Consider the following 56007-nt stretch of genomic DNA (forward strand, 5'->3'; position numbering starts at 1 on the left):
TCACCCTGCTTCAAAATTGACAGGATCTGGCTTTCCGTAAATCTCGATTTCTTCATGTCGTTCTCCAAGCGTATAAAAGGCCGGAGAAGTCCAATTTTCAACCCAATGGTTTGCGGGGATGATTACCGATCCTAAGCGAAGAAGAAATTCTTCAATTCTGGAAACGGAATGTGGTCAGAAGCAAGGTCATATCCTTATGCGCGCTCGTCCTGCCTCTTTTTGCAGCTTTTCTTTTGTTCCACGGGGTTTTGGAGCCGACTGTGGTTTGTTGGATTGGTCTCGGTGGTTTGACGATTTATGCGTTCTGTCAGCTGGTTCTGATTGATGGTCTCGAAAGGCTGCTCGGAACCTGGAGAGCCGCCTCGTTCAGGAAATCGCGAAAATCTGGAGAAAGGGCATGGAAGTTTGTCGATGCCTCAGAACTGACCTTTAGGGCCAACACTCCGTTGGACACAGCGGACGGATCGTCAAACTAACTTTGCAACTTGTTGATCCAGTGCTTTTGCGAACTGCAATCCAGATCTTGAAGTGTCCAGCCGTTTGACATGCGGTTTTCTGGAAAATCCCATTCACTCGATGCGCGAAAAGGAGACGGAGATGACGGAAGCAACGGATCTTGCAACTTCTCTGCAAGAGATGAGCGATGCCAGGCTGTATATCCGCACAAAACCATTCATAAAGGTGACTATTATGAAGGCGGCAGAACTTTCGGGAATGGGTCTCAGCACCTTCGTGACCACTGCGGCATTCTTGCGCGCGCAAGATGTCATTGCAGCTCATGAAAGGACAGTACTGGCTCCGGACGATCACTCAACATTTTTCGAGGCGCTAGACCGCTCAGCTGCACCAACTGATAGTCTGTTGGGGTCTGCCAAGTTGCACAGAGAGATTGTCGTCGAGGGTGACTGACGGCTTGGGTCGCTCAAACTCGGGCTACACGTTCGTTTCTACGCAAAATGCCTGTGTCAGAGAAATTGTTGCGTCAATCATCTGCCAATCGCCCGAATAGCCGCATGTCGAAGCGCTGGCGCCCTATGATCATTTTCCGCCTTTGAGTTCCCTCGTATCTAAATCCTGCATTGGTTAGAACGCGGCCTGAGGCTAAATTTCCAGCCAACGTCCAAGCTTCCAGCCGGTAGAGGTTCATTACCTGGTGGCAATGTTTGGTGACTACGATCAGCGTTTCTGTAGCGTATCCATTCCCCCAAAAAGGCTTGCCGAACTCGTAGCCGATGACTGCTACTGACGCCCGTTTGTCGATTGAGTTCAAGCGAATGCAGCCAAGGAGTTCTCGGGTCTCGACGTCACGTACCATCCAGGCGAAACCCTTGCTTTGCTGAGATAAGCGAACCATCCAGTCCACAAATCCTCTTGCACGTTTTTCGGTTGGCGCGCGAGGTAAGTCGGAGTGTGCCGATGTCTCTGGAGCAGATATGATCGGATAATACTCTTCCCAGTCCTCGGAGCGAACTTGGGTTAACTGCAACCGACGGGTTGTCAAATCTAGAGCCATTCGAAGCTCCAGACACACACACATGCGAAAAATACGCAGGCAAAATGACAGAGTCTTTTCATTGAGAAATTTTTTGAGACAGTTGAAGCTATAGGGAAAATGGCCGCTTGTATTTGATGTCAAGTTCGCGACAGGACTTCTGGAGAGCTTGTCTGCTTCTGCAATGCAGGCGTAGCGAACTTTATTTTTCACACTAAAGACAGGTAGACGGGATGTAGGAAAGTCGCTCTAAAGTGAAATCACCCACATTTGCTAAGGTTCGTCACTCGCTATGTTGAAGCGCATGCGATCACCGACCACCATCAAGTTATTGCAGTTCTACGGTCACCTTATTGATGGTGCCGCTGAACGGGAAAGGGGCTTCTTTTTCGTAGGCACGAGAAACCGTTGATCCAAGATCCATGCCTATGTCCAAGGTTTCCGTTGCCGAGTATCGCGCGGGAACTACCATCGTTACCTCTCCAGTCGCGGCCTCATTTCCATCAACAAGTAGGGTTGCGGTCCCGCCTGTGACTTCCTTCCCCGGGTTAAACGGTGCCTGTTCGTAGACCATCTTCACGCTGTGAGTGCCAGGTTCGAGTGGCGTTTCTCCGGCGACACGGTATCGTTCTTTGCCGAAAAAGTTGAACTCGTAGACCGGAACGCCACCGTCGAGGTAGAGCGTATAGCCCGCAGAGGAGCCGCCGTTGGCAATTAGCACGCCACTAGCGCCTTCTTGAGACACTTCGATGTCTGCAGTGATCGTATGAGAACGCTGGTAGGCTGGAGCAGCGCTACCCTCAGGCACGCGGACTGTGCCGGAGGTGTATGTGAACACTGTTCGGCCCTTCGTGACAGAAGGCCGCTCAGGGTTTGTCGCACGCTCGGCAAAGCGGTCGTCCAGAGGGTAGACATCGAATTTTTGCGCCTCCTCGTCGAAGAGTGCCTGAAGTTCGGCCAGCTTTTCAGGGTTCTCGGCGGCTAGATCATGCGCTTGCGAAAAGTCTTCCTCGATGTTGTAGAGTTCCCAGACGCTGTCTTCGAACCCCACCGAGCCTGTGAGTACCCATGGAGCGCCATGGAACGAGGCGGCGACCCAGCCGTCATGATAGAGCGCTCTATGGCCGCCGGTTTCGAAATACTGGGTCTGTCGGGTGCCGGGTGCCGCAGCATCGGCGAAGCTGTAATCCATACTGACACCCGCCATGGGTGTCTGCTCTGTTCCGTTCACGACCTTGGGCTCCGGAACGCCGACGGCCTCCAAGATGGTCGGGGCGATGTCTACGACATGATGAAACTGCGTCCGGATTCCTCCACTGTCTGAAATTCGACTGGGCCAGCTAACGATCATGCCGTTCCGGGTTCCACCGAAATGGGAGGGCACGCGCTTCATCCACTGAAACGGGGAAGACCCTGCCCACGCCCAGCCAACGGGGTAATGGTTTTCGTGCAGCGGGCCGCCGATTTCGTCGATCTCCGGCAACTGCGCATCTACCGTGTCCGGTATGCCATTCTGGGTCATCATATTGTTGAGAGTACCAGTGACACTGCCTTCTGCGCTCGGCCCGTTGTCGCCTGCCACGAGGATGATCAGCGTGTTGTCGCCCTCAGGTGTTGATCGAACTTTCTCGATCAACCTGCCTATCTCATGGTCCGTTTGGGCAAGAAAGCCGGCGAACACTTCCTGGTGCCTGCTGAAAATAGTTTGGGCATCCGCGTCAAGCGAGTCCCATGCAGCGATTTCATCCGGTCTCGGTGTCAGCTCCGTGTTCGCGGGGACGAGTCCCATGTCTTTTTGTTTAGACAGGGTCTGTTCGCGTACCGCGTCCCATCCCTGATCGAACTTACCCGAAAACTTTTCGATCCAGTCTTTGCTGACATGCAGGGGGGCGTGGACGGCTCCTGGCGCGAAATAAAGAAAGAAGGGCTTGTCTGGTGCGATCGAATTTTGGCGGTCCAGCCAGGCGATCGCATCGTCGACCAAATCGACGTTGAGATTGTAACCGTCTTCGGGGCGCGTTGCGGGCTCGACGGGCGTGGTGTTGCGAAAAAGTTGAGGCTCCCACTGGCTAGTTTCTCCACCTTGAAAACCGTACCAGTATTCGAAACCCAGACCAGTGGGCCAGCGATCAAACGGCCCTATTGGGGAAGTCTCCCAATCTGGTGTGTTGTGCCATTTACCGAAGGCTGCAGTGGAGTAGCCTTGATCCTTGAGGATCTCCGCAATCGTACCGGATGAGCGTGGCCATATGCTGTTGTATCCCGGATATCCGGTGGACAGCTCCGTGATCGTACCGAAGCCACTCTGGTGATGATTGCGTCCAGTCAGCAGCGCCGCGCGTGTGGGGGAGCAGATGGCAGTAGTATGAAACCGTGTGTAGCGGAGTCCCTCATCTGCCAAAGCATCCATTGCAGGGGTTGGGATCGGGCCACCGAACGTGCCTGGTTGTCCGAAACCGAGATCATCGATGAGAACCACTAGAACGTTGGGAGCACCTTCAGGAGGTGTGACGGGTTGCGGATAATCCTGCGTCGAACCTTCGAACGTCTCCGTGATCGTCCCTTCGAATGGCGCAGGTGGCAACGGAAGAACAGATCCATCACGGGGCATGTCTTGGGCAAATGCCACGCTCGATGCGCTCACACTCAGCGCAACAATACCACCTTGCATGGTTTGGCGAACGAATTGGTTCAACATTTCTGGCCTCCTGACGGAACCGTCACATTCAACGCACTTAGGTTGCCATACTATTTTAAATTGAGCACCTTCAAAAGTTCACGCGACTTCGTAGCTGCGCCCAGGTGGAACGATTTCAACCAACCAACCTGGAAATTTCGTTGAGCTCTTGAATAGTTGGAGAGTCTGCAATTCCGACTGTAAGTGTGAAGAGCTGCAAATCAGATCAGCGCCCCCATTCCGGACATTATGGTCTGTTGCTCTTAGTATTCAGAGCGGACATTTTTCATGACTCTCCCCAAGGTATGCGTTGTTAACAATGCGCGGTAGTAACCGATTGCCATGCTTAGAGATTGTGGCAATGTCAAACCAAGTCTGAAGACCGCGCCAGTGTGCAGTTGAGAAAATTTAACGTGCCAGGTCGTGCATCACCTTTATCAGGTCCGATTTGCCTTCAAATCCGATACCTGGGAGTTCGGGGATCACGATATGGCCATCTGAAACCGCAACGCCATCCGGAAAGCCTCCATAGGGCTGGAACAGATCTGGGTAACTTTCATTGCCTCCAAGCCCCAGCCCCGCCGCGATGTTGAGCGACATCTGGTGTCCGCCGTGGGGAATACAGCGCGACGGTGACCAGCCAAGCTCATCAAGTACATCAAGGGTGCGCAGATACTCCACAAGACCGTAGGAAAGGGCGCAGTCGAACTGAAGCCAGTCCCGATCCGGCCGCATCCCGCCATAGCGGATCAGATTGCGGGCATCCTGGTGCGAGAACAGGTTTTCTCCCGTTGCCATGGGGCCAGGATAGAATTCCGCCATCGCGGCCTGTAGCTGATAGTCGAGAGGGTCGCCGATTTCCTCGTACCAGAACAACGGATATTGCCTCAGCATCTTTGCGTAGGCGATGGCGGTTTCAAGGTCAAACCGCCCGTTTGCGTCCACGGCGAGCTGGGCCTCGCCGTCAATTTCAGCGAGCACCGCTTCGATCCGGCGCTGGTCTTCCGCCAGCGTAGCCCCGCCGATCTTCATTTTGACCACGTTGTAGCCGCGGTCGAGATAACCGCGCATCTCCTTGCGCAGGGCACTGTCATCCTTGCCGGGGTAGTAATATCCGCCGGCGGCATAGACGAATACGCGCGGATCGGCCTCTACACCCTTTCGCTCGGCGAGCAGGCGGAACAGCGGCTTGCTTTCGATCTTCGCGATCGCGTCCCAAACAGCCATGTCGATCGTGCCGACGGCGACCGAGCGCTCTCCGTGTCCACCAGGCTTTTCGTTCTGCATCATCGCAGCCCAGATCCGGTGGGCGTCCAGGTTCGTTCCTTCATCGTTCAAAAGCGACGCTGGTTCGGCTTCAAGCACGCGGCCGCGAAAACGCTCACGGATGAGACCACCTTGTCCGTAACGGCCGTTGGAGTTGAAGCCGTAGCCCACGACCCGGTGTCCGTCCCGGACGACATCGGTCACAACGGCCACAAGACTTGCTGTCATTTTGCTGAAATCGATATAGGCGTTCCGAATTGGTGAGGAGATCGGTTTCGTGACCTCACAGATGTCGACGATCCGCATTGGTGTTTTCCTGTTTTGCTGCATGCGTTGGTGTCGACTGGAAAATTAGACGAAGACCGGTTCAACCGGCCAATGCCGTTTCCGGGTATAATTATGCAAAAATTGCATAAATCACATAACGCCGGCACTCACCGTTTTCTGCCAGAATACTTCGCTGTGCGCAGACAGGCGCGAACGAGGGCGGTAGATAACGACCTCAACCAGGATGTCACTGTCTTTCCTTGCGCACCGCACCAGACTTCCACGGGAGAGTTCAGGCTCTGCCAGCGAAAGCGGAAGGAAGGCGACGCCCTGACCTTCTTTTGCCATTTCAAGATTGGCCGAGGCCAGAACGGAGCTCATGGCAACATGAAAGGGCGGGCGTCCGTAAACTGCCCAGTAGGATTCCAGGATGGTGTGCAGCCCTGAGGCGGCAGCATAGGATATGAACGGGATGTCCGGCAGACCGGCTTCGAGGTTCCAGATTGGGTGTCCTCCGGAATCTGGAGCACAAAGCGGGACGAGACTGTCTCTTCCGATCGTATGGTAGGTGAATTGCCTTTCCGGCAGAACTGAAGGGCCGACAGGGCCTCTGTGACAGATGAAGAAATTGACATCGCCGCTTTCCATCAGCCGGGTGCATTGGCGATGCGTGTCCGAAACCATGTTGAGCGTGCCGACTTCGCCAGGTCCCGCCACCTGCATCAGCCAGCGGGGTACGAATGTGTAGGACAGGGCATGGGTGGCAGCGAGATTGAGGAAACGTTTCGCCTGTCCCGCCGCTTCGAGAGCTTCCAGCCGAGCGTCGGAAAGCAGTCTGACGATGACTTCCGCCCGGGACTGGAACGCCTTGCCTGCCGGCGTCAGGGCAACCTGCCGCGTGGTGCGAACAACAAGGGGGGTCTGGATGGCGCTCTCCAGTGTGCGGATGCGGCGGCTGAATGCAGGTTGGGTGAGGTTCCGATTTTCGGCCGCGCGTGAAAAGTTCATTTCACGCGCCAGTTCGAGAAAGTCCTCAAGCAGCGCCAGGTCCATAGACTGACCTTCCTTGCGATCCATGCGATTTCTGCATTAGTAGCAGGTTGCCGCATTCAACGCGATGCCTATTGCCCGCGGCTGAGATGTTGACTGGAGATCTGGAACGGTTCGGCTGCATTCGCTTTCTGTATCCTCTCGGCAAGAGCGTCAACGAAGAGACGGACCTTTGCGGTAAGGTTGTGACGCTCCGGATAGATGGCCGAGATATTCGCTGTCTGGAAATAGTCCGGCAGAACGACCCGTAGGCGACCTTCGCGCACATGACTGGCTATATCCCACTCTGACCGGAGCATGATGCCATGGCCTGCCAGCATCCATTCGCGCGCAATCTCGCCGTCGTTCGAACTCAGTCTGCCGTTCACGCGCGCCGAAACGGTTTCTCCCCCAAGGTCGTCGAACCTCCAGATATCGTAGATGTCATGCTCCTGTCTGAGCACGATGCATTGATGATCCTTCAAGTCCTTCAATAATTTAGGTTCCCCATGCGTTTCCAGGTAAGAGGTGGAAGCACACATGAAACGCCGGTTCCTTTGCAGAAGACGCTGGATCAGGTTGCTTGTCGGCGGATTGCCGAACCGGATGTTCAGATCGAAGCCCTGCTCGATGATATTCATCGGCGCATCGGTCACCACCAGCTGCACGTCGACGTCGGGATACCGGTCCGAGAATTCCGCGACGGTCGGCGCTATGTAGGCCCGGCTGAACCCGAAGGTGGCGTTGATGCGCAGCAGACCACTGGGACGCTCCCGTCCCACGCGGAGGCTGTTTTCCAGTTCCTCTATCTCGCCCAGCAGGCGAACCGCCTTCCTGAAATACGCTTCACCTTCGCCTGTAAGACTGACCCTGCGTGTCGTGCGGTTCATGAGGCGAACACCCAGTCTCTCCTCAAGTCGGGCAAGCCTCCGGCTAACAGCTGATGCCGTCACCCCGATTTCCCGCGCTGTCTCAACGAAGCTTTCATGCCTTGCGAGAAGCACGAAAAATCCCAGATCGCCCTCATTCATTGATTACCCCTACGCAATAATGAAGTGCAAAATCTGAATTTAATTATTCTAGAGCAGCAGTCTAGGCTCTTTTTGCCGGTCTGTGAGGAGTGACCGGACCCTGGGCGTAACTAACCTTTCCGCAGGGTAGTAAGCAGATCGTGTCCGCAGGCCATGGCCTATGCGGCGTGCTGCTTCAATTTTCGGTGTGCCGCGCGCGGCATTCCAAGAGGAGGAAACCATGAAGAAAACAGTCGCAACCATTCTTGTCGCGTTGCTGGGGGCCGCGGGCTCCGCTGCCGCTCAGTCGCCGGCAGATTTCCCGAACAAGCCGATGACCTACATTATTCCGTTCAATGCAGGCGGGGAATCCGACATTTCTGCCCGGTTCCAGCAGTCCGAATGGGAGAACGTAACCGGTCAGCAGGTCGTCATCCAGTATCAGCCCGGCGCGGGCGGTGCGCAGGCCTGGTCCCAGCTGAATTCGCTACCGGGCGACGGCTACACAATCATGGGCATCAACATGCCGCATACCGTGCTTCAGCCGCTTGCCGGTTCGGTGGGATATGCCACTGAGGACCTGACGCCAGTGCACTATTTCCACTATACGCCGGACGCAATCTTCGTGCGCGCGGAAAGCCAATTCAACACGCTTGGCGAACTGATCGAATACGCCAAGGCCAATCCGGGCCTCGTCACCTTCGCAGGATCGGGTTCTAATTCGTCGAACAATCTCGCTGCGATCCGCTTCAACAGTCAGGCTGACGTGGTGACGACATATGTTCCTTTCTCCGGAACAGGCCCTTCAATCACCGCGGTCCTTGGCGGCTCGACGATGGCAGGTTTCAACTATGCGACTTCCGGCATCAGCCAGGGGGATGCGCTCAGGATGCTTGCGGTCGCGGCGGAAGAACGTCTGCCCGCCTTCCCCGACGTGCCAACTTTCAAGGAACTTGGCTATGACATCGTCGGCGGTGCCTACCGCGGCGTTGCGGTTCCGACCTCGACCCCCGAGGATCTGCGCCAGAGCATTTCCGACATCGTATCGAAGATCAATTCGCAGCCGGATTTCGTCAAGAAGATGGAAGACGGCGGCTTCGTTCTGACCGACATTGGCTATGACAAGATGGATGACTTCGTCGCCAAACGGGTCGAGGAATATACCGAGGGCGCGAAAGCGCTGGGTATCATTCAGTAACGGCATGCGAAGATGGACATTCTCGGCTACCTTCTGGACGCCCTGACGCCGTTCAACCTGATGCTCGCGCTTGTCGGCGTGGTTCTCGGAACGGTGATTGGCGCACTGCCCGGACTCTCGGCGACCATGGCGGTGGCCGTGCTTGTCCCCTTCACATTCACCATGGATCCCGCCGCGGGCCTGATTGCCCTCGGCGCGATCTACACGGGCGCCATTTACGGCGGCGCCTTTGCCGCAATCCTTGTGAATACGCCCGGAACACCTTCGGCGATCGCGACGACGTTCGATGGCTTCCCCATGGCCAAGCGTGGCGATGGCGGGCTTGCAATTTCGCTGGCAACCATCGCATCGGTTTCCGGCGGCATCATCGGTGCGCTTGCACTCCTGATGCTGGCACCGCCGCTCGCTAAAGTCGCGCTTGCCTTCGGCCCCACGGAATATTTCTGGCTGGCAGTCTTCGGACTGACCCTCATTGCGGCCCTGTCTGTCGGCAATACGATAAAGGGACTGATCGGCGCCTGTATCGGCCTGTTCCTGTCGATGGTCGGCGTTGCCGTTGTCGGCGGAGACGTTCGCTACACCATGGGGATGCAGCGCTTCTTGTCGGGGATCGATCTGACTTCTGCAATCATCGGCCTTTATTGCGTGCCGGTGATCCTCGATCTCGTCGCGACCGCGGACCCGCACCTGAAACCCTCTGCCACCGGCGGCCTCAGGCTAATGGAAGGCACGCGCAAGGCGATCGCGAGTAAGTTCAATATCCTGCGATCCTCCATCATCGGTACCGTCATTGGCATTCTGCCGGGTGCAGGCGGTTCCATTGCAGGTCTTGTATCCTATTCCGAAGCCCGCCGTTCGTCGGGCGAGCCTGAAAGCTTCGGCAAGGGTAACCCCGAAGGTGTCATCGCGACGGAGGCCGCCAACAACGCGACTGTCGGAGGTGGCTTTATCCCGACACTGGTCCTCGGGATTCCGGGAACACCGCCGGATGCGATCATCCTGGGCGCTCTCCTGGTCCAGGGGATCAAGATAGGCCCGACACTGTTCACCACCGACGCACCCGTGGTCTACACCTTCATCTGGGGACTGCTGATAGCCACGGTGCTGATGCTGCCGGTGGGACTTCTGATCGGACGCTACGCCTACAATTCCATCATCAAGGTGCCCAAGTCCGTCCTTGCTCCGACCGTCGCTCTCCTGACGATCATCGGCTCCTTTGCGATCCATTCCAACGTGGAGGACTCTCAGCTCATGGTCGCGCTCGGGATCCTCGCCTGGATCCTGAACCGCTATGGCTTTCAGCCTTCGCCGATCGTGCTCGGTCTGGTACTCGGCTCGATCGCTGAACAGGGCTTCGTGCAGACCTGGCTCATCGGCAATGCATCCGGCCGTATTCCCGAAATGTTCTTCGGGCGTCCGATCAGCATCGGTATCATCTGCGTCGCGCTTCTGACGCTCCTTTTCCCGATCTGGTCGGAATGGAAGGCGAAACGCCGTCGCCAGCTCGAGGTCGCCGGTGCGGTGGTGGAGGACGCCGGCGCTGGGATCGAGCCCGAAGGAAAGACCCGCAACCTGCCATCAATGGTCATCGCCGCCCTCCTCATCGCGCTCGGCGTGTGGACCTACACCGTGGCCGGTAGCATGTCGCCATTGGGCTCGGTGTTTCCGAAAACCATATCCGTCGCCCTGATGGTCTTTTCCGCAATGCTGATCGTCCAGCACATCCGCCGTCCGGCAGGCCCAGCAAGTACAAACCCGGCCTTTGACAGCGGCACCCGCCGCAGGACGGCACTCGGCGCGGTAATGATGGCGTGGGTCATTGCTATGCCTGAGATCGGCTTCCTTGCCACCAGCCTCGTTGCTTTCGGACTGATCATGGCGATCGCGGATTACGACCGTCCGGCGGTTCGTGTCTGGCTGATCTGGTCTGCCGCCGGCATAGCGATCTGTACGGGCTTCTGGTGGCTTATGGCGAATGTGTTGCTGTTGCGCATGCCCGCCGGACTGCTTTTCTGAACTGGAGTAAATCATGAGCAAGAGAACGCACAAGATCGCCGCCATCGGCGGCGACGGGATAGGTGTGGAAGTCGTCGATGCTTGCCTGGAGGTGCTGGATGCGCTGGCCGGCCGAGACGGCAGCTTCGAATTCGAGGTCGAGAGCTTTGACTGGTCGACAGATCGCTACAAACGCACGGGCGAATTCATGCCCAAGGACGGCGCCAATCGGTTGCGGGCCTTCGATGCGATCCTCTTCGGTGCGGTCGGCGCACCCGATGTGTCCGATCACCTGACCCTCTGGGGACTGCGCCTGTCGATCTGCCAGCCGCTCGATCAGTACGCAAATGTCCGCCCGACCCGGGTCCTGCCCGGCATTCGGTCGCCCCTTCGTCATGTGAACGGCGGAGAGCTCGACTGGGTTATTGTTCGTGAGAACTCGGAAGGGGAGTATGCAGGACAGGGTGGTCGGTCCCACCCGGGCCTGCCGCTGGAAGTGGCAACGGATGTCTCGATTTTCACCCGTGCCGGTATTGAGCGTATCATGCGCTTTGCCTTCCGGCTGGCGCAAAGCCGCCCACGCAAGCTGCTGACCGTAGTGACGAAATCCAACGCGCAACGGCATGGCATGGTGCTCTGGGACGAGATCGCCGCCGAAATCGCACGAGAATTTCCCGACGTAACCTGGGACAAGATGCTGGTGGACGCCATGACCGTACGCATGGTGATGAACCCGTCCTCGCTGGATACGATCGTCGCGACCAACTTGCACGCAGATATTCTTTCCGATCTTGCCGCCGCTCTTTCCGGTTCGATCGGAGTCGCGCCGACAGCGAATCTGAACCCCGAACGGGACACGCCATCGATGTTCGAGCCGATCCACGGCAGTGCCTTCGACATCACCGGCAAGGGCGTCGCCAACCCGGTGGCGACTTTCTGGACGGCCGCGATGATGCTGGAGCACCTCAACGAAAAGCCGGCAGCCGAACGGCTGATGCAAGCGGTTGAAACCGTCACCGCCGATCCATCGCTGCACACGCCCGATCTTGGCGGTAAGGCCACCACGCGCATGGTCACCGACGCAGTCATCGCTGCAATCCGCGGCCGCAACGACTAGGAAGCGCCATGAACAATCATTTGAAAATCGCAGTTATTCCTGGGGATGGCATCGGAAAGGAAGTCGTTCCGGAGGGGCTCCGCGTTCTCGAAGCCGCCGCCAAGCGGCACGGCATCGGCATGGATTTCGACGAATTCGACTTCGCGTCCTGTGACTATTACGCGAAGCACGGGCAGATGATGCCCGACGACTGGAAATCCAGGATCGAAACCCACGACGCCTTGTATTTCGGTGCGGTGGGGTGGCCCGAAACCGTTCCAGACCACGTATCGCTTTGGGGATCACTGATCCAGTTCCGCCGCCAGTTCGACCAATATATCAGCCTGCGTCCCGCCCGCCTCATGCCCGGAGTGCCTTGCCCGTTGGCGGGGCGTGCGCCCGGCGACATCGACATGTGGATCGTGCGCGAGAATACCGAAGGCGAATATTCCTCGATCGGTGGCAAGATGTTTGCCGATACCCCGCGCGAGGTGGTCCTGCAGGAGACTGTCATGAGCCGGATCGGTGTGGACCGGGTCCTGAAATACGCTTTTGAACTGGCCGCGAAGCGTCCGCGCAAGAGGCTGACCTCGGCCACCAAGTCAAACGGCATCTCGATCACCATGCCCTATTGGGACGAGCGGGTTGTGGAGATGGCCAAGGCCTTTCCGGATGTCGGTGTCGACAAGTATCACATCGATATCCTAACGGCGCATTTCGTGCTGAACCCTGACAGGTTCGACGTGGTGGTTGCCTCCAACCTGTTCGGCGACATCCTCTCCGATCTTGGCCCGGCATGCACCGGAACCATCGGCATCGCTCCGTCCGGGAACATCAATCCGGAGCGGACATTCCCCTCGCTGTTCGAACCTGTCCACGGCTCGGCTCCCGATATCGCGGGCAAGGGAATTGCAAACCCGATCGGGCAGATCTGGGCCGGTGCCATGATGCTGGACCACCTGGGCCATAGCGAAGCCGCGTCTGACATTGTTGCTGCAATCGAACGGGTCTTGGCCGAACAGGTGCTCAGAACCCGCGATCTGGGCGGGACGGCGGATACGATAACCTGCGGCAAGGCGGTCGCCGATGCACTTTCCTGACAAGGGGGTGGCTAAACGTTCCGAAGGCCGCCGGCACCGCGCCGTCCTGAAGGAACTATTCGATGTTGCTGTCGCCGCTGCGGACCCGATGCGCGTCGTACCTTCCGTGTTGCCGCCGCGCCCGGGAGGGCGCGTCGTCGTCATTGGTGCCGGCAAGGCTTCCGCCAGGATGGGCGAGGCTGTCGAGGCGGTCTGGGGGGCTTGTGAAGGCCTGATCCTGACCCGCGACGGATACGCCCGGGAGCTGAAGGGGATTGAAGTCGTTTGCGCCTCGCACCCGGTCCCGGACCGTCGCGGGCAAGCCGGAACGCGGCGTCTGCTTCAGCTTCTCGATACTTGCGAAGAGGATGATTTCGTTCTGGCTCTGATCTCGGGCGGAGGCTCCGCCCTTCTGACGTGTCCGGCTGGCAATAGTACCCTCGAAGAAGAGCAGGAGCTGACCCGTTCGTTGCTCGCTTCGGGTGCTCCGATCTCGCAGATGAATACCCTGCGCAAGCACCTTTCCCGTGCCAAGGGAGGTCGTCTTGCTGCTGCAGCCTGGCCTGCCCGCATGCTGTCGCTGATTATCTCCGATGTTCCGGGAGACGATCCAGCAATGGTCGCCTCCGGCCCGACGGTTGCCGATGAAACGTCACCGGAAGACGCAAGGAAGATTGCCGCGCACTGGTCGATCGGGCTCACCGCGTCGATGCATGCCGTTCTTGCCAGTCCTGCGGGCACGTGGCCTTGGGCTGTGCCCGAATTGTCGCGGGTGGAAAATGTCATGATCGCCGCACCTGCCATGTCGCTCGACGCCGCAAGGCAACATGCGGCACGGCTGGGCATTCGGGTCAGAGTGCTCGGAGATGCGATCGAAGGCGAGGCGCGTGATGTCGCAGCCGATCACGCGAAGGCGGCACTCGAAGAACTTGCCGTCCTTGCGCCGGGCGAGACGTCCTTGCTGCTTTCGGGAGGCGAATGCACGGTCTCTAGGCGCGGCCGGGGAACCGGAGGACCGAACGCCGAATTCTGCCTCGCACTCGCCTGCGCGTTGGAAGGCGCGAAGGGCATCTCGGCCATTGCCTGCGATACGGACGGTGTCGACGGTGCAGCGGAGGTCGCCGGTGCGATGATCGACGAAACAACGCCAGCCCGTGCCCGGACACTGGGAGTGTCAATGCACGCAGCACTCGACCAGAATGACAGCCATTCCTTCTTTGCAGCGCTAGGCGACCAGGTTATTTCAGGCCCAACCCTGACGAACGTCAACGACTTCCGGGCAATTCTTGTTTCGCGATGACCTGCCGTCGCCAAATGTCGCCTTTGCCTTCCCTCTTTGGTCGTTCGCATGCAGCAAAATGCCATCTGGTTGCGGGCGCCTTCAAGTTGATGCTCGGTTGCTTCTTGCAAGAAGTAGAAGTCTTTTCCCGTTATGCTCCGAGTTAACTTGCTGTTTTCCCTGCCGATGTGCGGGTCGGTTATCCGAACATGCTGTTTGGCAAAAGCAATGCAATCTGCGGAAAGCAAACGATCAGCAACAGGCAGAGGATCATCGCCAGCAGAAAGGGAGCAACGCCCTTGAAGATCGTTGCCATGGGCACATCCCGGGCAACACTGCGGATGACGAAGACGTTGAGGCCCACTGGCGGCGTGATCATGCCCATCTCTATGACGATCACTGCGACAACGCCGAACCAGATCGGATCGAAGCCCTGCTGCAGCACGATGGGAAAGAAGATCGGCAGCGTGATCACCAGCATGGCAAGGCCGTCCAGGAACATGCCGAGCACCACGTAGCACATCAGGATCAGAAACAGCGTTCCATAGGGACCAAAGCCGAGCACGGTCAGGAGATCGGAGAAGGCGACCGGCAATTTGGTGACGGCGAGCAGTGGATTGAGCACATTGGCGCCGATGACGATCATGTAGAGCATCGCCGAGGTCTGTACGGTTTCCAGGACTGCGCCTGTGAATGTCTTGAGCGTAAGCGCCCCTGTGGCAAGGGCGATCAGGATTACGAGCCCGGCGCCGATGGCTGAGGCTTCTACGGGGGTGAAAACCCCGGCATAGATTCCACCAATGGAGAGCACCATGACAGCGATCAGCGGCAGCGCAGCAATGAGAATGCGCAAGCGGTCGGAAAAGGCCATCGGATCGCCCGGGCGGCCTGCCTTCGGCTTTCTCAGCACAGTCAGCCAGATGGCCGCCATGAATAGAGCGGTCATCAGGAGGCCCGGCAGAATGCCTGCCATGAAGAGGCGGCCGATCGATTCCTCCGTCAGGATGGCATAGAGCACGAAGCCAGTAGAGGGCGGGATGAGGAAACCGAGCGTGCCACCGGCAGCAATCGAACCGGTGGAGAGACCGTCTGCATAGCCAAGGCGGCGCATTTCCGGCAGGGCGACTTTACCGATAGTGACAGCGGTCGCCACCGACGAGCCGCTGACTGCGGAAAAGGCTGCGCAGCCGAGCACGGAGGCAGACGCGAGCCCACCACGGAACCGGCCGACCCAGGCATAGGCGGCATCGTAAAGCCCGCGACTGAAGCCCGCCGCGGAAGCCACATTGCCTAGGAGGACGAACATTGGCACCACTATCAATGAATAGTTGGTGACCGAGGAGTAGGTCTCTGTGACCAGAACGGCGCCGGCGGTGCGAAACCCTTCCTGAAGGGCCATCCCGAAATAGCCGACAATCAGCATGGCAAACGCAACCGGCGTGCGGAAGATCATCAGGCCGAAAAGGGCGACGAAGGCTAGGACACCAAGCGTCAGATCCGTCATTTCATTTCCTCACCCGTCATCAGAATGACGACGATCTGGAGAACCATCACGAAAACACAGAGGCCCATGCCTGCGACCATCATCCCGTAGAAGGGCCAGATCGGCAGGGAGAGCATGTTGGTGACATCCTCGAACTCGCGCGCATCAAGCAGTTTCAGCCAGGAGCGGTAGACCAGTACGGAGAGCACGAAGGTGCTGACACATCTTGAGAAGAGGTCGCCGGAGAAACGGCCTGCACGTCCGATGGCACTGTCGAAGACATCCGCACGCACATGCCCGTTGCGATCCGTGCACCAGGGTAGCGCCAGCATGACGATGGCGACTGCAACCAGTTGCACGATCTCGTTGATGCCGAGGATCGGGCTCTGAGCCACGTAGCGCAGCAATACCGCCACGAAGACAAGACCGACCAGGAAGAGCAGGAACAGACCGGCGAGCGCAGCGAGGGCCAGAGTGGCCCGGTCGACAAGTGCCGGCCAGGCCTTTTTGGAAATGGGAGACATTGCCGTTACTGCGCCTGCAGTGCGGAGACGACATCACCGGCGGCAATACCGCTGGCGGTGGCTTCTTCGATAGCCTTGGCACGAGCCTCGTCGGCGAGCGCGTTGAAGGCAGCAGCCTCTTCGTCGGACAGGCGAATGACCTGCTTGCCATCCATCTCGGCAAAGGCGTCGATGCCCTTGTGAGCCGCGGCCAGCTGTACCGCGTTCGCGGTCACGGAAATCTCCTTGCCGATCTCCTCGACAGCCGCCTTCTGTTCATCGTTCAGGGAGGCGAAACTGTCGCGGTTCATGACGATGAAGAAGGGGGAAATGGTCGTATCGAAGCCAACAGTGAGATACTTGGAGACTTCCCCAAGCTTGAAGGCCTTGGTGCCGGTCCCGTCAATGAGTGCTCCATCGATAACCCCCGTCTGCAGCGCATTGTAGATCTCCGGAACCGGCATCGAGACAGGCGTTGCACCCCAGGCCTCGACCAGCAGACCCGCGTTGCGTGAAGGCACACGGATCTTCAGACCCTTGACATCGTCTGGTGTGCGCACCGGCTTTTCGCGGGTGTAGAGCACGTTGTCGGCATTGGACCAGAGGCTGACGAGAACGGCGCGTTTGAATTCGGGCTTGAAGAGAGCGATGTTCTTCCAGATGACTTCCGTGCCGGTCTCTTCGTCGATGACGCCGGGAAGTTCGGTCAGCAGCGTCACCGGGAACTGGGAGGCGGTATAGCCAGGCAGGCCGACCGCAAAATCCGCTACACCGTCCACGGCGCGGGAGAATTGCTCAACCGGACCCGGACCGAGTTCACCACCAGCATAGATGTGAACGGTGATCTCGTTGTTGGTGGCGGCAGCCAGCTTCTCGGCAAAGGGCTCGAAGGCGCCTGCCTGGTAGGGGTTGGCCGGCGGCATGAAATTGGCGAATTTCAGCTCGCTCGCCTGGGCGGCGTTTGCAAAAAGGCCGAGTGCCAGCGCAGCCCCGGTAAGTGCCTTGGATATTTTCATGGACGGATCCTCCCGTTGAGCGTTGCCGGAACCGCAAGGGGTTCCGGATCGCTCTTTCCTTCTCACCGGAGAGGTTGGTGCACCATTTGAAAGCAATCCCGCCGCCATCAGTTTTTGCTATAGTTGAAAGATAATGCCGCTAGCTTCGATAGAGTTTCGCCTTTGTTTTCAGTGGTCGTAGCGATGAAGCAGCGCCAGGAGCGCTTTCTGGCTGGCCGTCGGCTCCCAGCCCGTGCGAGTGGTGATGCCGATGGGACGGGAAGTGTCCGGCAGTCGAAACGGCAAGGCGACGATGCGGCCCGCCGCGATTTCGCGGCCTGCCTGGAGGCTGGAGACACAGGCAAGATGATCGCTCAACGCCAGCAACTCCCTGGCAAAGATCATCGAGCCGCTTTCCACGACACTTTCCGGCAACTGGCCGCCATTCTCCTTGAACAGGCGATCGAAGTGGCCGCGGGTCGGCGTGCCTCGGGCGGCAACGACCCAGGGCCAGGACCTGAGGTCGTCAACGATAAGGCCCCTTCTGCCGGCCAGCGGATGATCCTTGCGAGCCATCACCGTCAGACTGTCATTGAAGAGCGCGCTTTGTTCGACGTCTTCGATCGGCAGCGGATTGCGCAGGGCGCCGACGAGAAAATCGACAGCACCGCACCGCAATTCCCGGATCAGCTCATCATAGGGCCCGTCCAGGACTTGCAGCTCGATCCGCGGCCAGTCCTTTCGGAAGGCGGCTACCACCGATGGCAGGATATAAGCACGTGACAAGGGCATGGCGCCGATGACTATACGCCCGCTTTCCCGACCCTTCAGTTCCGACATTTCCATCGCGGCCTGGGCGAGCTCAGCGAACATCAGATCGGCTGCGCGGGCGAGGCTCTGTCCTGAACGGCTCGGCACGATTCCGTTCGATGTGCGCTCCAGAAGCGGTTTCAGAGCCTCCTTCTCAAGCTGACTGACAGCCCGGTGCACAGTCGGCTGGGCAATGCCGAGCCGTCGCGCGGCAAGGGTAAAGTTGGCGCAATCGCAAACGGCGACGAAGGCACGGAGTTGGGCAGCGGTGGCAGTTACCTGCAAACGGGGAGCGGTCGCCAGAAAACTGGCGTCGATGAGGCCAAGCGCCCGCTCAACTCGGCGTCCGAACACCTTGCCGACCTGGGAGACGAAGACGCCATGAGCCGACCGCTGAAAGAGTGCCGTTTCCAGCAGGTCCTCCAGCTTGTTGATGGCCTGAGTTACCGCCGGTTGCGACAGGCGGCATTCCTCCGCTGCCTTCGTGATGGATGAGTTGCGCGATGCGGACAGAAAAACGCGCAGATGACGGAGATTGAATTCCAACGTTTTCTCCTGTCGGCGTCTCGCGGGCATCTTTGTTACGCACTGTGTAAGCGCAACGATCCTGCCTCATAGACTGCCAGCAGAGAAGCTTTGACGGAAGACCTTATAGCCAAAACTTATGAGGCGTTGCGTCCCTTTGAATTGGCCTTCTGCGGGAAGAGACGGGAATATCCGGCCAAGTAACAATTACAGGGAAACCGGATATGCCAGCTTCCAAGACTGCACTTGTCATCAGCGCCCATGCAGCCGACTTCGTCTGGCGCTGTGGCGGCGCCATCGCGCTGCATGGCGAGCTCGGCTACGACGTCACCGTCCTCTGCCTGTCATTCGGCGAGCGCGGAGAAAGCGCAAAGCTCTGGAAGCAGGAAGGAATGACACTCGATCGCGTCAAGGGCGTGCGCCGCAAGGAGGCGGAAACCGCAGCCGAAAAACTCGGCGTGCATGATCTCGTCTGCCTTGATCTAGGTGATTACCCGCTCGAACTGACACGGGAAGACAAGGCCTGCGTTGTCGATGTCATCCGCAAGGTTCAACCGAGCTTCATGCTGAGCCACTCGCAATATGACCCCTACAACACCGATCACATGTACGCGACCCAGGTCGCACTTGAATGCCGGATGATCGCACAGGCCTGGGGCCACAACCCGGGTGAAAAAGTGCTCGGTGCGCCGCAGCTTTACCTCTTTGAACCGCACCAGACGGAGCAGATGGGCTGGAAGCCGGACACGTTCCTGGACATCACATCCGTCTGGGAAAAGAAGCGCGCGGCCATCGAAAGCATGGCTGGCCAGGAACATCTCTGGGACTATTACACCCGCGTCGCGGTCAACCGAGCCAACCATTTCAAACGCAATTCCGGCGGCCAGTCAGGTGGCCGGGACTGCAAATATGCGGAAGGCTTTCAGTCGATCTTTCCGCGCACCGTAGACGAACTCTGAGGTCTCCAATGCCGGATCATTGCCATGATGTCGCCCATCTGGGCCATGTCGAGATGTACACCGACCGCTACGAGGAAAGCCTAGCCTTCTTCACCGATGTCTACGGCCTGACGCTTTCCGGTGAGGACGAGACATCCGCTTACTTGAGGGCCTGGGACGACTACGAATTCCATTCGCTGAAGCTGTCGCGTCACTCGACTACGGGCATCGGTCACGTGGCTTATCGTACTGCCTCACCGGAGGCGCTCAACCGGCGTGTCCGTGCTATCGAGGGCTCCGGTTACAAGGTGCACGGCTGGGTGTCCGGTGATCTTGGCCACGGCCGCGCTTTTCGCTTCGAGGATCCGTTTGGCCACGTGTTCGAAATCTACTACGAAACCAAATGGTTCAAGCCACAACAGGATACAGAGAAGGCGGCACTCAAGAACACTGCCTCCGCCTTTACCGGCGCAGCGCCGCGACGGCTTGATCACCTCAACCTGCTGTCCGAAGACGTCAGCGAGTTCCGCCAGTTCATGGAAACCTGCCTTGGCAGCCGGGTGACGGAATATATCCAGCTCGACAATGGCCGGATCGGCGGCGGCTGGTTCACGGTCAACAACAAGACTTACGACCTTGCTTGCACGGAAGAACATGGCGGCGGTGCCGGGCGGCTGCATCACGTTACATATGCGACCGACCAACGCGAAGACATTCTGCGGGCCGCCGATATCTTCCTTCAGAACGGCGTTCATATCGAAACCGGGCCGCACAAACATGCGATCCAGGGCACCTTCTTCCTCTATGTCTGGGAACCGGCCGGCAATCGGGTCGAGCTTGCCAATGCTGGCGCTCGGCTGATCCTCGCACCCGACTGGGAACCGGTCTGCTGGACAGAGGCGGACCGTAAAAAAGGACAGGCTTGGGGTCTGAAGACCATCGAAACCTTCCACACCCACGGCACACCGCCGACCAGGAAATAGGATTTCGTCATGGGTATCGTCCGAACCAATATCCAACGTGCCGACGGCGCGGTGATCAAGGCTCTCGGCGCGGCAGGCGTTGCGACCGTGCACGAGGCCCAGGGACGCATCGGCTGTCTTGCCAGTTATATGCGCCCCATTTACCGGGGTGCCCGCATCGCAGGCTCTGCCGTTACCATTTCCGCGCCTCCGGGCGACAACTGGATGCTGCACGTCGCCATCGAACAGCTGAGCGAGGGTGACATCCTGGTGCTGGCTCCAACCAGTCCTTGCGATAACGGCTATTTCGGTGATCTCCTGGCAACCTCGGCCATGGCACGGGGCTGCCGAGGGCTGGTGATCGATGCCGGCGTACGCGATGTAGCCGATCTGGCGGAGATGGGCTTTCCCGTCTGGTCGAAGTCGATCTCGGCGCAAGGAACGGTCAAGGAAACTCTAGGTTCAGTGAACGTGCCCATCGTTTGTGCCGGACAGGCGATCGATGCCGGCGATGTCATCGTCGCCGATGAGGACGGCGTCTGTGTTGTGCGCCGAGAGGACTCGGAAATCGTTCTCGCCGCCGCCGAAAAGCGTCTTGCAGCCGAAGAAGCCAAGCGAAAACGGCTTGCGGCGGGGGAACTTGGGCTCGATATCTATGACATGCGACCACGGCTTGCAGAGAAGGGCCTGAAATATGTCTGAAGCTTTCGAAATCGACGGCATCCCCTGTCTCTGGATGCGTGGGGGCACTTCGAAGGGGGCCTTTTTTCTGGCGTCCGACCTGCCCTCCGACCCTCAGGAACGCGATGCACTTCTGCTTCGTATCATGGGTTCGCCCGACCCGGTCCAGATCGACGGCATAGGCGGTGCCGATCCGCTGACCTCGAAGGCGGCCATTGTCAGTGCGCCGACACGCGATGATGCGGATGTTGACTATCTGTTTCTACAGGTTTTCGTCGACCGGGCGGTCGTCACCGATGCGCAAGCTTGCGGAAACATACTGGCAGCCGTTGCCCCCTTCGCGATCGAACGTGGCTTGGTAAAGGCGAAAGACGGTGAGACGCCGGTCCGTATCCATATGGTGAATTCTGGCGAGACGGCGGTTGCCCGAGTGACAACGCCTGGCGGCCGCGTCAGCTATGCGGGGTCAACGTCGATTGCCGGTGTCCCCGGCCATCACGCGCCGGTACCAATGTTTTTCCAGAACATTGCCGGCGCCATGTGCGGCGCTCTGCTGCCGACAGGAAACGAGACCGACACTATCGATGGGGTCGAAGTCACGCTGATCGACAACGGCATGCCTTGCGTAATCCTCCGCGCCTCCGATTTCGGCCTGACGGGAACTGAAAGCCGTGAGGATATCGACGGCAACGAGGTGCTGAAGGCCCGCATCGAGGCAATCCGCCTGAAGGCCGGACTCTTGATGAACCTCGGCGATGTCACCGATAAATCCGTGCCGAAAATGACTTTGGTCTCACCTCCGATGGGGGGAGGGACGATCTCGACCCGCAGCCTCATTCCTCATCGATGCCATGCCTCCATCGGCGTTTTTGGTGCCGTAACGGCTGCCACTGCCTGCACGCTTGCAACCGGCCCGGCCGCAGACTGTGCCAGGCTGCCGAACGACGGCGTTTTCAAGGTTGAGCATCCGAGCGGAGCCGCGGAAGTGCTGATCGAACAGAATGCCTCCGGTGGCGTCACCGGAGCCGGCGTCATGCGAACCGCGAGAAAGCTCTTTGACGGTCGCGTGTTTCCTGCTTGCAAGGCTAAGTCACTGGTGTGAAAAGAAAAATAGTTCTGGGAAACGGTTAAATTTGAAGATGTAGAAACACAGGCTTCACTGCACCGGGTCCGATCGCAGGCATTTCGCTATCGGTCCCCACGTTGAACTCAAGTGTTCTCCAGATGACCAACGGTGGTCAAAGGAGAATGGAAATGGGTACTGCACAATTTGATCCGAATGCAATGGGGTGCTCAGCTTGGAATGCCGGTCGAAGGGTCGGCGTCTCAAGCCGTTGAAACAACGCCAGATCTGGGCAATCCGCTTCTTTCTCGATCGGGAGGGATGCCTGAGAGATCGTGCATTGTTTGATCTTGCGACCGGCAACATGCGCGCAATCGCAAACCTTCGGCATGATCTTTAGATCTGCCGTTCATTGTGTGACTCATAAAAGTCCGTATGGGCGGGAAGCGGTCGTTCGCTGCGGCCGAAACGAACGATCAAAATGGGGCCGGGAACGGACCGGCGGCTTTGGCCACTTGGATTCGCGAAAGCTGTCGTTCGGCGTGACCGATTCCAGCCCGGAGCCGTTATTTGCAATCCGCTGCTCTGCAAACTTTCATCGGACTATGACGTTGCCGCTTAAAAAAAAGAAGCATCCAGCCGCTCAACAATCCAGAAAGCGGCGAGAGTTCCTATTCCATAGGCAGCGCCGATGGATGCGGACTGCGGCACGTTGACCAGTCTCCGTAACGCTCCCACCATCGCCAGGACCGCCGCGATGAAGGCAAGTTGCCCGAGCTCCACACCGACATTGAAGAAAAGCAGAGCGAGTGGTAGGTCGCGGTGGGGCAGTCCGATCTCCTCCAGCGCCCCGGCGAACCCGAAGCCATGCAACAGGCCGAAAGCGAAGGCGACGATCCACGGCCAGCGAACAGTAAGGCTGTCGCAGCCTCGCTGCAGGTGAACTGCCTCGACGGCCACCAGCAGAATGCTGAGTGCGATCAGGATCTCGACCGGAGGCGGAGGCAGCGAAACATAGCCGAATGTGGCCAGCGCCAGGGTGATGGAATGGGCGACCGTAAAGGCGGTGACCGTCTTTACAAGCATAGGCCAGCCGCGCACAACCAACATCAGGGCTGCAACGAAGGCCAGGTGATCCAAGCCTTCGAGAATGTGCTCCACGCCGAGCCATGTGTATGTCTGCATCACGGTCCAGGGCGAGGCTTTCTCGGGTAAGGTGACACTGTTCTCACGCGGTCGCAGCAGAAAACTGTTCTGCGTTCCGTCAATGAGTGTGACGTTGACCAGTGTGTCTATGGTGGTGCGGTCGAGATTTTCGATGCGCAGCGTGGTACCGGGTAGTCCGGTCGCACCGGTCAGGGAGTAGCGGAAAATCACGAAGCCATCGACTATGGTTTCTCCTGGCCTCTGGGTCAGGGTTAAGCGCGGGTCGAAGGCTGGGCGGATGTCCTGCACCATGCCACCGCGGGTCGGTACCTTCCACAGCATCTCGTAGCGCTCCGGTGCAATCTCATCGATCTGCAAGAAGGCCGGGCGAATTTCGTGGGCGGCCACCTGGCACGACGTCAAAAGGCAGAGAGCTAGAGCGGCAAAGAGGCGCAGGATCATGGCCGGACATACTCCTGCCGCACTGTGTCGGGTACACCCTCGGCCTCAATACGCACTTCGTAGCGGTCGAGAAGCTCGCGGAACATGGATTCCTGTGTATCTAGCACGGTGTAGTATTCATACTGCCGTGCGACGAACTCGCGGATCTCCTCGAAGGGGGCGAGCTTTTCAGGCTGGCTGTCCGTGATCATCACCAAGTGCAGGCCCAGCCCCGAGCGTACCGGTCCGGACCAGTTTCCGACTGGCAGTTCGGACAGTGATGCAGCGAACCCTCCGCCGAAGGCGTTTTCCACCACCTGTGCTGGCGTCAGGTCCCAGTCCAGCGGAACAGACAGTTTGTTCCGCCTGTTCTCTGGCACAGCGCCGCCCTTGCGCAGCGAGGCAAGTGTAGCCTCCAGCACCGTCTCCTCCGCCTCGGCTGGCAGATACAGAACCTGGCGGAAAGCAAAGGCCTGCGGCTGGGTGAAGAGGTCGGGTCGTTCGGCGTAGAAGGCACGTAGCTGGTCTTCGGTCGGCGGCCGCGTGAGCCTGCCGAGATCACTGGCCACGGCCTCCATCTTCTGGGCCAGTCGCGTACGTATTATCTGGTCGTCATGGTCGAGCCCCAGGCGCAGCGCCTCTCGGTAGAACACTTCCTGTCTCAGGTGCCGGTCAACAATTGCCGCCACGTCCTGTGGTGAGAAGGCTCACGCTTCCACTGTGCTTTCCAGAGCGTTTCCAGGTAGTCCATTTGCGTCTGGTCGAGGATAATCACCTCATCACCCGGCTCCGCTTTTTGCTGCGGGACCAACCACGACCATGCTGCAAACAGTAGCCCGCCGAGCACCACGAAATGGACGAGTGGCTCCCTTGCGATCAGTCTCAGCATTCGCCCACTCAGTTCACCTCATACCAGATCGGCGAGGCCCAGGCCCTTTCGACAATTTCACGCTTCACATCCTCGGGGTAGCTGACCCCTTCACGCAATTCGTCATAGAGTGTCCAGCGTGCCGTCGGTAATTGCAGGACGCGGGCGTAGTAAAAAGCCTCGATCTCCGGGTTCCAGTCCGGGTCGGTCCAGACCGCCATCAGTTCCGGATCCCCCTTCGCGGTATCAAACTCCCCGGTTTCCATGTTAATTGGCGCATTGATCGGAACGACGCTTCCATCTGCCCGTAACCGGTCGCCCGAAGCCACGACGTCGTAAACCTTGTCCTTCATCTCACCGTTCTCATACCAGCCCTTGATGATTTGGATGCGGTCGAGGTTTGGCCCGATCGGATCCTTCATCGCCCAGACCAGGAATTGAGGAGCCTCTCTTCCGGTATAGTCGCCCCCCATCGGCACTCCCTTTTCGTAACCGTCAGCGACCATCGCGTCATGGCTGTCGTAGTTCTCGGCAAAGCCTTGGCCGGCAAAGACGCGTACCTTCATGCGCGGCCCGGAGGTGGCGAAGGTCTCCTTGGCCATCATCGAATCCCAGATGGCGCTACGGGTGTTGGATTCCGCCCAGACTGCGGTCAGCGCACCGGGGTTCGAATCCGAAATCAACATCTCGCCTTCCAAAACCGACACTGCTCGCACATCAGCCGTCTTATCGGCGTAGCCGTGGCTTCCCACCGAGTAATTGTCCTCCTCGACATTGCTGGGAGTGCCGTTGTGGCTGTCGGTGCCGCCCACAAAGCCGTATTTAAACGGATTCACACCTATATCGGCGTTGTACTTGATGCCGCGCCCGAGCCCGTAACGGACGAAGTTCTCCTTCAGGAAACCGCGGCCGCTGAAGCGCTGGATCGAGACCGCGTTTTCGAAATCGGCGAACTCGTCACTGGGCCAGAAATTAGGCACCACTTCGGAATTGCCCTTGACCTGCATCATCTCGACCAGCGGCTCCATGCTGGCGCTGGTCGTGGCATAATCCGTGCCAATTGGCACGCCTGAAAGCGTCGCCTCGGCAAAATGAAGTCCCTTGGATTCATTCGAGTTGTGTGGAATGGCGAAGACCCGCTTGCCGTCATCGCGCTGCGTCTGCATCCAGGCCCAGAGTTCCTCGGGATCGTCGCCTTCATTGGCCGAAAATGGAAGGTCCGGCACGTTGGCATCTCGGAAGAAGACGTTGCGGTGCTGGTTCGATCCACCCGGTGCCGAAGTCCATTCATAGGCGTGGATCGTGGTGAAGACACCCGGTTCATAGTGCTTTTCGGTGGCTTCGAAATTCTTCTGCCAGGTTGACTTGATCGCCTCCTCGCCTTGGAAGAATTGCGGGTGAGGATCGCCGCCCCCGGCCAGTGGTACCAGAACATATTGATTATAGAGCTCAAGCGCCGTCTTCAAATCTGGCGCCTCACGGAAAGCCACCGCGACCTCGTTGTCATAACCCGGCGCACCTTCGTTCATCAAGCTGAAGGCTTCGCCCATGAACTCAGAGTGATCGGTGACTGCCACCCAGTCGAGAGGACGCTTGATCTTGTGCAAGCTGCCATTGACCATCATTTCTTCACCCTTGGCGAAACGATAGGCATCGTCTGGTGTCAGGCGATTTCCGGCGATGAAGGCATCCATCGACACGCCGGTATGGACGTGCTGTTCGCCATAATAGGCCTCCTTCAGCGGATTGACCGGTGCGTTCGCTTCCGATGTCTGGGCCATGGCGCTTTGTGCGGTCACCGTCGAGGCAAAGCCGATGCAGAGAATGCGGAAATAAGGCAAGTATTTCATGGCCGGACATCCTGACTTGGAGAGTGAGACGGTCGAACGGATCTGCGAGCGGCGGTCTACGGGAACAACTTCAGCGTCGTAAGAGAAGCCCATACAATCCCTTCAATGAAACACTCATTACGCAGCGGATTCAAGTGTTGGCCTCACTCGCGGCGCAACGAACGGCAGCTTTGCAGATCAGACCTATACCCACGGAACGGCCGGAGTGGGAACGCGAAGCCGCCATTAAACCAATAGGTGTTGATCGGCAACTCCTGGCCGAGAGGAGGCAGTCTGGTTTTGGCTGTCGATTGACGAAACTTGCCATTCGCCTAGCGCCGATCAGGCGGGGGTAGAGCAAGAGCTGTTTCCGTCGATACGCGAAACTCAAACGAAACATGAACATTTGTCGCTGACAGCCCGTACTACGGAGTTTCGGAACTGTTAATCGTCAACGCAGTAGCGAATACACATTTTGATACCCCGACCCAGTCCTTCTCGCCGATGGTCACGCTTACCCTTTCACGCTAGCTCAGGGGACCGTAACAAAGAGATTTCAGCTTTTTCCGCGCTGACCAACATGCATCAGTTTCGATCGACGCGATTCATGCAACAATCTCAAGCTTTCATCGAATGCTTGGCCCAGTGTCTCTCGCTGCTCATGGTTCTGTGGCCCTGACCGCTTAACAACATGGACAAGTGTCGAATGATAGCTTTTCCGAGATGAAGAAGATCGAGCCAGAGAAGGAGAAGGGTCATGATCAACGAATTTCACCTTCAAACTTGGCGCACCCGAAAGCCACCAACTTTTTCAGAACATCGTTTCGCGGTCGGACAATTTGTCAGAATGAGGAACGACCCGCCAATGGTTTCCACGAGTCGAGGCGGATCCTTCCACATTACCGCGTTGATGCCCCGCACCGGTGACATACCGCAATACCGGACCCGCAATGATCTGGAGTTGCACGAATGTATGGTCATCCGGGACGAGCTCGAACCCGTGGGAATTTCCGAAACAACCCAGGACAACGCGCTACTAATCACGAAAACGTCTGACCTTAGATAAGGGTTTGCGCACTGCAAGGCAGAAAGCCCAGGACCCAGCCAGTTTTAGCGGTGCGTGAATGTCTACACAGGAGACTGACAATGTCGGAAATCAAGTTGACAAAAGTTGAAGTAAGGCCCGGCGGCCAACTTCTGTATTATGTCCGAGTAAACACGGCGTTGGGAAAGGTTGAATTGCCTATTGCCATCACTGAACAAGGATCTAATGCCTTGAACGAAACGAAAGTTCTTCAGTCTTCGCTCGCGCTTGCGGAAGAATTAGAAGTCACAATCAAGTTTCAACTCGAAACGCAACTATAATCAATTCACGAAATTTGCGGTCTCTGCCATGACGGAGTGGTGAAAAAGGGCTTGATCTCACTTGCAAATAAATACGGCAAATTAGAAGTGTTTGCATAATCTGACCCACCAGGCAGCCAGGAACCGACCTTTCAATGTGCCTGTGGGAACCGCCCGCCGCCTGGAATTGTCTAAGTTCGTTTTTGTCATTTGATCCAGAGCGTCATTCGAATTCATTCCCCGCATCAAGTCTCCACCGATCGTTGCAGGAACGCCACTAAAGACATGATAGATCGTCCAAGAGCCATCTGCTTCGATCCGTTTTCCATACTCACTATGCATTGAGTCTTGTCTGGGGGCACCGCCCTCATCGTCCCAGACTGCATGCGCCCGAACCATGAAATCAAAGGGATCCGGCAAACGGGTTCGCACCAGTTTCGGGCTTGCTGCGGGAGGTGCACCGTCAGGTACCGGCCAGCAACTGCCATATGGTGCGACACCAGGCACTGTGATGAGCGTTTCTTCGTCCTGAGAGGCTTTTTGATATCTCCGCAGAACGAATTTACGGGGAACAGGATGGGAGTCTCGCCTTTGTGAACGGGTGCGCCGGTTTCTGATTTCGTTCCGCATTTAATCGTTCTCTCAAATGGCGCCACCCTCAGGAGGGATCGTATCCGTTCACAAACAAGCACGCGGCAGCCGTGCACACGACTGGTGAAACTGGCACTGTCCGCTTTATAAATTCAAACACGTAGGATTTGGATGGTAGGCTGAAACCGGGTTTATGCCAGCGGCTAAAGTCTTTGGTTTGGGGCAGCCTCTGCAGATGCATATAACACTGTGATTGCGGTTTAACGGTGACTGATAGATGAGCTGGCGTGCGAATGTTCAGTATCTGTTTTCAGCAGCGAATTGCAGTTCCCGTTGGTCAGGATTTTGCGTATCGTTGGGTCTAGTGCAGCAGCTAGTATTCAGTTGCGATCGGTTCATCGAATGCGTGTGGTCGCCTGATTCAAGAATTCGACGTTGAGGTCTGGCGGATGGTCGCCCGAGTTTGATGCGCTGGAGTGCATCCCTTCAAGGAACTTGAAGAGATCGCTGTCTGTCGACAAGACAAGGGTCGTTCCAGTGGAGATCATGTCCTTGTAGGCCTGCATGGTGCGCGTGAACTCGTAGAATTCCACGGCTTGCGCGGTGGTGTTGTAAGCCCGGGCGTAAATTTCGGCAGCGGCGGCATCGGCCACTCCGCGGATTTCCTCCACCTCACGATAGGCCTCGGACTGAATCTTGTTCAGATCTCGCACACGATTGCCACGAATACGTGCGGCCTCGCCATTGCCTTCGGACAGGAAGCGTTCGGCGATTTGCCGCCGCTCCGAGACCATCCGGTCGTAGATCTTAGGGCGGACGCTTTCGTTGTAGTTGATGCGCTTGAACCGGATGTCGAGCAGTGCAATGCCGAAAACGCGGACCTTCTCGGCGGCAGCTTGGAAAATTTCCTGCTCCACAAGTGCCCGGCCCTTTTGAATGGGGACTAGGGATCCGATGTCCTGTGCCAGTTCCTCATCTGTGAGGAGAGAATCCCTTAAGGGGGTGCGCCCTCTTGTCGTCCGGATGATCTCGATCAGCTCGTGCTTGGCAACCGCGTTACGTGTTTCGCTGCCAAGGATGTCGTCGAGCCGCGATTGAGCGCTTCGCTCGTCACGCAGACGAAGAAAGTACTGCAAGGGATCCGTGATCTTCCAACGGGCAAACAGGTCGACGGAAATATACAGCTTGTCTTTTGTCGGCATATCCGAGGGATTGCCGTCCCACTCCAGAACCCGACGGTCGATCCTGTTGACCTCCTGGATGAATGGCAGTTTCAATTTGAGACCCGATGTCGTGACCGGCGCGCCAACGGGCTTGCCGAACTGGGTGATGATCGCCTGTTCGACTTCGCTGATCGTGTAGACGGCGGTGGAAGCGGACACAACCGCAACTGCGGCAATCCCCGAAAGAATGCCCCATACGACTTTCATGGCTTGATTTCCCTTTGGCGATCGAGATTGAGTAGCGGCAGGATGCTGCCGGTTGATCCGTCAACGATGATTTTCGACCCTATACCGGGCATCACATCCTGAAGGGTTTCGATGTAGATCCGCCGCCGGGTCACATCCGGTGCTTTCAGATATTCCGTCAGGAGCGCGGTGAAGCGGGCGGCGTCACCTTCGGCCTCGTTGATCCGTTTCAGCCGATAGCCGTCGGCTTCGCGGATACGCTGGTCCTTTTCGCCTTCGGCTAGCGGGATGATCTTGTTGTATTCCCGGCGGGCTTCGTTGATCAGGCGCTCCTTTTCCTGTTGGGCCTGATTGACCTCGTTGAACGAGGCCTGAACGGGTTCAGGTGGGTTGATATTCTTGAGCTGCACCTGATCGATGCTGATACCCATGGCGTATTTTGTGGCCAGGGCTTGCATCTTTAGCAGCGCTTCACTTTCGATTTCCTGCCGGCCAATCGTGATGACCTCGTCGACAGTGCGGTCACCGACGACCTCACGCATTACGGATTCCGAGACGTAGCGAAGCGTGGCGGCCGGTTCGCGCACCTCGAACAGAAATTTGACCGGATCGGAGATACGGTACTGAACGACCCATTCGACAAGGGCGGCGTTCAGATCACCGGTCACCATTTCGGTTTCACGGCGTCCGTCGGTCGGGCTCTGGTAGGGATCGTTGCCACCTGGTGTGGTGAAACCGAATTCCTGTTTCAGTTGGCGCTTTACCGGTACGATCGTGGCGGTGTCGATGCCCATCGGTAACTTGAAATGCAGTCCAGGTGGCACTTCAGCAACAAACTTGCCGAAACGCTGAATCACCGCGACGGAATCACTGGGCACAGTGTAGTAGGAAGACCAGATCCCTAATGCGGTGACGGCAATCGCGCCAGCGATGAGCAGTCCGCGCAACGATGGTGGGCCTTGCGGTAACATTCCGCCAAATTGCCGCCGCCCCTGTCGCAGAAAGGCATCTATGTCCGCTGACCGGTCTTCTGGACCTGTTCCCCACGGCCCTGAGTTGGGAGGACCAGTGTTATCAGAGTTCATAGCTATTCCTCTCCGGAAGAGCCATGAGCTTGGGCGGAGGCCTTCCCAGCTTGAGTTTGAGGGATATTCCGCATCTGGTTATCAGGCCAGATTGCAAAATGGTCCGGTTGTGAATACAGGCCGTCCGCAGAGATACCTCACGAGGGGCTGCTTTCAACTGGTCTTGTGCGTACCAACCGGCATGCCTTGGTTTTCCGCCGTATGGATAGAGAATGTACTCTCCCATCGATTTCGCATCTTTCGGCGGAAGAAGCCCTGATGTCTCAAGTCTTGTTTCACGTAGTACGCAACAGTGTCCGCTAATTCTGACTCGAGATAAGGAAGTGTCTCATCAGGCATGATTACTACCCCGGTTGCAGGCATTTGAACGAGTTTTCGTCAAGATAAGTCAGGCTCAAGTGCCGCAAGGCAGGCTTGGGCCAAATCCCGATCCGCGGTGTCGGATCCAGGTATCGTCGCCCATCCAGTTCCCATCAGGGCGTTTCTGCGCTGGTATGCTGAAGTTTCGCGAATTTCGCCAGCTTTGCCGCGCGCTCCGTGTCGGTGCGGGACAAGTCGACGCAAACCGGGACAAGCGCCGCAATCACTTTGTCATGTGAAAGCGCATTCGCCATCTTCGCCGCACTTCCGCCAGTCACCCAGCCGCCCCACGAAAACCCGAGCGTGCTAGCGGCAGCCGCGCCGATCACAACGCCGAGCGCGACAGGTTTTAGCCATTCGGGTGTATTCATTACAAGTTCTCCGGCGGACAAAGCGCCGCCTCGTTGTTTAGTCCGTCATCGTTGGCGGCCCGGTCTCGGTTGAGCACCGCTTCCAGGTCCTTTCCGGAGATTTCCCGCATCACAGTCTTGCCCTTGTCGGCAACGATCAGATACGTTGCCGTCTTTCGGTATCCGAGGAAATTCATATCCCGAAGAAGTTCTTCTTCGACAAGAATTTCATAATCTCCGGCAGGCAGTACTTCCGATTGCCCCTTCAAAGTGAACGGATGGAAGAACTTCACTGTCGACCTGGTGGAGCGGGTGTTCATGGTTATGTCCGCCGCGTCTGTTGATTGGCTTTCAAGCAAGTCTCCGAAGTTATCTTGGGCGAATAATTTTCTCTGAAGCTAGAATGTTTAAGCAACTATAGATAAACCCTAACGATCGTGTACTGATCGAAGTTAGTCTCAATCAGAAATCTTGGTCCAAACTTCGAATTTTCTTAAAATATTTTCGCCAAAGGTCTGTGTCAGGGGAACATCGGCTGCATCCCGCCCGCGACCAATCAGAAATCGTGCGATGCGGCGTTGATTGTTGCGCGGATCGAAGACCCACCATCGATTGGCCAGGAAGACTTCCATCCAGGCTGCGAAGTCACCTGGAGGATGCGGTTCCGGCTCGCCGATATCACTCAGATATCCCGTGCAATAGCGGGCCGGGATGTTCATGCAGCGGCAGAAACTGATCGCAAGGTGGGCGAAGTCACGGCAGACACCTCGTCCTTCAGCTAGTGTCTGGGTCGCTGTGCGGGTCGCTCTCGCATGCTCATAGCTGAAGACCACATGTTGGTGCACGTAGTCACAAATGGCCTGTACCCTGGCCCAGCCAGTCTTTGAATTTCCAAACAGCCGCCAAGCTTCTTCCGACAAGAGATCCGTGTCGCAATACCGGCTTCCTAAAAGAAACACAAACGTATCGGACGGGAGGTCTTCCACGGCATGCTGATAGGCATCAGAAAAAACCGGATCCTTATTGCCGCTGTCCAGGAAGATGCCATGTGTCGCCAATGTGAAGGTGCCCGGAGATGTCGTCAGCCTGGAACACCAATTCCCGAAGGAATCCCGATAGCTCTCGATCGGTACGCACGGAGACGTCGTCAAATAATCCAGTCGCTCGAGGTCACGATATCGTGCGCTATCGACATTAAGCATTGCAATTAGCGGAGTGGATTTCGGAAACTCGAACTCAAGACGGCATCCCAGACTGATCCGGAGATCTGCTTTTCTTTTCCGATCTAAATGCCCCAAACGGACAAGCGATGGACGGCCCTGTTTCATTTGAGTGAATACCTGGCCAGCGCCGCGGCTGTCTTGGCGTGTTCAAATTGATGATAGTTGCCTAAGAAGGCGCCATCTACCGTTACCTCCCATATTCCATTTTTTTCTCTGACCTGGACGCGGTCCGGTTTCCCCTCCGGCGGAAGCATGTCCATGGTAGCAAGCACCCGTTTTATCACCGGTCGCTTGGCAACCGTTTTAGATTTTGAAACGTTCGATGTTGTATCTGCGCATGATTCCTCAAGGTTCATTACCGCCCGTATGAATTCTTCAGCATAGTCGTCAACGTCTCTGTAGTCCTGTTCCCGGCGTGCCATCAACATGGTGTCGACAAAGCGTGTCTTGAGATGCTCGACAAACCGCGGCTCCGAATGGGACATGTATGCGATGAGAGATTGCAGAATTCTCTCATGCGCTAGAACCCTCCTCTCCAGATCTGTGGAATCTGGCTTGGGGCAATCTCTCTTTGATTGTGTTTCCATAGCCAAATTACTCCCTCGCAAAATGCGCATGGATCGTTCAAAGCCCGGGATCACACGCTTTGGCATGCAGACGGATACCGGTAGCCGGCATTTTCAAAGCCGGGTTCACTAGAAAGACTGTCCCGAGATGTTTTCTCTTGAAGAGCCGGCCATCGCAGGTCCCCTTGTGCAAGGGAAACGCCGCTTCGCTATTTTCTGTCTTTGTCGAAGCTTTGAAACGACTACCCAGGAATTGATCGAGACTCCGACCGTGTTGCTGATCTTACATGCTGCCCTGGGTGCGCATCCTGATCGAGGTTAGTCCTCGGTGTTATTTCGTTCCGTTGCAGTCAAGATCATGACCTACGAACATACTGTCTCGCGAACAGCTTCTATCTTGCGACCCTCAAGCATAAGTAGAATGTGGACAAGCGCGCCAGCGCTTGTAACTTCTTGTTCTTTCCGGTCGCATTTCGAAGAAACGAAGTTGTCTGAAAATCGCGTAGGCGCGAGCGAGGGGCCTATGTCAGCAATGGCCCGGTCTGGTCGAGATATTCGGGATCGAACTCTGCAATTTTGACCAGGCGGTCACGATCGTCGAATATCACCTTGCCGTTTCGAAACGTGACTAACCCGTTTTCACGCAGTTGCCGCAAAACGCGGTTGACGTGCACGGCGCTCAATCCAAGTGCATCGGCGAGGTGATACTGTGTCAGCGGACAGTCATAGCCGGTTTGGCTACCCATGCCGACCAGCGCCAGCCTGGAACCAAGTTCGAGCAGAAAATGGGCCATACGGACGTCGGCATCGCGGCGGCCCAGGTTTACGAGATGTTCGACGACCATCGCCTCGTCCCGGGACGCTGCCCACAGAATGGCAGTCGCCAGGCGGGTAGTTTGTGCGAAGGCTGCAAGCAGATCATCGGACGGAACTTCAGCTGCTTGAATATCGGTGACAGGTTCGAAGCTGTGGTCCGAGGTGCGCAATAAAACACTTCGCAATCCCAGGAAATCCCCCGGGATTTGGAAATCGATGATCTGCCGTGAACCGTCCGGCTGGAGCTTGTAGGAGCAAACCCAACCTTCGGAAAGAATATAGGCGGCCTGTTCCGACTGTCCCTGTTGAACGAGATCACGCCCTGCAACGAATGAGCGGCGGCGCCGGTGCAGATGATGCAATACTTCAAGTTCGTTCGTGGACAAGGCCACGAAGCTTGAAAGCTTGCGGGCAAGCGGACTTTTCTCGATAGGTTTCAAAGGCGTTTCTCCCAGGCAACAATCCATTATCCGAAATGTCTGGGCCAACACTGCTTTCGATCAGTCCAGCATACTGATTTTCTGTCAGTATGGTGAAGTTTATCGGACTGGCACCCGACTTTGGGCTCTAATTCTTGAAAGGGGTAGCCAAGATGCCTGATCAGAACGAATATTCCGGACTGGCGGCGCTCTCGATCTGCGAAGCGCTTTTGCTCGCATTGAACGACCATAAAATTCTTCCCGAGCACGAGATCGTGGGGGTATTGCGCGACGCCGCCACAACACACGAAAATGCAATCGGTCCCCAAACCGACATGGAAATGCACCGGGGGGTCGCGGACCTGATCAAACGGATCATTGCGGGAGGAAACTCGGTTCGGCGGCCACAGTCCGATTGATCCTTGTGGAAAGCAATTTTGGTTCTATTCCCTCAATCAGGGTTCAATCCACTCCGCAGTAAATCGGTGCCACATTTGCCATGACTGTCCAGAACAACACAAATCTGCCACACGAAATTGCCGACAGGTTCACTAAACCCGTCGCGAGGTTTCTCAAGATCGAATCCGCGGCTGGCGGACTGTTGCTCGTGGCTGTGTTGGTGGCTCTTTTGCTGGCCAATTCAAACTGGGCATCGACCTTCCTTGCATTCTGGGAGACACCGGTTGGTCTGAATTTCGGGCCGTTGGACTTCACCCGCTCGTTGCGGCACTGGATCAACGACGGGTTGATGACATTCTTTTTCTTCGTGATATCTCTCGAACTCAAGCGGGAACTTGTCCTGGGCGAATTGAGGAAACCGAGACAAGCGGCTCTGCCCCTAGCAGCAGCTCTCGGCGGGATGGTCGTTCCAGTCGCAATCTATTTGGTTTTAATCGCAGGACAGTCCGGGACGCATGGTTGGGGAACAGTCATGGCGACAGACACGGCGTTGGCGATCGGGTGTCTTGCGCTCTTCGGACAGCGAATTCCCACCGTACTTCGGTTGTTCTTGTTGTCGCTGGCGATTTTCGACGATGTGGGCGCAATATTGGTGGTGGCTGTCTTTTACGGTGAGCCGTTGAACTGGGCCGCCACCGGGCTTGCAATTCTCGGCCTTGGATTGGTCGCGGGATTTGCACGACTCGGAGTAAGGAGCATTCCAGTATATTTTTTGATTGGCGGCGCCATCTGGTTGTGCATCGACGCATCGGGTATCCATGCGACGATTGCCGGGGTTGTTCTCGGTTTGATGACACCGACACAAGTCTGGGTGAGCGATACACGTCTGCGTGCAATCCTCGGACGGGTGCTTGCTTATCCGGGAGGAGAGCACTGGAGCGGTGACACCCCGGACCGCCGTGATCTTCGCGAGGCCGGGCGGGCGGTTTCAGAGTCTCTTTCCCCGGTCGAGCGGCTCGAATTGACGCTGCATCCTTGGGTGGGGTTTGTCGTGATGCCGCTTTTCGCTTTCGCGAATGCGGGCGTAACGATCGAATTGAGCGACGTCAGTCAGAAGGTTTCCATCGCCATTGTCGCCGGACTTGTGTTTGGCAAGCCACTCGGTGTTCTCGCGTTCAGCTGGGGAGCCGTCCGTCTGGGCCTGGCAACCAGGCCCCCTCATTTGTCATGGCCATTCTTGACAGCCGGAGCCTTTCTTGCGGGCATCGGCTTCACTATGTCGCTGTTTATCGCGAACCTGGCTTTTGATCCTGATCTACTAGGAGCCGCAAAGCTTGGAATTCTTATGGGATCCGCAGTCTCAGCAGTAATTGGTTTGCTTGCGCTCTTGTGGCTGGTGACGCGCCCTGACTTCCACAGAAGCGGGTCAACCGGGGAAGTTTGAATAGTTGGCACGGTCGCGCATACGGTTGACTATGCAGCTCAGGGAATTCGGTTCTTTCTCAAGAAAGCCAACGGTGCGGTATCTGACGGAATAGCGTCGCGTGATAACCACTTGCAGCAGAACTGCTGTCTACGCTGACTGAAGCTACAGTGACAGCACTCTGCATTGCGACGTTGATGGAAACCACATGCCGTCATCCTGACCGTTCAATGAATGACTGGTATCCACGCAGCCGCTGGCGAGTGGCAGACAACAGGATTGGGTTCAGTGAAGTCGCGCATCGGAAGCGATTCATCAATAGCTGTGCGGGCTCCCTGCGCGTCTTTGAGCCCACTGGCCTGATCTGTATCAGTGCCGTTTGAATACCTGAGAGCGTAAGGTCGGTGAAAGACGCACATTCACTGGTTGAAGAGCAGTGCGCAGGGTTCGGTGGACGCGTCCCGGCAAGGGTTCTGCAATTGCGCCCGGTCCTGTGAAAGAAAGGAACCAACGAGTCCCAAAATGCGAAATTTCAGAAACAAAGCCCGCTCCACCGGCTCCTTCGAGGCCGACCACCGGATCGCCAATCACCTGGCCTTGCTGTCCAGTTACGTACGCCTCAATGGGATCGGTCTCACGAGACAGGAAGGCCCATTGGATGCCATGGAAGTTGCGTTGTTGTTGAACGCGATCAGTGCACATATCCAGGCCGTGTCGGACCTGCACCGGATACTTGCCGGCAGCGTTTCCGAAGACGACGTTCAGTTGGGGGATCTTCTGGGCCAGATTTGCACAACCCTCAGGTCGGGCATTGCGGACGACGTCAATTTCACCGAAACCTACGCGCCTGACTGTGCCTTGCAATTCGACCATGTGCTCCCCGTTGCGCAGATCTTTACCGAGATCGTCACCAATGCTCTCAAGTATGGTCATCGCGCCGGTTCTGTCAGGCGGATCGGGATTGCCTGTCGAAAAGATTTCAGCGGACCGATCCTGATTACGGTCAGCGACAACGGACCAGGTCTTGGGAGTGCCGGCACCGGCAAGACCGACGTAGGATTGGGAACACGACTGGTAAAGGCGCTGTCTGCTCAAATCGGTAGCTCGATCGATTATTCATCAAGTGAGAGCGGCGTGACCGCAAGACTGACGTTGGCAAGTGCCAGCGCCGTGTTCGACCGGACGCTGAACCCGGACGAGCCACGCACAAGCATCAACAGGAACAGCTAGGGACCGGAGCGGATTTGGCGTGTCATGGGTTGAGCCGGCCCTTGTCGCGATATGTGCCGTGCTCTGTTCGACGTTTCCCGATACCATGGCGTCCAATGAATTCCCGGTCGGCATTCCAACTTCAATCATCGAGCACTGTGTGATGCACTTCGACTGACATTTCCGCCAGAGTGTTCCCGGGTCCCATAAAACTGCCGGCAACGGGATAAGATTTTTGGATCCGACGCTTTGGTTCGTGGGATCGAAAGCGACCCATCCCGCACCTGGTACGAAGACTTCCGCCCATGCATGGGTGGAGCCTGTACTTTCGTGACCCAAGAGACGCTTATCGGGATCGAAGAGATAACCGGAGACGATACGGGCTCCGAAACCAAGGCTTCGAACGGCCTCCGCGAACAGGACCGCGATGTCACGACACGATCCGGATCCACGCGAAAGCGTGTCCCGCGGCATCTGCGTACCCTCCATTTCACGGCTTAGATAGGCAACGCTGGACGAGACACCGATCGCGATGTCCCTCAGCAAGGACAACGTATCGGTTGGACGCCCAAGGACGAAACCCTCGGCCCATCTGGATAGTCGTCCGTCAAGGTCGGGATATTGCGGCGTTGCAAGCGCTCCTAGGTCGGTCACGTCGTCATCGGAATAGAAAAACGGGTAATTGATGGCCTCGGCAGCAATGGTGAATACCGGCCAGGCCGACGCGGTGAGTTCAACAGTTGCGCGACTTTCGACGAGCAATTGATCCGTCGGCGCGCTGAACCCGGCAGTCGCGACAGCATTGCCCGCGACATCATGGGCCCAGGTGATTTCTGCCTCTGGCGACACCATCAATTCATGCGAAATGAGTCGCAGGTCGCGCGCTTCACGCGGCCGCAACATCATCCGGTGAGGTCCAAGTAAGACCGGTTGCAAATAACGGTATACCGTTGCGTGATATGTGCTCAGCGTTGTCATCAGGGGCTCTCTGATATTTTTGAAGCAAGAAGGGCGCACGCTCACAGTGCTCAGCCGGCAAACTGATATCGACACGACGTGAGCCAGAGAGGAGGGGGCGTTCTCTTTCCGCAGCCGCCTTATAACCCGGCTCTGTCACACGGCAGGCGTCTTTGGCTCGACATGACTGAGGCCAAGCACCAGATCGTGCGGTACACCATCGAGCGGCATGAAGGCCTCCGGCCCGGCGGTGGCGATCGCCTGCCCGTCAAGCCGCGCCATAGCATCTTCAGTATGGGCCACACAAATTCGCACAATGTATCCGCTACTTTCAGACGTGCCGAAAAGCCTGACCAGTCCTCTGGGATATTGGGTGCCACGCGCAGGCGATTGCCCTCACGGGTAATGCCGAGGATCCACTCAATCGCCGCCCGGTGCATCCAGGCGGTTGTCTGTATTGCAATAAAGGCCAAAACCAGACCGAAGCCCCATGGGCGTACCCCGAAACGCGCCATCTGCGAGCTTTGGCAGCGTTCGTTAGTAACTGGCCGGCAGATCGGTTCCGCTTTCGCCAATTTGCGCCACGACCTGATGATAGCTAACGAGAAACCACCGAGCAGCAGGTACGATCGTGTGACCGGCTGGAAATCAAGATTGCAGGCCTCGCGCGTGACCGGGAAGGCAATTGCATTTTCTTCCGGTCGGCGCTGCAATGGCAACACACGCGGTGGCTTACGGGTGACGTATTGTTGTGCTGCCAGACTGGTCGCATGCTGCTCCAGACGTTAGACCCCAAACAACAACTCCGCACGTACAGGATTGATATCGTTCCAAGGTACTTTGTTTGCCCGTCGAAGTGGCAACCAACCGCGACACCCGACGATCATCAGGAACCTCCGATGCCAAATTCGGCCGAATATCAAGCGGCGGTATGCAGGTGCTGAATGTGAGGCGACGCCACAGGATATCTGCGGGCACCATCAGAGCCGGTTCACAACCTATCGCCAATTCACGCGGGCAGTATTGGGAGCAGTGTTTAATTTCCGCTTGGATCGGCAATCGCCCTGCCACAAATCCGGTTCAGGCTTTTTTGGCCTTCGGCGATGTCTCGATGCTCAAACCCTTGCTGAACGAGGGTGACGGGACAGGCTTGGTCTTTTTCTGCTTTGGTTTTCTGTCTTCTCTACCGCGGCGGCTTTTGCCCTTTGCCATTTCTTTCTCCTGTTCTCGCGTCGGAAGGCCATTTTCCGGCGTGTATCCGCGCTCCGGATAGTGTTCCGATCAGTTGCTTTGGCCTTTGACAGCTCCGCCTCGATGCTCCGGCAAGTTTTTCAATTCGACCTTGGTCATCTTGGTGTAAGCAAGGATTTTTCCGTTTCCATCGCGCATGAAGGCGATGCGTGACACATCAAGGGCAACTTGCTTGACTCCGATCCCGAAAAAGCCGCCAACTTCAATGACTGCCCTTGCGTACTGTCCGGTGCCGAGCATTTCGGAGACATTACCGATCACTTTGTCATCGGGTCCGAAGATATCGGCGCCCTTGACATTAGCGGCAATGATCTCGCCGGCCTGAAGGGGCTTATGTGATGAATGGTCCATGGGACCTCCTGGGTGTGGCTGGAGTGCGCGACAGGCGGTAGGCCCGATCAGGATTGCCAGACAGGCAAAAGTGACTTGTCAGCAGCTGTTTGGTGCCGGGTTTAACGGCGTCGCCCATCATTGAAGCTGTGTGACAACATAGCAGCAGTGGTGGCGATGCATGCTGATGTAGGTTAGCGTGTCGTCACATTTACGGCTAATCCGCAGCCAGATATTCGGTTGAGGGTCTCTGAACCGTATCGGCGGTGGTGATGCAAACTTTTGACCGCGCGTTTAAGTAGAGATCGACGAAAACCACCCCGGTTTACGGCTGGCCAACTGCAGCGGCTCGATTGTTGCCCTGAATACTTCCGGCAGGATATTCTAGCACGGTCGGGCGTCCTGAGTAGTTAACCAATGCATCGCTGAGTTCGGCCAATGTCGACAGCTCACAAGGCGCATGACCTAACGGCGACTTTAAGAATATCGCGAAATTGATCTAAGGGTCGTTTTTGGGGCGCACCCACGTCGATCCAAAGTTTGCGGATTTTGTCGGCTTCCAGGCCGCGACATTTCAGTCCGAACGACTGGAATGGGACGCCAAGCAGCCATTGAACCAATAGGTGTTGAACGGTAGTTCCGGGCCGACAGGAGACTGTCGGTTAAGAGGCCAAAATAGTGGGATAGCTGCGGTTCGCACGGTATCTGATTAACTGCGGCTTCCAGATTCATAGCGTCTGTCCTCGAAAGATTGGGATGGAGGCGCATTTCTGGGTGGCGGCATTGCTGCCTTTGTCCTGCTCAGCGAATGGGTGCCATAGTCCTCCCGCCGCAGACTGATCGAGCCACGCTAACAGGCTTGCTCTGACGTCAGCAGATATCTCGAACTGGGGCGGCCCGTCTTCTTTCGAACCACCACTGTGCTTATACGGATCGCAGCTCCACCGACCGTCGTTCCGATCTTCAACGTTACTAGATCGAAACCTCGCAGTTTGCTGTCGATTGCAAGATCGAACAGCACCCGGTTGCGCGTCCGTCCTTCCCGATCGAGGAAAAAGCGGATCGCCCAGATCTGGCGTTGCCTGAGAGGCTTCTTAACTCCAACGATTCGACCAGCATTCCATACTCCTTAGGCCAATATTGGCCGTCCGGAAGATATGCGAGCATGGTGAGCCAATGGGATCGTCTGCAGGCTCTAGGGTTTTATTTTCAAAACCAGCGATGGTTTGAGCTTGAAATGTCTTAGCCACTTCAGAAAGAGCCCAGACATTTATTTATTACCGTCAGGCGAAATGTACCCGTCTTTGGGTGGCGCCATTATGGTTGATCGGATTCTCTATATTCGTATACCCAACAAAAATTTGCACTGCTCGAATGCTGCGTCTGCAATGAAAATGACCGACGATTTATCCGATGCAACGACCACTTGCCATATTCTTCTTGTGTCGACCTTATTGCGGAATCACGCCCACCAGCCAATCTTGAAAACTGTCCTGTACGCATCGGCGTGGAGCAACATGGTCCTTGATCGTGCCTCCAGAAGGTTCCATCCAGGGGAGACGTCTGTCGAGTGCGTCCGCTACAGATGCCGTTTTGACAGGAACGCCCACCTGTTTTGGTCGTCAATGTTGACACGCTGATTACCGAAGAAGTCAGGTGTCGATCTGCCATGCGGTCAATCCCGGCTGACTTCCCAATCCACGTTGCCGGGGATGAGGCCTGGTTTCAAGGGATTGCAGCAAAGCGGCCTCGTCCTTATTGTCGGCCAGCTCCAGGCTCCAGACACGAAAGCCGGTAAGCTCATAGGCACCGAAAGACGTTATCATTGCGACGTCTGCCGCATCGTGCCCCCTGACCATCAGAACTCGTCCGGCTCTTGGCACATTGTAGCGAGCATCGAATGTGTACCATTTGCCGTCCAGATAAACTTCGAACCACGCGCAGAAATCATCGAAGCCCGTGTCGGCGACGCCTATGTCCCCCAGATAACCACTGACATAGCGAGCCGGAATTCCCATTGCCCGGCACAGGCTTATCGCCAGTTGGGCAAAATCCCGGCAAACGCCGGTTTTTTCCTTCAATACGTTCGCGGCTGTTTTATCCGGCCGGCCATATTCGTAGCCAAAGGAAACATGGCTGTGAACGAAATCACAGATCGCCTGAACCCTCGACCATCCCTCCTTCGTCCGCCCGAATTTCTTCCAGGCAAAATCCCCCATCAGGTCTGAGTCGCAGTAACGGCTTGCGAAAAGGTAGGTCAATGTTTCGTTGGGCAGGTCCTGCAGGGCGATTTGCGATGCGGCAAGTTGAACTTCATCCGGCTGACCGTCCACTTCGACGATGCAGTCGGACCAGAATGTGGAGATACCTGCAGGCGCGGTCAGGCGGGTAATGCGATTGCCATAGCCGTCGGTGTATTCCCGGATATCGGGAATGTCGATGTTCCGTACGCGATCGGAGCCGATCATTCTGCTGGCAAAATCGCTATGAACACTCAAGGCCAAAAGCATTGGTACAGGCGCCGGGCACGTGACGGTAATCTCAAACCCTATTCGGATGAGCATGTCGTTCTTCCTTGTGCGCGAGTGAAATAAGGTCCAGGCTGCAGCGCTTTCCGAGCCAGGAACAACCAACAACGGCATGCGGTGGCGACAAGGTTTAGATGACAACCGCTATTCGCATCCTTCACACTACACGATATCGCTATAGCCGGCCGGTAAAGTTTGGTGTTCACAGGCTTTTGCTGCGCCCCAGAGACGGCCATGATTTGCGACTGCTCTCGTCTGCAATTGCAATTTCTCCCGCACCCAAGCTGAGTTGGCACTTCGACACGTTTGGCAATTCGGTCGCTACCGCGGAGTTTTCCGAGGCCTCTAGCAGACTTGAATTCCGCAGTGAATTGCTGATCCGGCGGTTTTCCCACGATGATTTCGTTGCCTCTCCGGGGCGAAGTAGAAGCGCCTATCCATTCACGTACCCAACGGAAGATCTTATAGACCTCGCGCCGTTCATATCGCTTGAGAACCCGGAAGAGTGTCCGGTACTCGATGCGTGGCTGGCGGCTGAAATCGGTTACGGTCCGGATGAGGTCCTCGACTTTTTGCGTTTGTTGTCAGAAACGGTCAATCACAATGTGACTTATGTTCGACGGGAACGTAGCGGCACGCAGAGTGCAGGAACAACTCTGAAGAAAGGAACCGGCAGTTGCCGCGATTTTGCTTTCCTATTTATGGAAGCGGCGCGCCGTTCTGGCTTCGCAGCCCGCTTTGTCACGGGTTATCTAAACGATGTCCTGGATGACGGACACGTGCACTCTGGCGGCGGGGCAACCCATGCATGGGCGGAGGTATATCTGCCTAGCGAAGGCTGGGTCGAGTTCGATCCCACCAATCGCATCATCGGCAGCCCAAACCTCATCCGGGTTGCCGTTACCCGGACACCTCGACAGGCAATCCCTATCAGCGGAACATACGACCCGCGTCCCGGAGCGGTCTTTTATGGAATGGATGTTGAGGTCAAGACGAGTATCGAGCCCTATGATCCAAGGAATTCCGACTAGGACACAGCTGATCAAGAAAAGCAGATCTTACGCTTAGTGAGACAGCCTGTTCCTCTCCTCGGCATCGCCTAATCTACATCACAAGACCTGCAAATACATAGGAAGCACAAGCTGAAAGTTGCCGACGAATAGTCTTCTGACCGCAAAGCCAGCACCCAGGGCAATCATGGTTCATTAAAAATAACCCTCCACCGACACGTAAATGATCATCGCAAAGCTCAAAAATGCCAAACACGTCGTGGCGACGTCGGGTCCCAAGCGTTTTTGGAAAGTAGATCTGTTGAACGTCATTCTGCCCTCGATGTTGGGGCGAAGTATGATGGCTTCGGTCGGCAATGCCCTAAAAATTGCTGCCGCTGCTGTATTATATAGGAATATTTTTTGTATTTGCTAATTTTATTTTGAATGAAATTGAATTACATTATGGTTTTTCAATATTAAGTATTGCATTTTTTAAGAAAAATACTGGCATAACATAACGATGTTGATTTTTATTTCATATAAAACCTTCTAAATTTTGGTAATTCAAGCTCAATGCATAACAATGCAATTGCATTCTCTAAATTCAAAAAGTGCTACATAGAGGGTGACATTCGTTGACGACAAGCATGGAAGGTCCCACAAAGTTTGCCCTCTGCTAGACGCTCCGAACCGAGTTTCCTCCGGCGATGATACGCCTTATCAAGCTCACAACCGCCTGGTGCGCTTTTCTTTCGGCTTCTGTACCCAGGGCATTCTCGTGAGCGGCTGCGGCATCATGCAGGACGCCTACAATCTCGTGTTCGGGGAGAAGTTTATGATCGCTCAAGGCAAGCAGAAGTGCTTCGCAGATCGAAAGAGCGGCCATTCCCGAATAGTCTGCGTGGTCAGACATTGCAGTTTTCCTTTGTCGGAATTGAATTCCAAAATAGGCTTGAGGCCTCATGAAATTACCATTGTCGCAGGAAGTGCCCTAAGCTGGACTGATCGAAAGCAGTCTCAGCACAGACCATTGCAAGAAATCACTACCGGTCCGGTAGGTGCCACTTGAACGACATCCAAGATAGTCCCTTTACCCGCAAGTTGGCCGGATACGTCACGTTGTCGCCGGTTGAGCTCGAGGTTTTGGAACAATTGCATAAACGTCGCCGGTCTTTTGCAGCGGGGCGAGACCTCGTGCAGCAAGGTCAATCGGAGCAGGCAGCCTACATTCTTTCAGAGGGTTGGGTCTGCTCCTATAAGATTCAGCAGGATGGGACGCGCCAGATCATAGACTTCCAGATCCCAGGTGATTTTCTAGGCTTGCGCAGTGTGCTCTTGCGCACTTCCGACCATAGCTTTGAACCGGTAACCAACATCCAGGCTGTCGAGGTTCTGGCAGGCGATTTGTTTCAAGCATTCTCGCAAACGCCTCGCCTGGCAAACGCCATCCTGTGGGCTGCGTCGCGAGATGAGGCAATGGTGGTTGAGCATCTGGTGAATATCGGTCGTCGCGACGCAGGTGCACGCCTTGCGCATTTTCTGCTTGAACTCGGCGCCAGATTGGCTCTGGTCGGCATGGGGAGCAGGGCAGGTTTCGACTGTCCTTTGACACAGTATCATCTTGCCGACGCACTGGGACTAAGCGCAATCCATGTCAATCGTGTCCTACGACAATTGCGCGAAGATAGATTGCTCACATTTAGAAACGGTCACGTGACGTTCGATAATCGGCTTCGTCTCGTCGAAATAGCAGAGTTCGACGAGGCATATCTCGACCACGAAGGTCCATTGTTAAAATAGCTACGAGATAAAACAAAACCGGCAGCTACTTGATCTCTTCCAATCTGTCGCGCGTTGCTTGTGATTTTGCTAAATCTCTCCTTTAGCCCAGCTTTCGGCTGACAATCGAGATCTGCCAAGCCGACGGGAACCTGACTGCAAACAGTTGGTTCACGCGCATAACAGACCGGCATGCAAAAATTGCCGAAAAAAGCAGCGCTAACAGCTAGCGGACACGAAGGCATAAAAGGTTTCAGGCTAACTTGGATCAGCGCGCGTCATCGAAGCGCCGTGTAAAGTTATCAGCAAGATCGGGTCTAAGGGTACATCCCCCCTGAAAAGACTACGATTTCGATTTTGCAACGCAGTTATCAAACAGATCGGCAGCAACCAAGATGAACATGCGATCGACAAGGTCGACGGTGACTTTCTGCCATCCTTTCACACTAAAGGGCCGTTCAGAAATTCTACCAGCCGGCGCCTACGAGGTGCTGGTCGAGGAGGAGGAACTGCAAGGAGTGAGCTTTCTGGCCTACAGAAAGACGGCAACTTATTTGATCGTCATGAGACGGGGCAAGACCGAGATGCGTGAAATCTCCGGCGAAGATTTGGCAGCCGTACTCAGTCTGGATCAACTTGCATTTCAAGACAATTAACGAAGCGAAGCGGACGTTTCTCCGCAGGAGGACCTGAAATGAATACTCCCGAATGGCTGAAACCTGTAACGCTTGGCGTATTGATCGGAGCCGTTGCAGTGAGCGCGGTAGGATTTTCCTGGGGTGGTTGGGTAACGGGTGGAAATGCAACAAAAATGGCGAACACGCAGTCACGAGACGAAGTGATTGCAGCGCTGGTACCGGTTTGCATCGACCTATCCCACACCGACACAGAACGTGTAGCAAAGCTGGAAAAGATCCGTGAAACCGCTGCGTACCAGCGCTGGAATGCACTCATGGAAACTGGGTGGGCGATAGTTCCTGGTTCGGACAGCTCAGACCGAGATTTGGCGAAAGCCTGCCTGGATGCACTCGAACTCGACAAGTCATGATCGGGAGAGCACATCATGTCAGAAAACAAACCTGGTTCGGCGTCCGCAGAGGATCTCCAACTTCACAATCATGCCGCAGTGGATACTGTTGCTTTCTATGTGAAGGAAGGCCCGACACTCAGGGACTTTTTTCGTCACAAACCGCGAAATAGCCGAAGGGAGACTTTTGCGATCCAGGCAGCGGAAAATGAAGGCATGCAGATCATGTTGGACGAACCGAAATAACAACGAAGCCCTGCGGCTTATCTTGGCTGAAATTGATCAAATAACTAGGGAGAAAGCGTTTCTCGGGGTCAGGCGGGCGATACGAACTTCTGACAATCCACCTTACAGAACGAGAGCATTTCGTCCCGGTCAGCTGGCGCGTATGCAATTCTCAGGAAAGAATTGCCATGGCACTGGAAAACAACGGCACTCCCGGTTCGGGCCTATGGGTGGGTTGAGATTTTCGTGCCAGGAGCAGGCTGGATTTCATTCAATCCCACCAACAGGGCTTTCGGGTCGCCTCGGAGAATCTATCCTGCTTGGCTTGGCCCCTCTCAATCGAAAGCCGATCGAAGGCCTCTATACAAATGCCATTTCTCTGGTTGCGGAAGTCATCGAGGCTAAGACAAAGCCATTCACGCTCTGTGGAGAGATCGTTCAGTCGGCATTCGGCACACCGCCGGCCGATGAACGTGACGGAAAAGCGTTGCGGACTATACTGGCCTTGGGTCGTCAGGACATCGACTCTTGTGGTTTGACTGCTGCGCCGGAAATTAAGGTTCTTGGGGCAAGCGGCGACCATCTGATACTGGACACCGGAAAGCATGGGGCGACCGTGGGTTCCGAGATAACCTTCAGGCTCAACTACAGTGCATTGCTGCGCGCCATGACGTCTCCATTCATCGTGAAGACCCACACCTTGCCCACAAAACACGGAGCATTTGCGACCTGGATCGTTCACACGCCACAGTCATCGGAGGAGCTGCACCAATGGCATTGACATTTCCCAATCATAGCCGAAGTTACGATCCAGGGAAGCAATCCATACGCTTCACAGGATACGATGGTGTATTCGAAATCTCGGTTTTCGTTGAGGTCGCTATTCTCCAGGCGATGACAAAAGAGCGGCTTTCCGAAGAGATACACTATCTGGCAGCATTCGATGGCCTGCGAGCTGCAATCGAGCGGCATACCAGCAAGACTTATTCGCGCAGACGCAGGGCCACGGTCGTGCTCACGAAAGCCGATATTAAGTAGGCGTCCCTTTGCCCGGGATCCGGCACAGGTCGTCAGACGCAACCGGAAATCTCGCACTACAACATTCCGCCAATTTCAGTGGGAAAGAGCCATACCCATCGAATGGTTCGAACAAACTCGGCTCACTCAACAGGAGAAGATTATATGGCCAAAGGGCAAAAACGCGGAAATCGGGAAATAAGGAAACCTAAGAAGGTGCAAACGAAAACAGAAACGCCACAACCAGCGACACCAGCCCTGACCAGGGGTGTTTCGGCAACTGTCGCAGGTAACAAGAAAAAGTGACTTTGGCGTGATCGAGGAAAGATGCTGGCCTGCAAAATACCGCTAAATTTTTCGTGCTTGAGTAAGCTGAAGCTCTTTGCTTACAGAGACGGGATGGCGAACAGAGTTAGAATTCCCGCGTCCGCTTCGCCTGCACACCGACGCATGTCAGTTCGGATGTGCGTCTTCTCAGGGGTAAAATGGGACCATGAACCGGAAAGACTCGGCCAGCTCCACTTTGCGCGTGGTAGTGATGTCTGGTTCGCCCTCGTCCATTTCCTCGAAAGCTGCGCCAATCGCCACACTAGTGTGGTCGCACGGGTACAGGTTGAAGAGCGTGCGCGGGCGCCAGCCTTTCATCGGATCGCGCGACTGGAGCGAGTTCAATCGCAGGCAGCCGATCCACTCCGCGTTGTTAGCAGACAGCTCTGAGGAGGGCAGCGGTCGCTCGTGAATTTTCGCGAGTACAACTGGACATTGCTTGATGCTGATATTGTTGAATCCGTGCAACACGGTGCCACTCAAGGGCAAAGTGTCCGCAAGCATAAATTCAATAAATCTCTTTCCCTCTTTATTTTCAAAAAAACATGATAAAATAACGCGACAATTATCATGTGGTTTTATTGCGCCGTATGGCTCACTTTTGCTTTTCGTGGTGAAACAGTCCATATTTTCAGCGTTAGAAGACCAAAACCAGTAGTTGACATTCTCATTTAAAACCCATAGAAATGCGGCATCGATATTTTCTTGCCGAGCTTTGGTTACAACGCGATTGGCACCGCGTTCTTAACGAACCCTCCCTTTAAAGCATCGTTATCACCACCTGCGAGCCCTTTGCTTGCCGGTTCCTCTCTCTATGCTATGAAAGGGTTCATCATGACCACTGGCACAGTAAAATGGTTCAATTCTACCAAAGGCTTCGGCTTTATCCAGCCTGACAACGGCGGCCCGGACGCATTCGTCCATATCACCGCTGTCGAGCGTGCTGGTATGCACGAAATCGTTGAAGGCCAGAAAATCGGCTACGACATGGAGCGCGACACCAAGTCGGGCAAGATGTCTGCCTGCAATCTGCAGGCCGCCTGATAGATCCGGAATCTGCTTTCCCTTGACCACGGATGTACTGGCACTGTCGAAAGCATGAGACCAAGCAAGGCCAGGCAAGTTGCCTGGCCTTTTTCGTAACTGCTCACTGGTGAGCGGCCTCTACGAGGAAAGCCATGTCCGAGAACTACAGCAAACTTCGCCAGCACGCCGAATCCGCTTTTGGTAAAGCCCAGTCGCAACTCTTCGAACGCCAACGTGCGATTGAAGACCTGAACTCGATCGTAATTGCCCGCAACGAAAAGACTCAGAGATTGCGGGAGGCCCGGCTCGCCAAGGAATTGCGAGACAGTCTGGCCTCAGGAACCAAGCCGGCTTCGAAACGGGCACGAAAGTCCTGAAGCCGCTATACGTATCCCGTCAAATGGAATTGAGATTTGAAAAGAATTACAAATAGCGAACACACCGACCGCCGCGGCGCTGCGAAGGACGCCAAGGCAGCCCTTGTTGAGGCCTTTCGTGCCGCCAAGGAGGCTGCCGAACCGACCCGCGAAGCCAAACAGGCGGAGCGGCGTATGATCGCCGAAGCTCGTGAACAGCGCCGAGCCGAGCGCGAGCAGGCGAAACTTGAAGAACAAAATCGCGTTGCCGCTGAAGCAGCAGCAAGAGATGCCGCCGTTGCTGCCGCAGCCAGAGCTGAAATCGATGCGCGCGAGCTGGCTGACAAAACCCGTATCGAGCGGGTCCTGCAGGACGACGCAGCTCGTAAAGCTGAACGTGACCGGCGCTACGCAAATCGAAAGGCACGTCAGGCCTGAAGTTGTCATGACGCATGGTCGTGCTGCTGCCTATTGAGAATGACCGCAACCTAGTCCTCAGCTAGTCCGGTCTCGACACAGGCCAAGGCGTCCGCCGTGTGCGCCAACGGAAGCACCTTGTCCACGACGGCCGGCTGACGCCTGCGTCAAGTTCAGTCGCCTGGGTGATTATCCGACCTATGTCGGACCATCTGGGCGGTCGCAGACCTCAGCCGAGAGAAAATATGGATCTGGATCCATTCAACAGTCGGCCGCTTCGACGTAGCGGGCGAACGCGTGCGATGGCTGAATTGGCGGCGCATTTCGCTCTTTTGTTCTCCACGCAACGAAAATCCGGTTTTCGAATCTGAGCGCGAGTCATTGTAAACCCGAATGGGGGCCGAAGCTGCCCTTGGACCAATTGGTGTTGAATGACCGCAACGGGCCGGTGCTACCACCGGCCCTTTCGTCAGATCTCTACGCCTTCAGAGATCGTTAGCGAGTCTTCCAGTTCTACGCCGAGGTATCGGACGGTGCTGTCCATCTTCGTGTGGCCGAGAAGAAGCTGAACCGCTCGCAGGTTGCCGGTCTTTTTATAGATTTGGGCGACCTTCGTCCGTCTCAGGGAATGCGTGCCATACGCGCTCGGTTCCAAGCCGATCGAGCGCACCCAGTCCTTCAAGAGACGAGCGTATTGCCGCGTCGATATATGCGGGCGGTCATGGAAACGGCCAGGCCAGAGGTACTCGTGACCGGTCATCACCGGATTGCTGATCCACTCCATGAGGGCCTTTCGGGTGCCATCGGTGATTTCGAACCGCACCGGCGATTTTGTCTTGCTCTGCAAAATCGAGGTTCGTTCCTTGACTGCGCCAGCCGAGAAGACGTCCGCGACTTTCAGTCGGACCAGATCGCAGCCGCGCAGTTTGCTATCGACTGCCATATTGAAAAGCGCCAGATCACGGACGGCGCCGGCCAGTTCGAGGCGAACGCGGATCGCCCAGACATGTTTTGGGAGCAGTGGCCTTTTCTGACCGATAATGCGACCGTGGTTCCATGCCTTCTTGGCGGGCACCACCATCGGCAGGTTGAAAGTAGACATAGCGGTTCCTCCGAACCACTCCTACCCACCGCAACACTCGCGACATTCGAGCAAGCTATGATATGTCCATTCCTGGTGAAGCGGACAACGGCTGCATGGAGCCCATTTTGCTAGTTAGATCAAGTGCGGCTAAAGTCCGGTTAAGGTAGCGAGTGGGTGGTGGGCATGACCCGTAGATTTCAGGGTAATCATCTGGAGAAACTCGGAGAGAAAAATACCCTTCCGGTTCCCGACGCTTTTCGACGAGTGATTGATAATAAACCTTTGGTGGTTCATCCGAGCTTTCGCAATTTGTCCGTGAGATTCTTACGCAAGGACGTAGTTAATCACGACCTCTTGGCGAAACTCATGGAAGAAACCGGGCTGAATAATTCGCGGCTTCAGCGTTTGCTATCTCGCCTGCCTGCGGAGGTTCTTCTCAACGAGAATTCGTTTACTTTTCCGCAGGCGTTTATGAAATTCTTGGCTGCATTTTTCAACATAGAGAACGAGGTGCATTTGACGGCACGTGGAGATTTTTTTGAAGCGACCGATAAGACCACGTCTCAATTGAGACACGAAGCCCTAAGCGAAATTTGCGCACAGAACTTACCCGACGATTTTGACCCCAGTGAGCTTGTCGGTAACTTCGGTGAAGTTAATAATGAGACTTTGGAAAGCCTATCAAATACTGATGTTTCTGACGCATACGAGACGCTGGATGCTTGTGTTGACCAGTACTCGATTGCAGCACTTGTAAATGACGAGAAGTCAGCAGAATTATGCAGGTCGGCTCAGAAAAAAATATTGGAAAGCGCTGCTTTAGATCCGACGTCTCTGTTCAAAATGTCTTCAAGAAACTTCGAGAAACTTGTCTATTCTGTCTTCTCAGAACTTGGCTGTGACTGCGAACTTACGGCGTCTTCATCAGATGGTGGCTTTGATGTATTTGTACGAGCGAAGGGAGTGTTAGGGACACAGGCTCAGATTTTCGAGTGCAAAAGGTTTGGTCCTGATAGACCAGTTGGAGTGGAAATTGTGAGAAGTTTGCTTGGAACCGTGACCAAGGATTTGTGCAATGGCGCTACCTTGGTGACTACATCTACCTTCACTTCTGGAGCAAATGCATTGCAATCATCTAATTCATATATTTTGAACTTGATGGACTATGGACAGTTGATGAAGTGTGTGTTTAAGGCTGTAGGCCCGTTGGATAAAGCAGTTCATAGCTGACCTTCGGCCAATGGCAACTTTGTCCGCTTAGTGGGCCTTGGCAGCGAGGCAGACAACGCAGCCGCAGCGAATGGCTGCTATGCGAAGCCGCAGTGCAACTTCTGCTTAACTGACGAACGGCAGCAGTGGGCCGAAATTGCCAACGAAGGCTGGATCAACGAATGTCAGTTAGACCCCGTACGCGCCACGTAAGCCGACAATCCGTTCCTGGCCCCGTTTCAACTTTTTAAGCATCGCGTTACAGTTGAAAGTTCAGTTCTGCAGATTGGCTCTATGGCTGCCAAAATACATCACCTGTTGCGTTCACGTCTGTTGCCTTCGTCAACATCTTGAATGAAACGGATAACTTTGGTCCGCACCCGACATGTCGAGAACGTATCTTCCGGTAAAGTTTCAAGCGTTTCAGTTTCATCATGATCGAATGTGACCGGAACCAAGGCGACAAGCGTAGCTGGCAAGCTGTCGCCGTTCTGCCCGAGGAGCGACATGGCCGCCTCGATATGTCTAAGAACCTTCGAAAATGGCGGGTTCATGACAGTTCGCTGAAACTCAGCCCTGCCTTTGACCTCCTCGGCATAGGTCAGAAAACAGGTTTGAATCACCGGGACACCAAGCGTTTCCACGTGGGCGGCAAGCTTGTGGTGGCGCTCTATAGCGCAAATTTTCTCAGAAGGGTATCCGTTCGCCAGCAGTGTCGATACCAGTGCGCCAGTGCCTGCACTCGGTTCCAGGGTACAGAAATCTCCTGGCGGTCCCAGGTATTCGACCATGCGGTGGGCCACGCTGCAGGGTGTCACGTGGCACTCGCTTGCTTTGTCGATGACAAGAGGTTTTTTGATGTCCAGAGCCTTGGGAATGTCGCGGCTGGCCCGGTGCTGAACGGAGACAAAGAAGGGTTTGTTCGGTCGCGAATAGACGGATTTTTTCATTGCAAGCCTGTTGGAGAATTGGCGTCTGGTCAAAGCCGAGGGGGAAGGCCCCCTCGGCAGTCCTTTTGTCAAACGCTGTCGGACCGTTCCTTGAAGCCATCCGGTGCCGGATGTTCCTTTGAGTCTGTCAGGAACACTGCCACCCATGGGCGCATGTAATAGGCTTCTGTGCTGGTCGGATCCTTACAGATCTTGAACCGGAACAAACCGCACGCGCTGGTTCGGGTGCCTCGCAGGTCCTGCCAGATCTTGGAATATTGGACTTTGGTGAGTTCGATCTGGCGGAAGGCGTCCTTCCGACCGTAGATATTGCCTGTCGCCGCGACGATTTTCCGGTTCCCGGCCCTGAAATTGAGGATAGGCGGAAGTGTCGGTTTCTTATTCGGAACGACATAACCGACTGCTTGCATCAGGTCGCGCCAATCGTCCGCGCTAAGGTCGAGCGATTCCGCATTGGCAATATGCAGCGGCAAGGGTGCCGAGCTCGTTAGTTTGAAGCCGGTCTCGTTGACCTCGGCATTAGGCTTGTGCGCGCCGTGCTCGCGGGCAAAACCTTGCAGAATGACGGACGTTATCTCTCCTTCGTATCGCTCAACCGGTCCCAGCAAATCACGTTCGTATGCCAGCCGGTTCAAGATGTGATCGATCCAGCGGCGACGAGTCTCGCTGTCCAGGATCTTTTGAGCATTGCGCATTGAGGTTTCCCGCAGGTCCTGAGCAGTCATGGAGCCATCACGGAAGGCGCGTTGATGGTCCCAGTAACAGAGATCACCAGTTTTGAGACGCATGCCGGAGAGTTTGGCGATTGTTTCGTCGCTTGTGGCTTTCTCCCAAACCTTCACGCAAAGGGCGGCGTGATTAAGCGCGCGCTGATGGTCGCGCAATTCGGCCAGCAGGGTTTTGATGCGGTTGGCACGGACGCGAGGATTGTTTTTCATGTTGGCGAAACGTTCAACGCCCGCAGCCTTCCATTGCCAGTACTGAACCGATTTTGCGGCCCTGACCGACTTGTCCATGGCATTGTGCATGCGTTCCTGGGTTTTCCGTGCCTTGCGTTCGGAGTGATGCCCGACAAGAATTGGTTGGCCCATGTAGAATGCCTGGGAAAGATCGTCGGCGGCCCGCATGAAGGCGTTTGATTCACGGTCCCGTTTATCAGCAAGGGCATCGAGGCGTTCGGCCTTTGCCTCGGCCCGCTCCGCCAGCGTGGTCATCTCCGGTTCGATTTCATCAGCCAGTTCTATAAGGAAGTCTTCGCGTGCCGGGGTCCATTTGGGAGCAACAAACAACTCCTGTTTCGGTGCCCACTTGAACCCCATCTCTTTGACGTGTGCGTATGTTTCGGCGTCTAGCCTGCGATCTGCGTAAAGACGTAGCTTGTTGTCTTCCGGGCTATAGGTTGCGGTGTAGTTGTCTTGGCTCATGAGGTTGCTCCGTTTCCTTGAACTTGGCCGTTTGGCTCGTTTCATTTTCCGCGTCGCCGGAAACGGGGGCGGCAGGTCAAGGACCGGAAGCGGGGAGGGGTATCACCCGCGCGCACAAGGCGAAGCCGCGGAGCGTGGGGAAACCCGGCTAAAGGCCGCCTAGCGGTTCATCCTTGATCGGCCGGGGGCGGAGCCCCTTACAAGAGAAGTGACCGGTGTACAGCCGGACATTATGCGATAGGGGAGCGGGTCAGGTTCGGGAGAGGAACGCGATCGGGACGGTTTACCGGCGCGATCCTGTTTTTTGGAGGACCTGGACCGCTCCCCACCGGGGCAACGCCCCTCAGCTGACAATCTGCCCGGCCCGTCAGGGCCGGTTCATTCTCCCAGAAAACAAGAATGAAATTTGCGGGACTGTTTCCTTATGGAAGCGGCCAGCCACGCGGGGATTATCACAGGGCTGGCCGCACCGGGCAGCGTTACGCTGCCGCTTCGATAATTTCCTCAGGCACAGGAGTGCCGTCAAAGAATGTCATCAGACTTGGCACCCAGCCGGTCCCTGCTACCTTGTCGTAGGCATAGGCTGCGGCTTCCTTCTTCTTCATCTTGCGAACAGGAGCCGCTGTTTCCTCTCCGCAAGCCTCAACAAGGCTTTGGTGAATGATTTCGAGCTTCACTCGGGAGAAGTAGTTTTCGGCAGTCGGATGGAAGTGCTCGGTGACATCTGTGCCAAGGGCCAATCCGATCCGGTTGCCGTGATCGACGCCAGTTTTGTTGTAACCCTCGCCATACTCGATTGCATTGATGGTCTGGGCGACACAGAAGGCCTGCAACTCCAGCAGGGTCATTTGCGAGACGTTCAGACACCAGTTCCAGAGTTCAGCCGGATCAAGAGGCAGAACCGATTTCCAGCTTTCACGCTGGCGCTCAATCGCATCCAGAACCTTGCACCGTCCGGCGTCCTTGATCTGGCTTTCCAGGCACGCGCTGTCGAGGCTGATTTCAATCGTGCCGTTGTCCCGGGCCGCGCTGTGGTTATAGAGCGTCTTGATCGCCATGGAATGAACTGCAACGGCGAGTGCAACATCAGGGTTCTTTGCCAACTCCATGCGCAGCACGGAGGTCTTGCAGGCTGTCAATTCGGCAATCAATGCCTTGGAATGGGACGCGGTATCCAATTCCTTCTCTTCAGCCTTGTCGCTGGTGGCCGGCTTAGCCTTTGCATCTGCCGGGTCGATCAGCCCGCGCTCTACGCGCAGCTCACCATGATAGCCAATTGAAA

55 protein-coding genes and 1 pseudogene (1 of these 56 only partly in view) are annotated in these 56007 nt (G+C 56.1%); 25 read left to right on the top strand and 31 right to left on the bottom strand.

Annotated elements, in window-relative coordinates; genetic code table 11:
- Nucleotides 1–597: 597 nt before the first annotated feature.
- Nucleotides 598–909, top strand: a complete 312-nt coding sequence (locus tag HEP89_RS15490; RefSeq protein WP_168692444.1) for a DUF1778 domain-containing protein — start codon at nucleotides 598–600, stop codon at nucleotides 907–909.
- A gap of 73 nt (nucleotides 910–982) precedes the next feature.
- On the opposite strand, the gene HEP89_RS15495 is transcribed toward HEP89_RS15490, so the two are convergent.
- The 5 genes from HEP89_RS15495 to HEP89_RS15515 all read right to left on the bottom strand — a co-directional run bounded on the left by HEP89_RS15495 (nucleotide 983) and on the right by HEP89_RS15515 (nucleotide 7762).
- Complete coding sequence (locus HEP89_RS15495; protein ID WP_158514166.1) at nucleotides 983–1513, bottom strand: GNAT family protein; 531 nt, start codon at nucleotides 1511–1513, stop codon at nucleotides 983–985.
- A gap of 307 nt (nucleotides 1514–1820) precedes the next feature.
- Nucleotides 1821–4190, bottom strand: a complete 2370-nt coding sequence (locus tag HEP89_RS15500) for an arylsulfatase (protein WP_168692445.1) — start codon at nucleotides 4188–4190, stop codon at nucleotides 1821–1823.
- Between the two features lie 387 nt (nucleotides 4191–4577).
- Nucleotides 4578–5741: a mandelate racemase/muconate lactonizing enzyme family protein gene (locus tag HEP89_RS15505; RefSeq protein WP_062491459.1), complete on the bottom strand. Its 1164-nt coding sequence runs from the start codon at nucleotides 5739–5741 to the stop codon at nucleotides 4578–4580.
- Between the two features lie 111 nt (nucleotides 5742–5852).
- On the bottom strand, nucleotides 5853–6779 hold the full coding sequence (locus tag HEP89_RS15510) for a LysR family transcriptional regulator (RefSeq protein WP_077292231.1): 927 nt from the start codon (nucleotides 6777–6779) through the stop codon (nucleotides 5853–5855).
- Nucleotides 6780–6823: 44 nt separating this feature from the next.
- Nucleotides 6824–7762 (bottom strand): LysR family transcriptional regulator, encoded by a 939-nt coding sequence (locus HEP89_RS15515; RefSeq protein ID WP_077292232.1) that lies wholly within the window; start codon nucleotides 7760–7762, stop codon nucleotides 6824–6826.
- Between the two features lie 220 nt (nucleotides 7763–7982).
- Between HEP89_RS15515 and HEP89_RS15520 the strand changes: the two genes are divergently transcribed.
- Genes HEP89_RS15520 through HEP89_RS15540 form a run of 5 tightly spaced genes read left to right on the top strand, consistent with a single transcriptional unit; the run spans nucleotide 7983 to nucleotide 14409 of the window.
- Nucleotides 7983–8939, top strand: coding sequence for a tripartite tricarboxylate transporter substrate binding protein (locus HEP89_RS15520; protein WP_168692446.1), 957 nt, complete (start codon nucleotides 7983–7985; stop codon nucleotides 8937–8939).
- 12 nt (nucleotides 8940–8951) lie between these two features.
- Entirely contained in the window at nucleotides 8952–10955 is a 2004-nt protein-coding gene (locus tag HEP89_RS15525) for a tripartite tricarboxylate transporter permease (RefSeq protein ID WP_168692447.1), read from the top strand.
- 13 nt (nucleotides 10956–10968) lie between these two features.
- On the top strand, nucleotides 10969–12051 hold the full coding sequence (locus HEP89_RS15530) for a tartrate dehydrogenase (RefSeq protein ID WP_168692448.1): 1083 nt from the start codon (nucleotides 10969–10971) through the stop codon (nucleotides 12049–12051).
- Between the two features lie 8 nt (nucleotides 12052–12059).
- On the top strand, nucleotides 12060–13130 hold the full coding sequence (locus HEP89_RS15535) for a tartrate dehydrogenase (RefSeq protein WP_168692449.1): 1071 nt from the start codon (nucleotides 12060–12062) through the stop codon (nucleotides 13128–13130).
- Entirely contained in the window at nucleotides 13117–14409 is a 1293-nt protein-coding gene (locus tag HEP89_RS15540; protein WP_168692450.1) for a glycerate kinase, read from the top strand. The genes HEP89_RS15535 and HEP89_RS15540 overlap by 14 nt, the downstream gene beginning before the upstream one ends.
- Nucleotides 14410–14587: 178 nt before the next feature.
- Here HEP89_RS15540 and HEP89_RS15545 read toward each other — a convergent pair whose 3' ends face one another.
- The 4 genes from HEP89_RS15545 to HEP89_RS15560 all read right to left on the bottom strand — a co-directional run bounded on the left by HEP89_RS15545 (nucleotide 14588) and on the right by HEP89_RS15560 (nucleotide 18725).
- Entirely contained in the window at nucleotides 14588–15892 is a 1305-nt protein-coding gene (locus tag HEP89_RS15545) for a TRAP transporter large permease (protein WP_168692451.1), read from the bottom strand.
- Entirely contained in the window at nucleotides 15889–16395 is a 507-nt protein-coding gene (locus HEP89_RS15550; protein ID WP_062487862.1) for a TRAP transporter small permease, read from the bottom strand. The genes HEP89_RS15545 and HEP89_RS15550 overlap by 4 nt, the downstream gene beginning before the upstream one ends.
- 5 nt (nucleotides 16396–16400) lie before the next feature.
- Complete coding sequence (locus HEP89_RS15555; protein ID WP_168692452.1) at nucleotides 16401–17390, bottom strand: TRAP transporter substrate-binding protein; 990 nt, start codon at nucleotides 17388–17390, stop codon at nucleotides 16401–16403.
- A 168-nt stretch (nucleotides 17391–17558) separates the two neighbouring features.
- Entirely contained in the window at nucleotides 17559–18725 is a 1167-nt protein-coding gene (locus HEP89_RS15560) for a LysR family transcriptional regulator (RefSeq protein ID WP_197923232.1), read from the bottom strand.
- A gap of 203 nt (nucleotides 18726–18928) precedes the next feature.
- Between HEP89_RS15560 and HEP89_RS15565 the strand changes: the two genes are divergently transcribed.
- From HEP89_RS15565 to HEP89_RS15580, 4 genes are read left to right on the top strand one after another with little or no spacing between them, the layout of a single operon-like run.
- Nucleotides 18929–19663 carry a PIG-L deacetylase family protein gene (locus tag HEP89_RS15565; RefSeq protein WP_077292241.1) on the top strand — a complete coding sequence of 245 codons (735 nt, stop codon included), beginning with the start codon at nucleotides 18929–18931 and terminating at the stop codon, nucleotides 19661–19663.
- 8 nt (nucleotides 19664–19671) lie between these two features.
- The gene (locus HEP89_RS15570) at nucleotides 19672–20625 is read left to right on the top strand and encodes a VOC family protein (RefSeq protein WP_168692454.1); all 954 of its coding nucleotides are present in this window, start codon (nucleotides 19672–19674) and stop codon (nucleotides 20623–20625) included.
- Between the two features lie 9 nt (nucleotides 20626–20634).
- A complete protein-coding gene (locus tag HEP89_RS15575) occupies nucleotides 20635–21306 on the top strand; it encodes a 4-carboxy-4-hydroxy-2-oxoadipate aldolase/oxaloacetate decarboxylase (protein WP_062487870.1) in 672 nt (223 codons plus the stop codon).
- The gene (locus tag HEP89_RS15580) at nucleotides 21299–22387 is read left to right on the top strand and encodes a 4-oxalomesaconate tautomerase (RefSeq protein WP_168692455.1); all 1089 of its coding nucleotides are present in this window, start codon (nucleotides 21299–21301) and stop codon (nucleotides 22385–22387) included. Before HEP89_RS15575 ends, HEP89_RS15580 begins: the two co-directional genes overlap by 8 nt.
- Nucleotides 22388–22966: 579 nt before the next feature.
- Here the strand turns inward: HEP89_RS15580 and HEP89_RS15590 are convergent.
- Genes HEP89_RS15590 through HEP89_RS15605 form a run of 4 tightly spaced genes read right to left on the bottom strand, consistent with a single transcriptional unit; the run spans nucleotide 22967 to nucleotide 26746 of the window.
- Nucleotides 22967–23956: a HupE/UreJ family protein gene (locus HEP89_RS15590; RefSeq protein ID WP_197923233.1), complete on the bottom strand. Its 990-nt coding sequence runs from the start codon at nucleotides 23954–23956 to the stop codon at nucleotides 22967–22969.
- Entirely contained in the window at nucleotides 23953–24588 is a 636-nt protein-coding gene (locus HEP89_RS15595; protein WP_168692456.1) for a peptidylprolyl isomerase, read from the bottom strand. Before HEP89_RS15595 ends, HEP89_RS15590 begins: the two co-directional genes overlap by 4 nt.
- Before the next feature lie 8 nt (nucleotides 24589–24596).
- Nucleotides 24597–24824, bottom strand: coding sequence for a hypothetical protein (locus HEP89_RS15600; RefSeq protein WP_168692457.1), 228 nt, complete (start codon nucleotides 24822–24824; stop codon nucleotides 24597–24599).
- A gap of 8 nt (nucleotides 24825–24832) precedes the next feature.
- On the bottom strand, nucleotides 24833–26746 hold the full coding sequence (locus tag HEP89_RS15605) for a DUF3604 domain-containing protein (protein ID WP_077292245.1): 1914 nt from the start codon (nucleotides 26744–26746) through the stop codon (nucleotides 24833–24835).
- Between the two features lie 1032 nt (nucleotides 26747–27778).
- Here HEP89_RS15605 and HEP89_RS15610 point away from each other — a divergent pair.
- A complete protein-coding gene (locus HEP89_RS15610; protein ID WP_062487893.1) occupies nucleotides 27779–27997 on the top strand; it encodes a hypothetical protein in 219 nt (72 codons plus the stop codon).
- A 965-nt stretch (nucleotides 27998–28962) separates the two neighbouring features.
- Here the strand turns inward: HEP89_RS15610 and hflC are convergent.
- The 7 genes from hflC to HEP89_RS15645 form a co-directional block, all read right to left on the bottom strand.
- Nucleotides 28963–29997, bottom strand: a complete 1035-nt coding sequence (gene hflC / locus HEP89_RS15615) for a protease modulator HflC (protein ID WP_062487895.1) — start codon at nucleotides 29995–29997, stop codon at nucleotides 28963–28965.
- Entirely contained in the window at nucleotides 29994–30923 is a 930-nt protein-coding gene (gene hflK, locus HEP89_RS15620; protein WP_208997671.1) for an FtsH protease activity modulator HflK, read from the bottom strand. Before hflK ends, hflC begins: the two co-directional genes overlap by 4 nt.
- A 611-nt stretch (nucleotides 30924–31534) precedes the next feature.
- A complete protein-coding gene (locus tag HEP89_RS15625) occupies nucleotides 31535–31792 on the bottom strand; it encodes a hypothetical protein (protein ID WP_208993486.1) in 258 nt (85 codons plus the stop codon).
- Nucleotides 31792–32091 carry a hypothetical protein gene (locus HEP89_RS15630; protein WP_062487898.1) on the bottom strand — a complete coding sequence of 100 codons (300 nt, stop codon included), beginning with the start codon at nucleotides 32089–32091 and terminating at the stop codon, nucleotides 31792–31794. Before HEP89_RS15630 ends, HEP89_RS15625 begins: the two co-directional genes overlap by 1 nt.
- Nucleotides 32092–32229: 138 nt before the next feature.
- Nucleotides 32230–33099 (bottom strand): transglutaminase family protein, encoded by an 870-nt coding sequence (locus HEP89_RS15635; protein ID WP_077292250.1) that lies wholly within the window; start codon nucleotides 33097–33099, stop codon nucleotides 32230–32232.
- Nucleotides 33096–33581: a hypothetical protein gene (locus tag HEP89_RS15640; protein WP_077293495.1), complete on the bottom strand. Its 486-nt coding sequence runs from the start codon at nucleotides 33579–33581 to the stop codon at nucleotides 33096–33098. Before HEP89_RS15640 ends, HEP89_RS15635 begins: the two co-directional genes overlap by 4 nt.
- A gap of 500 nt (nucleotides 33582–34081) precedes the next feature.
- Nucleotides 34082–34816 (bottom strand): Crp/Fnr family transcriptional regulator, encoded by a 735-nt coding sequence (locus tag HEP89_RS15645; RefSeq protein ID WP_228148031.1) that lies wholly within the window; start codon nucleotides 34814–34816, stop codon nucleotides 34082–34084.
- Between the two features lie 152 nt (nucleotides 34817–34968).
- On the opposite strand from HEP89_RS15645, the gene HEP89_RS15650 reads away from it, so the two are divergent.
- From HEP89_RS15650 to HEP89_RS15660, 3 genes are all read left to right on the top strand, one after another.
- The gene (locus HEP89_RS15650; RefSeq protein ID WP_062487904.1) at nucleotides 34969–35214 is read left to right on the top strand and encodes a hypothetical protein; all 246 of its coding nucleotides are present in this window, start codon (nucleotides 34969–34971) and stop codon (nucleotides 35212–35214) included.
- 80 nt (nucleotides 35215–35294) lie between these two features.
- Nucleotides 35295–36638, top strand: coding sequence for a Na+/H+ antiporter NhaA (gene nhaA, locus HEP89_RS15655; protein WP_168692458.1), 1344 nt, complete (start codon nucleotides 35295–35297; stop codon nucleotides 36636–36638).
- Nucleotides 36639–37139: 501 nt separating this feature from the next.
- On the top strand, nucleotides 37140–37847 hold the full coding sequence (locus HEP89_RS15660) for a sensor histidine kinase (RefSeq protein WP_168692459.1): 708 nt from the start codon (nucleotides 37140–37142) through the stop codon (nucleotides 37845–37847).
- Between the two features lie 121 nt (nucleotides 37848–37968).
- On the opposite strand, the pseudogene HEP89_RS15665 reads toward HEP89_RS15660, so the two are convergent.
- The 5 genes and pseudogenes from HEP89_RS15665 to HEP89_RS15680 form a co-directional block, all read right to left on the bottom strand.
- Nucleotides 37969–38804, bottom strand: a pseudogene (locus HEP89_RS15665) (transglutaminase family protein).
- A 135-nt stretch (nucleotides 38805–38939) separates the two neighbouring features.
- The gene (locus HEP89_RS29860; protein ID WP_265733500.1) at nucleotides 38940–39065 is read right to left on the bottom strand and encodes a hypothetical protein; all 126 of its coding nucleotides are present in this window, start codon (nucleotides 39063–39065) and stop codon (nucleotides 38940–38942) included.
- 798 nt (nucleotides 39066–39863) lie between these two features.
- Nucleotides 39864–39995: a hypothetical protein gene (locus tag HEP89_RS29865; RefSeq protein ID WP_286201053.1), complete on the bottom strand. Its 132-nt coding sequence runs from the start codon at nucleotides 39993–39995 to the stop codon at nucleotides 39864–39866.
- A 69-nt stretch (nucleotides 39996–40064) separates the two neighbouring features.
- Nucleotides 40065–40385, bottom strand: coding sequence for a PRC-barrel domain-containing protein (locus tag HEP89_RS15670; RefSeq protein WP_062487908.1), 321 nt, complete (start codon nucleotides 40383–40385; stop codon nucleotides 40065–40067).
- A gap of 1631 nt (nucleotides 40386–42016) precedes the next feature.
- Nucleotides 42017–42832, bottom strand: a complete 816-nt coding sequence (locus HEP89_RS15680) for a transglutaminase family protein (protein ID WP_353622310.1) — start codon at nucleotides 42830–42832, stop codon at nucleotides 42017–42019.
- Between the two features lie 194 nt (nucleotides 42833–43026).
- Here HEP89_RS15680 and HEP89_RS15685 point away from each other — a divergent pair, with 194 nt between their 5' ends.
- Entirely contained in the window at nucleotides 43027–43923 is an 897-nt protein-coding gene (locus HEP89_RS15685; protein ID WP_168692461.1) for a transglutaminase family protein, read from the top strand.
- 637 nt (nucleotides 43924–44560) lie between these two features.
- Here HEP89_RS15685 and HEP89_RS15690 read toward each other — a convergent pair.
- A complete protein-coding gene (locus HEP89_RS15690; RefSeq protein ID WP_062487915.1) occupies nucleotides 44561–44797 on the bottom strand; it encodes a hypothetical protein in 237 nt (78 codons plus the stop codon).
- Nucleotides 44798–44949: 152 nt separating this feature from the next.
- On the opposite strand from HEP89_RS15690, the gene HEP89_RS15695 reads away from it, so the two are divergent.
- From HEP89_RS15695 to HEP89_RS15720, 6 genes are all read left to right on the top strand, one after another.
- Nucleotides 44950–45684: a Crp/Fnr family transcriptional regulator gene (locus tag HEP89_RS15695; RefSeq protein ID WP_077292257.1), complete on the top strand. Its 735-nt coding sequence runs from the start codon at nucleotides 44950–44952 to the stop codon at nucleotides 45682–45684.
- A gap of 374 nt (nucleotides 45685–46058) precedes the next feature.
- Nucleotides 46059–46319, top strand: coding sequence for a hypothetical protein (locus HEP89_RS15700; protein ID WP_077292258.1), 261 nt, complete (start codon nucleotides 46059–46061; stop codon nucleotides 46317–46319).
- 38 nt (nucleotides 46320–46357) lie between these two features.
- Nucleotides 46358–46711, top strand: coding sequence for a hypothetical protein (locus HEP89_RS15705; RefSeq protein ID WP_077292259.1), 354 nt, complete (start codon nucleotides 46358–46360; stop codon nucleotides 46709–46711).
- Between the two features lie 15 nt (nucleotides 46712–46726).
- The gene (locus tag HEP89_RS15710; protein WP_168692462.1) at nucleotides 46727–46936 is read left to right on the top strand and encodes a hypothetical protein; all 210 of its coding nucleotides are present in this window, start codon (nucleotides 46727–46729) and stop codon (nucleotides 46934–46936) included.
- 304 nt (nucleotides 46937–47240) lie between these two features.
- Nucleotides 47241–47696: a hypothetical protein gene (locus tag HEP89_RS15715; RefSeq protein ID WP_168692463.1), complete on the top strand. Its 456-nt coding sequence runs from the start codon at nucleotides 47241–47243 to the stop codon at nucleotides 47694–47696.
- On the top strand, nucleotides 47687–47953 hold the full coding sequence (locus HEP89_RS15720; protein WP_077292262.1) for a DUF1488 family protein: 267 nt from the start codon (nucleotides 47687–47689) through the stop codon (nucleotides 47951–47953). The genes HEP89_RS15715 and HEP89_RS15720 overlap by 10 nt, the downstream gene beginning before the upstream one ends.
- 453 nt (nucleotides 47954–48406) lie before the next feature.
- Here the strand turns inward: HEP89_RS15720 and HEP89_RS15725 are convergent, their stop codons facing one another.
- On the bottom strand, nucleotides 48407–48742 hold the full coding sequence (locus HEP89_RS15725) for a hypothetical protein (protein ID WP_208997673.1): 336 nt from the start codon (nucleotides 48740–48742) through the stop codon (nucleotides 48407–48409).
- Between the two features lie 351 nt (nucleotides 48743–49093).
- On the opposite strand from HEP89_RS15725, the gene HEP89_RS15730 reads away from it, so the two are divergent.
- The 3 genes from HEP89_RS15730 to HEP89_RS15740 all read left to right on the top strand — a co-directional run bounded on the left by HEP89_RS15730 (nucleotide 49094) and on the right by HEP89_RS15740 (nucleotide 50079).
- The gene (locus HEP89_RS15730) at nucleotides 49094–49303 is read left to right on the top strand and encodes a cold-shock protein (protein WP_062491466.1); all 210 of its coding nucleotides are present in this window, start codon (nucleotides 49094–49096) and stop codon (nucleotides 49301–49303) included.
- Nucleotides 49304–49437: 134 nt separating this feature from the next.
- Nucleotides 49438–49662, top strand: a complete 225-nt coding sequence (locus tag HEP89_RS15735) for a hypothetical protein (RefSeq protein ID WP_062487923.1) — start codon at nucleotides 49438–49440, stop codon at nucleotides 49660–49662.
- A gap of 36 nt (nucleotides 49663–49698) precedes the next feature.
- Nucleotides 49699–50079, top strand: a complete 381-nt coding sequence (locus HEP89_RS15740) for a DUF6481 family protein (RefSeq protein ID WP_062487924.1) — start codon at nucleotides 49699–49701, stop codon at nucleotides 50077–50079.
- A 448-nt stretch (nucleotides 50080–50527) separates the two neighbouring features.
- Here the strand turns inward: HEP89_RS15740 and HEP89_RS15745 are convergent, their stop codons facing one another.
- On the bottom strand, nucleotides 50528–51160 hold the full coding sequence (locus HEP89_RS15745; RefSeq protein WP_077292263.1) for a tyrosine-type recombinase/integrase: 633 nt from the start codon (nucleotides 51158–51160) through the stop codon (nucleotides 50528–50530).
- Between the two features lie 165 nt (nucleotides 51161–51325).
- On the opposite strand from HEP89_RS15745, the gene HEP89_RS15750 reads away from it, so the two are divergent.
- Nucleotides 51326–52372, top strand: a complete 1047-nt coding sequence (locus tag HEP89_RS15750; protein WP_156912452.1) for a restriction endonuclease — start codon at nucleotides 51326–51328, stop codon at nucleotides 52370–52372.
- Between the two features lie 290 nt (nucleotides 52373–52662).
- On the opposite strand, the gene HEP89_RS15755 is transcribed toward HEP89_RS15750, so the two are convergent.
- The 3 genes from HEP89_RS15755 to HEP89_RS15765 all read right to left on the bottom strand — a co-directional run.
- Nucleotides 52663–53301 carry a methyltransferase type 11 gene (locus tag HEP89_RS15755; RefSeq protein WP_168692464.1) on the bottom strand — a complete coding sequence of 213 codons (639 nt, stop codon included), beginning with the start codon at nucleotides 53299–53301 and terminating at the stop codon, nucleotides 52663–52665.
- Between the two features lie 68 nt (nucleotides 53302–53369).
- The gene (locus tag HEP89_RS29735; RefSeq protein WP_168692465.1) at nucleotides 53370–54725 is read right to left on the bottom strand and encodes a DUF3560 domain-containing protein; all 1356 of its coding nucleotides are present in this window, start codon (nucleotides 54723–54725) and stop codon (nucleotides 53370–53372) included.
- A gap of 479 nt (nucleotides 54726–55204) precedes the next feature.
- Nucleotides 55205–56007, bottom strand: the 3' portion of a protein-coding gene (locus tag HEP89_RS15765) for a ParB/RepB/Spo0J family partition protein (protein WP_168692466.1). It continues 1087 nt past the right edge of the window; 803 of the gene's 1890 nt are visible here — the last part of the coding sequence; its start codon lies beyond the right edge, outside the window — the gene reads right to left on this strand; it ends in the stop codon at nucleotides 55205–55207.

The organism is Labrenzia sp. 5N, from assembly GCF_012395805.1.
In the GTDB taxonomy this organism is placed as follows: domain Bacteria; phylum Pseudomonadota; class Alphaproteobacteria; order Rhizobiales; family Stappiaceae; genus Roseibium; species Roseibium algicola.

What these genes read in the sequence shown, in the direction of transcription:
- HEP89_RS15490 (WP_168692444.1), top strand. Translation starts at nt 598, where the DNA reads ATGACGGAAGCAACGGATCTTGCAACTTCTCTGCAAGAGATGAGCGAT.
- HEP89_RS15495 (WP_158514166.1), bottom strand. Translation starts at nt 1,513, where the DNA reads ATGGCTCTAGATTTGACAACCCGTCGGTTGCAGTTAACCCAAGTTCGC.
- HEP89_RS15500 (WP_168692445.1), bottom strand. Translation starts at nt 4,190, where the DNA reads ATGTTGAACCAATTCGTTCGCCAAACCATGCAAGGTGGTATTGTTGCG.
- HEP89_RS15505 (WP_062491459.1), bottom strand. Translation starts at nt 5,741, where the DNA reads ATGCGGATCGTCGACATCTGTGAGGTCACGAAACCGATCTCCTCACCA.
- HEP89_RS15510 (WP_077292231.1), bottom strand. Translation starts at nt 6,779, where the DNA reads ATGGATCGCAAGGAAGGTCAGTCTATGGACCTGGCGCTGCTTGAGGAC.
- HEP89_RS15515 (WP_077292232.1), bottom strand. Translation starts at nt 7,762, where the DNA reads ATGAATGAGGGCGATCTGGGATTTTTCGTGCTTCTCGCAAGGCATGAA.
- HEP89_RS15520 (WP_168692446.1), top strand. Translation starts at nt 7,983, where the DNA reads ATGAAGAAAACAGTCGCAACCATTCTTGTCGCGTTGCTGGGGGCCGCG.
- HEP89_RS15525 (WP_168692447.1), top strand. Translation starts at nt 8,952, where the DNA reads ATGGACATTCTCGGCTACCTTCTGGACGCCCTGACGCCGTTCAACCTG.
- HEP89_RS15530 (WP_168692448.1), top strand. Translation starts at nt 10,969, where the DNA reads ATGAGCAAGAGAACGCACAAGATCGCCGCCATCGGCGGCGACGGGATA.
- HEP89_RS15535 (WP_168692449.1), top strand. Translation starts at nt 12,060, where the DNA reads ATGAACAATCATTTGAAAATCGCAGTTATTCCTGGGGATGGCATCGGA.
- HEP89_RS15540 (WP_168692450.1), top strand. Translation starts at nt 13,117, where the DNA reads ATGCACTTTCCTGACAAGGGGGTGGCTAAACGTTCCGAAGGCCGCCGG.
- HEP89_RS15545 (WP_168692451.1), bottom strand. Translation starts at nt 15,892, where the DNA reads ATGACGGATCTGACGCTTGGTGTCCTAGCCTTCGTCGCCCTTTTCGGC.
- HEP89_RS15550 (WP_062487862.1), bottom strand. Translation starts at nt 16,395, where the DNA reads ATGTCTCCCATTTCCAAAAAGGCCTGGCCGGCACTTGTCGACCGGGCC.
- HEP89_RS15555 (WP_168692452.1), bottom strand. Translation starts at nt 17,390, where the DNA reads ATGAAAATATCCAAGGCACTTACCGGGGCTGCGCTGGCACTCGGCCTT.
- HEP89_RS15565 (WP_077292241.1), top strand. Translation starts at nt 18,929, where the DNA reads ATGCCAGCTTCCAAGACTGCACTTGTCATCAGCGCCCATGCAGCCGAC.
- HEP89_RS15570 (WP_168692454.1), top strand. Translation starts at nt 19,672, where the DNA reads ATGCCGGATCATTGCCATGATGTCGCCCATCTGGGCCATGTCGAGATG.
- HEP89_RS15575 (WP_062487870.1), top strand. Translation starts at nt 20,635, where the DNA reads ATGGGTATCGTCCGAACCAATATCCAACGTGCCGACGGCGCGGTGATC.
- HEP89_RS15580 (WP_168692455.1), top strand. Translation starts at nt 21,299, where the DNA reads ATGTCTGAAGCTTTCGAAATCGACGGCATCCCCTGTCTCTGGATGCGT.
- HEP89_RS15590 (WP_197923233.1), bottom strand. Translation starts at nt 23,956, where the DNA reads ATGATCCTGCGCCTCTTTGCCGCTCTAGCTCTCTGCCTTTTGACGTCG.
- HEP89_RS15600 (WP_168692457.1), bottom strand. Translation starts at nt 24,824, where the DNA reads ATGCTGAGACTGATCGCAAGGGAGCCACTCGTCCATTTCGTGGTGCTC.
- HEP89_RS15605 (WP_077292245.1), bottom strand. Translation starts at nt 26,746, where the DNA reads ATGGGCTTCTCTTACGACGCTGAAGTTGTTCCCGTAGACCGCCGCTCG.
- HEP89_RS15610 (WP_062487893.1), top strand. Translation starts at nt 27,779, where the DNA reads ATGTCGGAAATCAAGTTGACAAAAGTTGAAGTAAGGCCCGGCGGCCAA.
- hflC (WP_062487895.1), bottom strand. Translation starts at nt 29,997, where the DNA reads ATGAAAGTCGTATGGGGCATTCTTTCGGGGATTGCCGCAGTTGCGGTT.
- HEP89_RS15625 (WP_208993486.1), bottom strand. Translation starts at nt 31,792, where the DNA reads ATGAATACACCCGAATGGCTAAAACCTGTCGCGCTCGGCGTTGTGATC.
- HEP89_RS15630 (WP_062487898.1), bottom strand. Translation starts at nt 32,091, where the DNA reads ATGAACACCCGCTCCACCAGGTCGACAGTGAAGTTCTTCCATCCGTTC.
- HEP89_RS15635 (WP_077292250.1), bottom strand. Translation starts at nt 33,099, where the DNA reads ATGAAACAGGGCCGTCCATCGCTTGTCCGTTTGGGGCATTTAGATCGG.
- HEP89_RS15640 (WP_077293495.1), bottom strand. Translation starts at nt 33,581, where the DNA reads ATGGAAACACAATCAAAGAGAGATTGCCCCAAGCCAGATTCCACAGAT.
- HEP89_RS15650 (WP_062487904.1), top strand. Translation starts at nt 34,969, where the DNA reads ATGCCTGATCAGAACGAATATTCCGGACTGGCGGCGCTCTCGATCTGC.
- nhaA (WP_168692458.1), top strand. Translation starts at nt 35,295, where the DNA reads ATGACTGTCCAGAACAACACAAATCTGCCACACGAAATTGCCGACAGG.
- HEP89_RS15660 (WP_168692459.1), top strand. Translation starts at nt 37,140, where the DNA reads ATGCGAAATTTCAGAAACAAAGCCCGCTCCACCGGCTCCTTCGAGGCC.
- HEP89_RS29860 (WP_265733500.1), bottom strand. Translation starts at nt 39,065, where the DNA reads ATGGCGCGGCTTGACGGGCAGGCGATCGCCACCGCCGGGCCGGAGGCC.
- HEP89_RS29865 (WP_286201053.1), bottom strand. Translation starts at nt 39,995, where the DNA reads ATGGCAAAGGGCAAAAGCCGCCGCGGTAGAGAAGACAGAAAACCAAAG.
- HEP89_RS15670 (WP_062487908.1), bottom strand. Translation starts at nt 40,385, where the DNA reads ATGGACCATTCATCACATAAGCCCCTTCAGGCCGGCGAGATCATTGCC.
- HEP89_RS15680 (WP_353622310.1), bottom strand. Translation starts at nt 42,832, where the DNA reads ATGATCGGCTCCGATCGCGTACGGAACATCGACATTCCCGATATCCGG.
- HEP89_RS15685 (WP_168692461.1), top strand. Translation starts at nt 43,027, where the DNA reads ATGACAACCGCTATTCGCATCCTTCACACTACACGATATCGCTATAGC.
- HEP89_RS15690 (WP_062487915.1), bottom strand. Translation starts at nt 44,797, where the DNA reads ATGTCTGACCACGCAGACTATTCGGGAATGGCCGCTCTTTCGATCTGC.
- HEP89_RS15700 (WP_077292258.1), top strand. Translation starts at nt 46,059, where the DNA reads ATGAACATGCGATCGACAAGGTCGACGGTGACTTTCTGCCATCCTTTC.
- HEP89_RS15705 (WP_077292259.1), top strand. Translation starts at nt 46,358, where the DNA reads ATGAATACTCCCGAATGGCTGAAACCTGTAACGCTTGGCGTATTGATC.
- HEP89_RS15710 (WP_168692462.1), top strand. Translation starts at nt 46,727, where the DNA reads ATGTCAGAAAACAAACCTGGTTCGGCGTCCGCAGAGGATCTCCAACTT.
- HEP89_RS15720 (WP_077292262.1), top strand. Translation starts at nt 47,687, where the DNA reads ATGGCATTGACATTTCCCAATCATAGCCGAAGTTACGATCCAGGGAAG.
- HEP89_RS15730 (WP_062491466.1), top strand. Translation starts at nt 49,094, where the DNA reads ATGACCACTGGCACAGTAAAATGGTTCAATTCTACCAAAGGCTTCGGC.
- HEP89_RS15735 (WP_062487923.1), top strand. Translation starts at nt 49,438, where the DNA reads ATGTCCGAGAACTACAGCAAACTTCGCCAGCACGCCGAATCCGCTTTT.
- HEP89_RS15745 (WP_077292263.1), bottom strand. Translation starts at nt 51,160, where the DNA reads ATGTCTACTTTCAACCTGCCGATGGTGGTGCCCGCCAAGAAGGCATGG.
- HEP89_RS15750 (WP_156912452.1), top strand. Translation starts at nt 51,326, where the DNA reads ATGACCCGTAGATTTCAGGGTAATCATCTGGAGAAACTCGGAGAGAAA.
- HEP89_RS15755 (WP_168692464.1), bottom strand. Translation starts at nt 53,301, where the DNA reads ATGAAAAAATCCGTCTATTCGCGACCGAACAAACCCTTCTTTGTCTCC.
- HEP89_RS29735 (WP_168692465.1), bottom strand. Translation starts at nt 54,725, where the DNA reads ATGAGCCAAGACAACTACACCGCAACCTATAGCCCGGAAGACAACAAG.